At 70.2% G+C, this 56,388-nt stretch carries 55 protein-coding genes (2 of these 55 cut by a window edge); 20 read left to right on the forward strand and 35 right to left on the reverse strand.

Annotated features, from left to right (window positions below; genetic code table 11):
* On the forward strand, nt 1-409 hold the 3' portion of the coding sequence (locus tag L6E10_RS29290; RefSeq protein WP_236223395.1) for an HNH endonuclease. Its footprint begins 113 nt before the window's first position; 409 of the gene's 522 nt are visible here — the last part of the coding sequence; its start codon lies off the left edge, out of view; it ends in the stop codon at nt 407-409.
* A gap of 137 nt (nt 410-546) precedes the next feature.
* On the opposite strand, the gene L6E10_RS29295 is transcribed toward L6E10_RS29290, so the two are convergent.
* From L6E10_RS29295 to L6E10_RS29305, 3 genes are all read right to left on the reverse strand, one after another.
* Nucleotides 547-3,390: a vitamin B12-dependent ribonucleotide reductase gene (locus L6E10_RS29295; RefSeq protein WP_308102905.1), complete on the reverse strand. Its 2,844-nt coding sequence runs from the start codon at nt 3,388-3,390 to the stop codon at nt 547-549.
* A gap of 67 nt (nt 3,391-3,457) precedes the next feature.
* On the reverse strand, nt 3,458-3,928 hold the full coding sequence (gene nrdR, locus L6E10_RS29300) for a transcriptional regulator NrdR (RefSeq protein WP_236223396.1): 471 nt from the start codon (nt 3,926-3,928) through the stop codon (nt 3,458-3,460).
* A gap of 273 nt (nt 3,929-4,201) precedes the next feature.
* Entirely contained in the window at nt 4,202-4,486 is a 285-nt protein-coding gene (locus L6E10_RS29305; protein ID WP_236223397.1) for a hypothetical protein, read from the reverse strand.
* 222 nt (nt 4,487-4,708) lie between these two features.
* Between L6E10_RS29305 and lexA the strand changes: the two genes are divergently transcribed.
* Nucleotides 4,709-5,386 (forward strand): transcriptional repressor LexA, encoded by a 678-nt coding sequence (lexA, locus tag L6E10_RS29310; protein ID WP_374237579.1) that lies wholly within the window; start codon nt 4,709-4,711, stop codon nt 5,384-5,386.
* Here the strand turns inward: lexA and L6E10_RS29315 are convergent.
* Nucleotides 5,361-6,110, reverse strand: a complete 750-nt coding sequence (locus L6E10_RS29315; protein ID WP_236223398.1) for a helix-turn-helix domain-containing protein — start codon at nt 6,108-6,110, stop codon at nt 5,361-5,363. The genes lexA and L6E10_RS29315 overlap by 26 nt on opposite strands.
* 110 nt (nt 6,111-6,220) lie before the next feature.
* Here L6E10_RS29315 and L6E10_RS29320 point away from each other — a divergent pair, with 110 nt between their 5' ends.
* Nucleotides 6,221-7,330 carry a cytochrome P450 gene (locus L6E10_RS29320; protein WP_236223399.1) on the forward strand — a complete coding sequence of 370 codons (1,110 nt, stop codon included), beginning with the start codon at nt 6,221-6,223 and terminating at the stop codon, nt 7,328-7,330.
* A 24-nt stretch (nt 7,331-7,354) separates the two neighbouring features.
* Here L6E10_RS29320 and L6E10_RS29325 read toward each other — a convergent pair whose 3' ends face one another.
* The 3 genes from L6E10_RS29325 to L6E10_RS29335 are packed head-to-tail and all read right to left on the reverse strand — an operon-like array spanning nt 7,355 to nt 10,300.
* A complete protein-coding gene (locus tag L6E10_RS29325; RefSeq protein WP_236223400.1) occupies nt 7,355-8,272 on the reverse strand; it encodes an esterase-like activity of phytase family protein in 918 nt (305 codons plus the stop codon).
* A gap of 38 nt (nt 8,273-8,310) precedes the next feature.
* The gene (hflX, locus tag L6E10_RS29330) at nt 8,311-9,774 is read right to left on the reverse strand and encodes a GTPase HflX (RefSeq protein WP_236223401.1); all 1,464 of its coding nucleotides are present in this window, start codon (nt 9,772-9,774) and stop codon (nt 8,311-8,313) included.
* Nucleotides 9,775-9,799: 25 nt separating this feature from the next.
* Nucleotides 9,800-10,300 carry a transcriptional regulator gene (locus tag L6E10_RS29335; protein ID WP_236223402.1) on the reverse strand — a complete coding sequence of 167 codons (501 nt, stop codon included), beginning with the start codon at nt 10,298-10,300 and terminating at the stop codon, nt 9,800-9,802.
* Between the two features lie 57 nt (nt 10,301-10,357).
* Here L6E10_RS29335 and L6E10_RS29340 point away from each other — a divergent pair, with 57 nt between their 5' ends.
* Both L6E10_RS29340 and L6E10_RS29345 read left to right on the forward strand, forming a co-directional pair.
* Complete coding sequence (locus L6E10_RS29340; protein ID WP_236223403.1) at nt 10,358-11,599, forward strand: MFS transporter; 1,242 nt, start codon at nt 10,358-10,360, stop codon at nt 11,597-11,599.
* Nucleotides 11,592-12,473 (forward strand): SMP-30/gluconolactonase/LRE family protein, encoded by an 882-nt coding sequence (locus tag L6E10_RS29345; protein ID WP_236223404.1) that lies wholly within the window; start codon nt 11,592-11,594, stop codon nt 12,471-12,473. The genes L6E10_RS29340 and L6E10_RS29345 overlap by 8 nt, the downstream gene beginning before the upstream one ends.
* Before the next feature lie 22 nt (nt 12,474-12,495).
* On the opposite strand, the gene dapF is transcribed toward L6E10_RS29345, so the two are convergent.
* Genes dapF through L6E10_RS29360 form a run of 3 tightly spaced genes read right to left on the reverse strand, consistent with a single transcriptional unit; the run spans nt 12,496 to nt 14,875 of the window.
* Complete coding sequence (gene dapF / locus L6E10_RS29350; RefSeq protein WP_236223405.1) at nt 12,496-13,302, reverse strand: diaminopimelate epimerase; 807 nt, start codon at nt 13,300-13,302, stop codon at nt 12,496-12,498.
* The gene (gene miaA, locus L6E10_RS29355; protein WP_236223406.1) at nt 13,290-14,198 is read right to left on the reverse strand and encodes a tRNA (adenosine(37)-N6)-dimethylallyltransferase MiaA; all 909 of its coding nucleotides are present in this window, start codon (nt 14,196-14,198) and stop codon (nt 13,290-13,292) included. The genes dapF and miaA overlap by 13 nt, the downstream gene beginning before the upstream one ends.
* Entirely contained in the window at nt 14,195-14,875 is a 681-nt protein-coding gene (locus tag L6E10_RS29360) for a class III extradiol dioxygenase subunit B-like domain-containing protein (RefSeq protein ID WP_236223407.1), read from the reverse strand. Before L6E10_RS29360 ends, miaA begins: the two co-directional genes overlap by 4 nt.
* Before the next feature lie 170 nt (nt 14,876-15,045).
* On the opposite strand from L6E10_RS29360, the gene L6E10_RS29365 reads away from it, so the two are divergent.
* Nucleotides 15,046-16,392, forward strand: coding sequence for a DUF349 domain-containing protein (locus L6E10_RS29365; protein WP_236223408.1), 1,347 nt, complete (start codon nt 15,046-15,048; stop codon nt 16,390-16,392).
* Between the two features lie 95 nt (nt 16,393-16,487).
* Here L6E10_RS29365 and L6E10_RS29370 read toward each other — a convergent pair whose 3' ends face one another.
* Together L6E10_RS29370 and miaB are read right to left on the reverse strand one after the other, a co-directional pair.
* Nucleotides 16,488-16,937: a hypothetical protein gene (locus tag L6E10_RS29370; RefSeq protein WP_236223409.1), complete on the reverse strand. Its 450-nt coding sequence runs from the start codon at nt 16,935-16,937 to the stop codon at nt 16,488-16,490.
* Nucleotides 16,938-16,951: 14 nt separating this feature from the next.
* On the reverse strand, nt 16,952-18,433 hold the full coding sequence (miaB, locus tag L6E10_RS29375) for a tRNA (N6-isopentenyl adenosine(37)-C2)-methylthiotransferase MiaB (RefSeq protein WP_308102906.1): 1,482 nt from the start codon (nt 18,431-18,433) through the stop codon (nt 16,952-16,954).
* A 131-nt stretch (nt 18,434-18,564) separates the two neighbouring features.
* Between miaB and L6E10_RS29380 the strand changes: the two genes are divergently transcribed.
* On the forward strand, nt 18,565-19,488 hold the full coding sequence (locus L6E10_RS29380) for a TAXI family TRAP transporter solute-binding subunit (RefSeq protein WP_236223410.1): 924 nt from the start codon (nt 18,565-18,567) through the stop codon (nt 19,486-19,488).
* A gap of 4 nt (nt 19,489-19,492) precedes the next feature.
* On the opposite strand, the gene L6E10_RS29385 is transcribed toward L6E10_RS29380, so the two are convergent.
* Nucleotides 19,493-20,878: a HAMP domain-containing sensor histidine kinase gene (locus tag L6E10_RS29385; RefSeq protein WP_236223411.1), complete on the reverse strand. Its 1,386-nt coding sequence runs from the start codon at nt 20,876-20,878 to the stop codon at nt 19,493-19,495.
* A 54-nt stretch (nt 20,879-20,932) separates the two neighbouring features.
* Nucleotides 20,933-21,607 carry a response regulator transcription factor gene (locus L6E10_RS29390; RefSeq protein ID WP_089924238.1) on the reverse strand — a complete coding sequence of 225 codons (675 nt, stop codon included), beginning with the start codon at nt 21,605-21,607 and terminating at the stop codon, nt 20,933-20,935.
* A 159-nt stretch (nt 21,608-21,766) separates the two neighbouring features.
* Here L6E10_RS29390 and L6E10_RS29395 point away from each other — a divergent pair, with 159 nt between their 5' ends.
* From L6E10_RS29395 to L6E10_RS29410, 4 genes are all read left to right on the forward strand, one after another.
* A complete protein-coding gene (locus L6E10_RS29395) occupies nt 21,767-22,495 on the forward strand; it encodes an amino acid ABC transporter ATP-binding protein (RefSeq protein WP_176960056.1) in 729 nt (242 codons plus the stop codon).
* A 40-nt stretch (nt 22,496-22,535) separates the two neighbouring features.
* The gene (locus L6E10_RS29400) at nt 22,536-23,426 is read left to right on the forward strand and encodes a glutamate ABC transporter substrate-binding protein (protein WP_236223412.1); all 891 of its coding nucleotides are present in this window, start codon (nt 22,536-22,538) and stop codon (nt 23,424-23,426) included.
* Between the two features lie 79 nt (nt 23,427-23,505).
* Nucleotides 23,506-24,153 (forward strand): amino acid ABC transporter permease, encoded by a 648-nt coding sequence (locus L6E10_RS29405; protein WP_090102762.1) that lies wholly within the window; start codon nt 23,506-23,508, stop codon nt 24,151-24,153.
* Nucleotides 24,150-25,028, forward strand: a complete 879-nt coding sequence (locus L6E10_RS29410; protein WP_236223413.1) for an amino acid ABC transporter permease — start codon at nt 24,150-24,152, stop codon at nt 25,026-25,028. The genes L6E10_RS29405 and L6E10_RS29410 overlap by 4 nt, the downstream gene beginning before the upstream one ends.
* Nucleotides 25,029-25,108: 80 nt before the next feature.
* Here the strand turns inward: L6E10_RS29410 and L6E10_RS29415 are convergent, their stop codons facing one another.
* Nucleotides 25,109-25,378 carry a hypothetical protein gene (locus L6E10_RS29415; RefSeq protein WP_236223414.1) on the reverse strand — a complete coding sequence of 90 codons (270 nt, stop codon included), beginning with the start codon at nt 25,376-25,378 and terminating at the stop codon, nt 25,109-25,111.
* Between the two features lie 126 nt (nt 25,379-25,504).
* Between L6E10_RS29415 and L6E10_RS29420 the strand changes: the two genes are divergently transcribed.
* Nucleotides 25,505-26,161, forward strand: coding sequence for a response regulator transcription factor (locus L6E10_RS29420; protein ID WP_236223415.1), 657 nt, complete (start codon nt 25,505-25,507; stop codon nt 26,159-26,161).
* On the opposite strand, the gene L6E10_RS29425 is transcribed toward L6E10_RS29420, so the two are convergent.
* From L6E10_RS29425 to L6E10_RS29440, 4 genes are all read right to left on the reverse strand, one after another.
* On the reverse strand, nt 26,148-26,897 hold the full coding sequence (locus L6E10_RS29425) for a succinate dehydrogenase/fumarate reductase iron-sulfur subunit (RefSeq protein ID WP_236223416.1): 750 nt from the start codon (nt 26,895-26,897) through the stop codon (nt 26,148-26,150). The two genes, L6E10_RS29420 and L6E10_RS29425, sit on opposite strands and share 14 nt — an antisense overlap.
* A complete protein-coding gene (locus L6E10_RS29430) occupies nt 26,894-28,762 on the reverse strand; it encodes a fumarate reductase/succinate dehydrogenase flavoprotein subunit (RefSeq protein ID WP_236223417.1) in 1,869 nt (622 codons plus the stop codon). The genes L6E10_RS29425 and L6E10_RS29430 overlap by 4 nt, the downstream gene beginning before the upstream one ends.
* Before the next feature lie 9 nt (nt 28,763-28,771).
* Entirely contained in the window at nt 28,772-29,536 is a 765-nt protein-coding gene (locus L6E10_RS29435; protein ID WP_236223418.1) for a hypothetical protein, read from the reverse strand.
* 84 nt (nt 29,537-29,620) lie between these two features.
* Nucleotides 29,621-29,911, reverse strand: coding sequence for a hypothetical protein (locus L6E10_RS29440; RefSeq protein WP_236223419.1), 291 nt, complete (start codon nt 29,909-29,911; stop codon nt 29,621-29,623).
* 227 nt (nt 29,912-30,138) lie between these two features.
* Here L6E10_RS29440 and edd point away from each other — a divergent pair, with 227 nt between their 5' ends.
* Together edd and eda are read left to right on the forward strand one after the other, a co-directional pair.
* Nucleotides 30,139-31,995 carry a phosphogluconate dehydratase gene (edd, locus tag L6E10_RS29445; RefSeq protein WP_236223420.1) on the forward strand — a complete coding sequence of 619 codons (1,857 nt, stop codon included), beginning with the start codon at nt 30,139-30,141 and terminating at the stop codon, nt 31,993-31,995.
* A gap of 338 nt (nt 31,996-32,333) precedes the next feature.
* Nucleotides 32,334-32,969, forward strand: coding sequence for a bifunctional 4-hydroxy-2-oxoglutarate aldolase/2-dehydro-3-deoxy-phosphogluconate aldolase (gene eda / locus L6E10_RS29450; protein ID WP_236223421.1), 636 nt, complete (start codon nt 32,334-32,336; stop codon nt 32,967-32,969).
* Nucleotides 32,970-33,205: 236 nt separating this feature from the next.
* On the opposite strand, the gene L6E10_RS29455 is transcribed toward eda, so the two are convergent.
* Genes L6E10_RS29455 through L6E10_RS29465 form a run of 3 tightly spaced genes read right to left on the reverse strand, consistent with a single transcriptional unit; the run spans nt 33,206 to nt 35,905 of the window.
* Entirely contained in the window at nt 33,206-34,339 is a 1,134-nt protein-coding gene (locus tag L6E10_RS29455) for an AAA family ATPase (protein ID WP_236223422.1), read from the reverse strand.
* The gene (locus L6E10_RS29460; protein ID WP_236223423.1) at nt 34,332-35,099 is read right to left on the reverse strand and encodes an RNA ligase family protein; all 768 of its coding nucleotides are present in this window, start codon (nt 35,097-35,099) and stop codon (nt 34,332-34,334) included. The genes L6E10_RS29455 and L6E10_RS29460 overlap by 8 nt, the downstream gene beginning before the upstream one ends.
* Nucleotides 35,100-35,140: 41 nt before the next feature.
* The gene (locus L6E10_RS29465; protein ID WP_236223424.1) at nt 35,141-35,905 is read right to left on the reverse strand and encodes a hypothetical protein; all 765 of its coding nucleotides are present in this window, start codon (nt 35,903-35,905) and stop codon (nt 35,141-35,143) included.
* Between the two features lie 187 nt (nt 35,906-36,092).
* On the opposite strand from L6E10_RS29465, the gene L6E10_RS29470 reads away from it, so the two are divergent.
* The gene (locus tag L6E10_RS29470; RefSeq protein ID WP_236223425.1) at nt 36,093-36,893 is read left to right on the forward strand and encodes a serine protease; all 801 of its coding nucleotides are present in this window, start codon (nt 36,093-36,095) and stop codon (nt 36,891-36,893) included.
* A gap of 54 nt (nt 36,894-36,947) precedes the next feature.
* Here the strand turns inward: L6E10_RS29470 and L6E10_RS29475 are convergent, their stop codons facing one another.
* From L6E10_RS29475 to L6E10_RS29505, 7 genes are all read right to left on the reverse strand, one after another.
* Nucleotides 36,948-37,763, reverse strand: a complete 816-nt coding sequence (locus L6E10_RS29475) for an alpha/beta fold hydrolase (RefSeq protein WP_236223426.1) — start codon at nt 37,761-37,763, stop codon at nt 36,948-36,950.
* A gap of 110 nt (nt 37,764-37,873) precedes the next feature.
* The gene (locus tag L6E10_RS29480) at nt 37,874-38,329 is read right to left on the reverse strand and encodes a MarR family winged helix-turn-helix transcriptional regulator (RefSeq protein ID WP_236223427.1); all 456 of its coding nucleotides are present in this window, start codon (nt 38,327-38,329) and stop codon (nt 37,874-37,876) included.
* 140 nt (nt 38,330-38,469) lie between these two features.
* Complete coding sequence (locus tag L6E10_RS29485) at nt 38,470-38,976, reverse strand: regulatory protein RecX (protein ID WP_236223428.1); 507 nt, start codon at nt 38,974-38,976, stop codon at nt 38,470-38,472.
* An 11-nt stretch (nt 38,977-38,987) separates the two neighbouring features.
* Complete coding sequence (gene recA, locus L6E10_RS29490; RefSeq protein WP_236223429.1) at nt 38,988-40,034, reverse strand: recombinase RecA; 1,047 nt, start codon at nt 40,032-40,034, stop codon at nt 38,988-38,990.
* A gap of 159 nt (nt 40,035-40,193) precedes the next feature.
* Nucleotides 40,194-40,388, reverse strand: coding sequence for a DUF3046 domain-containing protein (locus tag L6E10_RS29495; RefSeq protein ID WP_236223430.1), 195 nt, complete (start codon nt 40,386-40,388; stop codon nt 40,194-40,196).
* Between the two features lie 9 nt (nt 40,389-40,397).
* On the reverse strand, nt 40,398-41,654 hold the full coding sequence (locus L6E10_RS29500; RefSeq protein ID WP_236223431.1) for an MFS transporter: 1,257 nt from the start codon (nt 41,652-41,654) through the stop codon (nt 40,398-40,400).
* A gap of 53 nt (nt 41,655-41,707) precedes the next feature.
* Nucleotides 41,708-43,558 (reverse strand): Hsp70 family protein, encoded by a 1,851-nt coding sequence (locus L6E10_RS29505; RefSeq protein WP_236223432.1) that lies wholly within the window; start codon nt 43,556-43,558, stop codon nt 41,708-41,710.
* Between the two features lie 111 nt (nt 43,559-43,669).
* Here L6E10_RS29505 and L6E10_RS29510 point away from each other — a divergent pair, with 111 nt between their 5' ends.
* A complete protein-coding gene (locus L6E10_RS29510) occupies nt 43,670-48,214 on the forward strand; it encodes an ATP-dependent helicase (RefSeq protein ID WP_374237574.1) in 4,545 nt (1,514 codons plus the stop codon).
* A gap of 369 nt (nt 48,215-48,583) precedes the next feature.
* Here L6E10_RS29510 and L6E10_RS29515 read toward each other — a convergent pair whose 3' ends face one another.
* Both L6E10_RS29515 and L6E10_RS29520 read right to left on the reverse strand, forming a co-directional pair.
* Nucleotides 48,584-49,570 (reverse strand): 1-aminocyclopropane-1-carboxylate deaminase, encoded by a 987-nt coding sequence (locus L6E10_RS29515; RefSeq protein WP_236223433.1) that lies wholly within the window; start codon nt 49,568-49,570, stop codon nt 48,584-48,586.
* Complete coding sequence (locus L6E10_RS29520) at nt 49,567-50,175, reverse strand: GntR family transcriptional regulator (RefSeq protein ID WP_236223434.1); 609 nt, start codon at nt 50,173-50,175, stop codon at nt 49,567-49,569. The genes L6E10_RS29515 and L6E10_RS29520 overlap by 4 nt, the downstream gene beginning before the upstream one ends.
* Before the next feature lie 74 nt (nt 50,176-50,249).
* Here L6E10_RS29520 and def point away from each other — a divergent pair, with 74 nt between their 5' ends.
* Nucleotides 50,250-50,753 carry a peptide deformylase gene (gene def / locus L6E10_RS29525; protein ID WP_236223435.1) on the forward strand — a complete coding sequence of 168 codons (504 nt, stop codon included), beginning with the start codon at nt 50,250-50,252 and terminating at the stop codon, nt 50,751-50,753.
* Nucleotides 50,754-50,772: 19 nt separating this feature from the next.
* Here def and L6E10_RS29530 read toward each other — a convergent pair whose 3' ends face one another.
* Both L6E10_RS29530 and L6E10_RS29535 read right to left on the reverse strand, forming a co-directional pair.
* Nucleotides 50,773-51,333: a GNAT family N-acetyltransferase gene (locus L6E10_RS29530; RefSeq protein WP_236223436.1), complete on the reverse strand. Its 561-nt coding sequence runs from the start codon at nt 51,331-51,333 to the stop codon at nt 50,773-50,775.
* Complete coding sequence (locus L6E10_RS29535; protein WP_236223437.1) at nt 51,330-51,818, reverse strand: YbaK/EbsC family protein; 489 nt, start codon at nt 51,816-51,818, stop codon at nt 51,330-51,332. Before L6E10_RS29535 ends, L6E10_RS29530 begins: the two co-directional genes overlap by 4 nt.
* A 205-nt stretch (nt 51,819-52,023) precedes the next feature.
* Between L6E10_RS29535 and L6E10_RS29540 the strand changes: the two genes are divergently transcribed.
* Together L6E10_RS29540 and L6E10_RS29545 are read left to right on the forward strand one after the other, a co-directional pair.
* Nucleotides 52,024-52,443, forward strand: coding sequence for an SAV_6107 family HEPN domain-containing protein (locus tag L6E10_RS29540; protein ID WP_090102845.1), 420 nt, complete (start codon nt 52,024-52,026; stop codon nt 52,441-52,443).
* Nucleotides 52,440-53,186 (forward strand): maleylpyruvate isomerase family mycothiol-dependent enzyme, encoded by a 747-nt coding sequence (locus tag L6E10_RS29545; RefSeq protein ID WP_236223438.1) that lies wholly within the window; start codon nt 52,440-52,442, stop codon nt 53,184-53,186. The genes L6E10_RS29540 and L6E10_RS29545 overlap by 4 nt, the downstream gene beginning before the upstream one ends.
* Here the strand turns inward: L6E10_RS29545 and L6E10_RS29550 are convergent.
* Nucleotides 53,163-54,737, reverse strand: coding sequence for an alkaline phosphatase D family protein (locus L6E10_RS29550; protein ID WP_236223439.1), 1,575 nt, complete (start codon nt 54,735-54,737; stop codon nt 53,163-53,165). The two genes, L6E10_RS29545 and L6E10_RS29550, sit on opposite strands and share 24 nt — an antisense overlap.
* Nucleotides 54,738-54,761: 24 nt before the next feature.
* On the opposite strand from L6E10_RS29550, the gene L6E10_RS29555 reads away from it, so the two are divergent.
* Nucleotides 54,762-55,256: a VOC family protein gene (locus L6E10_RS29555; protein ID WP_236223440.1), complete on the forward strand. Its 495-nt coding sequence runs from the start codon at nt 54,762-54,764 to the stop codon at nt 55,254-55,256.
* A gap of 133 nt (nt 55,257-55,389) precedes the next feature.
* On the opposite strand, the gene L6E10_RS29560 is transcribed toward L6E10_RS29555, so the two are convergent.
* Nucleotides 55,390-56,388 carry the 3' portion of a DUF885 domain-containing protein gene (locus tag L6E10_RS29560; protein ID WP_236223441.1) on the reverse strand. It continues 654 nt past the right edge of the window, so the window shows 999 of its 1,653 coding nt (coding positions 655-1,653); its start codon lies off the right edge, out of view; its stop codon occupies nt 55,390-55,392.

The raw sequence follows: 56,388 nt of genomic DNA on the forward strand, positions 1-56,388 counted from the left end.
ACTGGAGCAACACCTCGTCGTACCCGCGTCGATGGGTGGCGCGCGCACCACGGACAACGTCGTGCTGCTGTGCGGGCGGTGCGTCAGCGAGTCGCCGAGCCACCAGGACCCGCGGTACCTGTGGCGGTGGCTGCGCGCGACCTCGGCGCTGTCGGCCGACACGTACTGGACGTTGCGCGGGTGGGAGGAGTTCGAGGTCATCTTCGGCCGCAAGCCCCTGGAGTGCTTCAAGGAGGCGGAGGTCGACCACCGGTCGCTGAACGCCGAGTGCCGGGCGCTGGCGGCGGACGAGTTCGCGAAGACCGTCGTGCGGTTCGGGGAGGGGCGGCTCAACCCGTCGACGATCGCGTGCGTGATCGCGGAGGTCGAGAAGAAGCTGGCGGACCGTCACGGCATCAAGCTTCCGTGACGACCCGCAACGCCAGTTACATCATCTAACTCGAACGCGGACGCGAAGTGGGGGCCACCGCACGGTGGCCCCCACTTTCACGTGCACGTCATGCGCACACCCGGCTCACTGCCGTACCGGGTGCACCCCGGCCGGGATCAGCTGCAGCCGGAGGTGCTGCCGCAGCCCTCGCACAGGTAGCACGAACCGGCCGGACGCATCTTCGTGCCGCAGGTCATGCACAGCGGCGCGTCAGCGGCCTTGCCCAGGTGCAGCTCCAGCAGCTCGGTCGAGCTGCCGACCTGCTTCGGCGCCGCCTGCTCGACCGCGGCCTCGACGGCCGGGGCCGCCTCGACCGAGCCGCGCAGCCCCTCGAGGTCCACATCGGACGTCGCCGGGGCGCCGTACTCCCCCGCGACCTGCGCGGAACGCTCGTCGGCGGTGAAGATGCCGAGCTGCGCGCGCTTGTCGTACGGCAGGTAGTCGAGCGCCAGGCGGCGGAACAGGTAGTCGAGCACCGAGGTGGCGATGCGGACGTCCGGGTCGTCGGTCATGCCCGCCGGCTCGAAGCGCAGGTTCTGGAACTTCGAGACGTAGAACTCGAGCGGGATGCCGTACTGCAGACCCACCGAGATCGACATCGAGAACGCGTCCATCACGCCGGCCAGCGTCGAGCCCTGCTTGCCCAGCTTGACGAAGATCTCGCCGAGGCCGTTGTCCGGGTAGGAACCGGCGTGCAGGTAGCCCTCGGCGCCACCGACCGTGAACGACACGGTCTGCGACGGGCGCTTCTTCGGCAGGCGCTTGCGGACCGGGCGGTACTCGACGACGGTCGCGGAGGAGTCTTCCGCGGCGGCCTTCTTCTCGGTGGCCTTCGCGGACTTGCCGGCCGACAGCGGCTGGCCGACCTTGCAGTTGTCGCGGTAGATCGCGAGCGCCTTCAGGCCGAGCTTCCAGCCCTGGTAGTAGATCTCCTCGACGTCCTCGACGGTCGCCGTCTCCGGCATGTTGACCGTCTTGGAGATCGCGCCGGACAGGAACGGCTGCGTGGCCGCCATCATCCGCACGTGGCCCATGGGCGCGATGGAGCGCTCGCCCATGGCGCAGTCGAAGACCTCGTAGTGCTCGCGGCGCAGGCCCGGCGCGTCGACGACGTGGCCGTGCTCGCCGATGAACTCGACGATCGCCTCGATCTGCTCGTCCTGGTAGCCCAGCGCCTTGAGGGCGCGCGGCACCGTCTGGTTGACGATCTGCATCGAGCCGCCGCCGACGAGCTTCTTGAACTTGACCAGGGCCAGGTCCGGCTCGATACCGGTGGTGTCGCAGTCCATCATCAGGCCGATGGTGCCGGTGGGGGCCAGCACGGACGCCTGGGCGTTGCGCCAGCCGTTCTTCGCGCCGATCTCCAGCGCCTGCTGCCAGGCCTCGGTCGCGACCTTGTGCACCGACGAGTCGTTCGCGTGGTAGGTGCGGATCAGGTCGTTCGCGGCGGCGTGCTTGCGCATGACGCGCTGGTGCGCCGTCGCGTTGCGCTTGTAGCCGTCGTAGGCGCCGACGATGCCCGCGAGCTCGGCGGAGCGGCGGTACGAGACACCGGTCATCAGCGAGGTGATGGTCGCGGCGAGCGTGCGGCCGCCCTCGGAGTCGTACGCGTGGCCGGTCGCCATCAGCAGCGCGCCGAGGTTGGCGTAGCCGATGCCGAGCTGGCGGAACTTGCGGGTGGTGTCCGCGATCGGCTCGGTCGGGAAGTCCGCGAAGCAGATCGAGATGTCCATCGCGGTGATGATCAGCTCGACGGCCTTGGCGAACGTGACGGCGTCGAACTTGCCGTCGTCACCGAGGAACTTCATCAGGTTCAGCGACGCAAGGTTGCAGCTCGAGTTGTCGAGGTGCATGTACTCCGAGCACGGGTTGGACGCGGTGATGCGGCCCGACTCCGGGCAGGTGTGCCAGTCGTTGATCGTGTCGTCGTACTGGATGCCGGGGTCGGCGCACTCCCACGCGGCCTTCGCGAGCTTGCCGAACAGCTCCTTGGCGTCGACGCGCTCGATGACCTCACCGGTCTGGCGGGCGCGCAGGCCGAAGTCGCCGCCGCTCTCGTAGGCGTGCATGAACTCGTCCGACACGCGGATCGAGTTGTTCGCGTTCTGGTACTGCACCGAGACGATGTCGGCGCCGCCGAGGTCCATGTCGAACCCGGCGTCGCGCAGCGCGCGGATCTTGTCCTCTTCGCGTGCCTTGGTCTCGATGAACTCCACGACGTCCGGGTGGTCGACGTCGAGGACGACCATCTTGGCCGCGCGGCGGGTGGCGCCACCGGACTTGATGGTGCCCGCGGACGCGTCGGCGCCGCGCATGAACGACACCGGGCCGGACGCGGTGCCGCCGGAGGACAGCAGCTCCTTCGACGACCGGATGCGCGAGAGGTTCAGGCCGGCGCCGGAGCCGCCCTTGAAGATCAGGCCCTCCTCGCGGTACCAGTTGAGGATCGACTCCATCGTGTCGTCGACCGCGAGGATGAAGCACGCGCTGACCTGCTGCGGCGAGCTGGTGCCGACGTTGAACCACACCGGCGAGTTGAAGCTGAACACCTGGTGCAGCAGCATGTAGGTGAGCTCGTGCTCGAAGATCTCGGCGTCCTGCTCGCCCGCGAAGTAGCCGTGCTCCTTGCCGGCGCCCACGTAGGTCTTCACCACGCGGTCGATCAGCTGGCGCAGCGACTGCTCGCGCTTCTCGCTGCCGACGGCACCGCGGAAGTACTTGCTGGTGACGATGTTGGTGGCGTTCACCGACCACGACTCGGGGAACTCGACACCGCGCTGCTCGAAGTTCACCGAGCCGTCGCGCCAGTTCGTCATGACGACGTCGCGGCGCTCCCAGGTGACCTCGTCGTAGGGGTGGCGGCCCTCGGTCGTGTAGACGCGCTGGACCTTCAACGCGGCGGGCTTGGCAGCCGCCCGTGCGGCTGTCTTCTTGGCTGAGCCGCCGACGGTCTCGGTCACGGTGGATCTCCCTCGTGCTGGTGCTTTAGAAAGATGGTTTGCCCCGCGCGCCGCAAAGGCGCGCGGATCACTGCCCGTCCGGTGCTTCCTCGGCTCGGGCAGTGCGAAGATCGAGGATTTCCTTCTCGAAGTCCTCGACGGACGAGAAGGACCTGTAAACACTCGCGAAGCGCAGATAAGCGACCTCGTCGAGCTCGCGCAGGGGGCCGAGAATGGCGAGACCCACCTCGTGGCTCGCGATTTCCGCGCATCCGGTCGACCGGATCGACTCCTCCACCTGCTGAGCCAGAACCTGGAACGCGTCCTCGTCGACCGGGCGGCCCTGGCACGCCCTGCGCACGCCGACGACGACCTTGTCGCGGCTGAAGGGCTCCGTCACGCCGGAGCGCTTGACCACGGCGAGAACCGCTTCTTCGACCGTGGTGAACCTGCGGCTGCAGCTGTTGCAGGAGCGCCGGCGGCGGATCACCTGACCCTCGTCGACCTCGCGGGAGTCGACCACCCGCGAGTCCGAATGGCGGCAGAACGGACACCGCACGCCACCTCACCCCTTCCCCGCGCAGCACTCATCACAGCAGCCTCACTGGTCGGGTTACCCACAACCTGTGGACTACTTGGAACGGTGCAACCACTAGATGTAGGGGTAGAACCTAGATCGCAACCGACACCGGGCGCAACTCGACACGGCGCGTCGAGCGTCACCCTGTTGGACGAACCGCCGAAGATCAGCGGTGATTACACAGCGACGCCCACCTCATGACGCAGCGAACACGTCAGGGTGGGCGTGGAACCACAAGATGTAGGGGCAGGCCTACGGGGTGACCCCCACCTGCTGGAGGTAGAGCGCGCCGAGCGCGACGACCGTCAACGCGCTCAGGACGCCGGCCGCGATCAGCTCGAGCGTCGATTCGCGCTTCGGGCGGACTTCGCACGAACTCGACTCGCGCTTCGCGGGGACCACGATCTGGTGCGGCCGCGTCGCCGGACGCCGCGGCATGACACGAGGACCCGAACGGAGTGGGCGTCCCGCTGCGACGTCCGCGTCCTCGACAACGCGCAACCGCTTCTCGACGAGCACCGCCATCACGACCTCCATCGCAGGTCAGCCACCGTGATCGAACAAGGGTTCGATCGAACGTCCGTGCGAATTTCTACCAGACGGGATGGCCGGACGCCACAACACGCGACCAAATACCTCGAACAGGTGTTTGATCTGCGCAGCAAACACGACTACCGTCGACCGTGAAGATCGACGGAGGCCGGAATCCCATTCGAACTGGGGGCGGCGAGGAGGACAGCGACCGTGGCAGGCAAGACGATCGACCCGGACCCCGCTCTTGTGGAGACACAGGTGAACGAGATCGCGGGAAACGCCGGCCTGACCCTGCGTCAGCGCAAGGTGCTCGACGTGATCCGCGACTGGCTCGACCGTTTCGGCTACCCGCCGAGCGTGCGCGAGATCGGTGAGGCCGTGGGTCTCACGTCGACCTCGTCCGTGGCGTACCAGCTGCGCGCGCTGGAGCGGAAGGGTTTCCTGCGCCGCGACCCGAACCGCCCGCGAGCGGTCGGCGTGCTGCCCACCGAGATCGACCCCGGTCTCGACCCCATGTCCAAGCCGACGCCCGCGTACGTGCCGATGGTCGGCCGGATCGCGGCCGGTGGCCCGATCCTGGCCGAGGAGTCGATCGAGGACGTGTTCCCGCTGCCGCGCGAGATCGTCGGCGAGGGTGAGCTGTTCCTGCTGCGCGTCGTCGGTGACTCGATGATCGACGCCGCGATCACCGACGGCGACTGGGTCGTGATCCGCAAGCAGCCCACGGCCGACCAGGGCGAGATCGTCGCCGCCATGATCGACGGCGAGGCGACCGTGAAGACGTTCAAGCGCAAGGACGGCCACGTGTGGCTGATGCCGCACAACCCGGCCTACCAGCCGATCAACGGCGACGAGGCCACCATCCTCGGCAAGGTCGTCACGGTGCTGAGGCGTCTGCCGTAGCTTCGCCGCGGGCGCGCTTCTTCTTGGCGAAGAAGTCGAGCCACTTCTGCCTCGTGGCCTCCATGTCCACGACGACGAACGCGAAGAACTGGCCCATGTCCTTGAGGCGGGCACCGACCGGCGTGTCGAGACCGAAGATCTCGGCACCGGCCAGTCCGGTGTCCGCCCAGGTCGAGTTGCGCTGGGCGCTGGACAGCCACGCCCGGTACCAGAGGTCGTCGCCCAGGGAGTAGCGCACGCGCTTGCCGTCGCGCTCGGCGCGCAGCAGGTCGAGTTCCTGCAGGTAGGCGGCCGAGCGCGAGACCGTGCCGGGGCTGACCGACAGCCGCAGCACGAGCTCCGTCGCGGTGAGACTGCCCCTGTCGGTCATGAAGATCTCGGCGAGGATCCGCGCCGCCGTGCGCGTGAGGCCGGTCTGCCGAAACACGCCGACCAGCCTCAGGTGGAACTCCTGCACCTCGCCCGGGCTGCGGTCGAACGAGTAGGCCTCCTCGTCGACGTCGAGGTCGTCCACCGCGGGCATCCGGCGCATCGCCCGCTCACTCGCCGCCCGGTGCGCGGCACCCGGCCGGTAGTTGTTGTGGCCGCCGTTGCGGACCACCTCCCGCTGGATCGTCGAGGCCGGCCTTTGCAACCGCCTCCCGATCTCGGAGTAGCCGAGCCCGTCCCAGAGGAACTGGGCGATGAGCTGCCGTTCTTCTTCATCCAGCCGTTTACCTGGCACGACATCATGGTGCCTTGCGCGCCAGGCCATTGCAATGAGTCTTTTGACTTCGTCCGCAAACGTTTTTAGCTTGCAGGGAGGGGAAAGAAGCTCGTTGCAAGGGGGAAGCGATGCCACTGAGGCCGATGACGTACCCGGACGGGCACGTCGGCTGGCGAGCGCACGACCACGCTTCGGTGCGTGCGGTGCTCGCGGACGACCGGTTCAGCATCCGGCCGGATCTGATGCACAACCCGTTCGGGACGGGGAGTCCCGGTGACGCGCCGCCGTCGCCGCCTGGTGCGTTCACCGACCACGACCCGCCGGAGCACACGCGGTACCGGAGCAGGCTGACCGGTCAGTTCACCGTGCGGCGGATGCGGCTGCTCGCCGAGCGGCTGGAGGTGATCACGGCGGCGCACCTCGACGAGCTCGCGGCGGCGGGCTCGCCCGCGGACCTGGTCGAGCACTTCGCGGTGCCGGTGCCCGGGTTGATGATCTGCGAGCTGCTCGGCGTGCCGTACGAGCGGCGTGCCGAGTTCCAGCAGGACGCGATGGTGCTCACCGGCGGCAGCGGCGCGGAGGCCGGTGAGGCGGAGGCGATGTTCGCCGCGTTCGGGAGGTTGCAGCGGTTCATGCTGGAGATGGTCGCGGCGAAGCGGGCTCGGGCGACCGACGACGTGCTGAGCGATCTGGTCAACGCGGACCACGACCTGAGCGACGACGAGATGGCCGCGATGGGCATGGCGTTGCTCGGCGGCGGGCTCGACACGACGACGAACATGCTGTCGCTCGGCGCGCTGGAGCTCATGCGGGAGCCGGCGCGGGTGGAGGCGATGCTCGCCGATCCCGCGGCTGCCGTCGAGGAGCTGCTCCGGTACATCAGCCTGACGCCCGCGACGGTGCGCACGGCGTTGGAGGACGTCGAGGTCGACGGCGTCGTCGTGCGGAAGGGCGACACGGTGTTCGTCGAGCTGGCGTCGGCGAACCACGATCCGGCGCGGTACGCGGATCCGGACGTCCTCGACCTGGCCCGGGGCGCGGTGGGGCACCTGGCGTTCGGGCACGGCGTCCACCAGTGCATCGGCCAGCACCTGGCGCGGATCGAGTTGAAGATCGCCTTTCCGGGGCTCTTCACGCGGTTCCCGGGGCTGCGGCCGGCCGTGCCCGAGGACGAGTTGCCGCGCCGGGCGAGCCTGGTGATCGGCGGGCTGGAGCGCATGCCGGTCGCCTGGGACTGACCTGTCGGGACTTCGGCGCGGTCCCTAAGCGCGGCGGCGGAAGCGCAGGCCGATGACCAGTGCGGCGACGAGCACGATGCCGCCGAGGGTGAGGGCCAGGGGCCAGTTCTGCCAGGAGCCGTTCGACGACTCCGGCGGGGCGGCCTGCGGCTGGTCGGCGGCCGGGGGTGGTGGCGTCGTGGTCGTCGGCGCGGCCGGCCGGGCCAGGGCCGCGGCGCCCGCGACGGCGCGGATCGCGGTGCCGGCGCCTTCGGAGGCGGACAGCAGGGTGCCGTCCGGGTCGAACGCGATGGCCTCGCCCTGGGGTTCGTTGGGCAACGGGACCCGGACCGGGTCGCCGGCCAGGGCCTTGACGACATCACCGTCCGGGACCGGGAAGAGGTACGCGTCGGTGTAGGTGCGCAGCGCGATGACGGAGCCGTCGGCGGTCGAGGCGGCTCCGGTCACCAGGCGCGAGTCGAGAGTGCCTTCGAGCGGCCCGCCCGGGGTGTCCGTCGTCGACAGCGACACGCGTCCGACCTGCTCCAACGCCACCGGTGCATCAGTGCGGAGCGGGGCCGTCGGACGGTAGACCAGCGCGGAGCCGAGCGGTTCCTTGGTGATGATGTACGGCGTGCCCGTCTTGTCGACGAGCAGCGCCTCGGCGTCGTGCTTGCCGTCCGGGTACGTCACGCGGAACCGCTCCACGGCGCCGGAAGGCGAGACCTTGTGCAAGGCGACCGTGGAGCGGGACTTGTTGTTGTCGCCGGTATCGGACGCCCAGAGGGTGCCGTCCGGCGTCAGCGCGAGGTCTTCGACGTCGTAGGGGTCGACGGGCGCGGTGATCGTGCGTTTCACGACGCAGTCGCGGCCCATGACCTGGATGCGCAGCGTGCCGTTGTCGCTGTCGCTGACGGCGAAGAACTGCTTGCCGTCGGACGTGAGCCCGGAGAGCTCCTGCATGGCTACCGGGCACACGTCCACCGGTGGAGGCGGGAGGATCAAGCAGGCGTCCCGTTCGTCGCGAACTCCTCGAGGACGCCGGCGAGGTCCGGGCGCACGCGGGCGCTGAGCAGCGTGCCCGACTCCGTGTGCTTCTCGGACAGCACCTCGCCGTCGCGGTGCACGCGGGCGACGACCTCGCCGCGCGCGTACGGCACGAGGGCCTCGACCACGACCTCGGGCCGTGGCATCAGCTCGGCGATGCGGACCCGCAGCTCCTCGATGCCGACGCCCGAATGCGCCGACACGAACGACGCGTCCGGGAACAGGTGGCGCAGCCGCGCCATGCCCAGGTCGCCCACCGCGTCGATCTTGTTGACGACGAGCAGCTCGCGCGGCATCGGCGCCTCGGTCTTCTCGTTGATCTCCGCGAGGACCTCGCGCACGGCCTTGACCTGCTTCTCCGGCATGCTGTCGGAGCCGTCGACCACGTGCACGAGCAGATCGGACTGGCCGACCTCCTCGAGCGTCGAGCGGAACGCCTCGACCAGCTGGTGCGGCAGGTGCCGGACGAAGCCGACCGTGTCCGTCAGCGTGTACGGCAGGCCTTCGGGCGTCAGCGCGCGGCGCGTCGTCGGGTCGAGGGTGGCGAACAGCGCGTCCTCCACCAGGACACCGGCGCCCGTCAGCGCGTTGAGCAGCGACGACTTGCCCGCGTTCGTGTAACCCGCGATGGCGACGCTCGGGATCTCGTTCGCCGTGCGGCGGCCCCGCTTGGTCTCGCGGATGACGCCGATCGCGGCGATCTCGCGGCGCAGCTTGGCGATGCGCGCGCGGATCCGGCGGCGGTCGGTCTCGATCTTCGTCTCACCGGGACCGCGCAGACCCACGCCGCCGTTGCCGCCACCGGCACGGCCACCGGCCTGCCGCGACAACGTCTCACCCCAGCCGCGCAGGCGCGGCATCAGGTACTGCAGCTGGGCCAGCTCGACCTGCGCCTTGCCCTCCTTGGACCGCGCGTGCTGCGCGAAGATGTCCAGGATGAGCGCGGTGCGGTCGATGACCTTGACCTTGAGCTTCTCCTCCAGCTGACGCAGCTGGCCGGGAGAGAGCTCGCCGTCGCAGATCACGGTGTCGGCGCCGGTCGACTGCACGACGTCGCGCAGCTCGGAGACCTTGCCGGAGCCGATGTACGTCGCGGCGTCTGGCTTGTCCCGCCGTTGCACGACGCCTTCGAGGACCTCGGAGCCCGCGGTCTCGGCGAGGCGCGCGAGCTCCTCCATCGAGGCGTCGGAGTCGGCCGCCGTGCCCTCGGTCCACACCCCGACGAGCACGACCCGCTCCAGGCGAAGCTGGCGGTACTCGACCTCGGTGATGTCCTCGAGCTCGGTGGACAGCCCGGCGACGCGGCGCAGTGCGGCGCGCTCGGCGAGTTCGAAGTCGCCGGTCGAGAAGTCGTCCTCCTCGTCCCAGGTGCTGTCGAACTCCGGGTCGAACTCTGTGCTCTGGATGTTTTCCGTCATTTGCCCTTCATCGTCCCACGGACCATTAGTCCCCCGGATACACCGCGAGGTAGATCGCCACACGGGGAACATCCGGCTTGACCGGTTGCGCGGCCAGCTCATCCATCAACGTCGCGAGCCGCTGCTTTAGTTCCTCCGGGTCGACGGTGACGACCAGGCGGCTCTGATCCACGTCCTCGAGCCCGATGTCGGCGACCTCGCCGAGGAAAGCGTGCAACATCGCCTCACCGACCGCGAGCGCATTTTCGCTGTTGTCGAGCTGCCAGGACAGGCCCGTTGACCGGTAGGGGATCTCCTTCGCCCCTCTGTTGCCCGCTCGGGGCGGCATCGCCTCCAGGAATCCGGCGGCGACGAGCTTGCGCACGTGGTGCAGCGTCGTGGCCGGGTCCTTGCCGAGGCGCTGCGCCAGCTCCTTGTTGGTGAGCGGGCGCTCGAACGTCAGGCGGACGATGCGGAGCCGCAGGTCGGAGCTCAGCGCGGCGGCTTCCTCGCTCGTCGCGGGACGTCGTTTCCTGGAGAGGGCCACGAGTTCAGCCTAGATGAGTGATTGACACTTTCCAATCACTCGGCGCAGACTCGCCGCATGGCGCTTTGGGGGCATCACGACTTCCGCCGGCTGTGGGTCGGCGACACGATCAGCCAGTTCGGCATGAGCATCGGCATCACGGTCGTCCCGCTGCTCGCCGCCGGTGTGCTGCACGCGACACCGTTCGAGATGGGACTGCTGGCCGCGGCGAGCACGATGGCGTTCCTGCTGATCGGCCTGCCGGCGGGCGTCTGGGTCGACCGGATGCGCCGCAAGCCGCTCATGATCTCGATGGACGTCGCGCGGGCCGCGCTGATGCTGAGCGTGCCGGTCGCGTGGTGGCTGGGAGTGCTCGACCTGCCGCAACTGGTCCTGGTGAGCCTCGGGGTCGGCGTGTGCACGGTCTTCTTCGACGTCGCGTACCAGTCGTACCTGCCGTCGCTGGTGGGTCGCGAGCAACTCGTCGAGGGCAACTCGAAGTTGCAGGCCAGCCTCTCCGTGGCCGACGTGTCGGGCCCCGCGATCGGCGGCTACGTGGCGCAGTTCCTCGGTGCCGCCAACGGTGTGCTCGGCACCGGCCTCGGCTACCTGAGCTCGGCGTTCTTCCTGTTCCGGATCAAGAACGTCGAGCCGGTGCCGGAACGCCACCCCGACCCGCACCTGCGGCGCGAGATCATGGAGGGGCTGCGGTTCGTCTTCGGCAACGCCACCCTGCGCAAGATCGTGGCGTGCACCGGCACCTCGAACTTCTTCCACGGCATCCAGAACGCCGTCAGCGTGCTGTTCCTGCTGCGGGTCGCCGGGCTGAACGAGGGCACCGCCGGGTTGGTGTTCAGCGCGGGCGGTGTCGGCGGCGTGCTCGGGGCGATGGTCGCGCACCGGCTGGGCGTGCTGATCGGGCAGGCACGGCTGATCTGGCTCATACCGTTGCTGACCTGGCCGTTCGTGCTGCTGATGCCGTTCACGAAGCCGGGTTGGGGCATCGCGTTCGCCATGGCCGGGCTCGCCGTCAGCGCGTTCGGCGTCGTCGTCTACAACGTCGGCCAGGTGAGCTTCCGGCAGGCGATCTGCCCCGACCACCTGCTGGGCAGGATGAACGCCTCGATCCGCTGGGTCGTGTGGGGCGCGATGCCGCTGGGCGCGCTGCTCGGCGGCGGGCTCGGCTCGTGGATCGGCATCGTGCCGACGTTGTGGATCTCGCTGACCGGCTCGGTGGCGGGCATGCTGTGGGTGCTGTTCTCGCCGTTGCGGACTATGCGCGACCTGCCGGTGGCATCTAGCGTCGCGACTCATGGCTGACACGGTGGTTGTGCGCGACGGTCTTCACTTCGGCGAAGGACCGCGGCGCGGTCCCGACGGGCGCCTCTACTACTCCGACTTCTACGCGGGCGAGGTGCACGCCCTCGACCTCACCGGCGGGGCCGACGAGGTCGTCGCCGCCTTCGACGGCCAGCCCTCGGGCCTGGGCTGGCTGCCCGACGGACGGCTCCTCGTCGTCTCGATGCTCGACCGCACGGTCCGCCGGCTCGAAGGCGGCGAACTCGTCATCCACGCCGATATATCGGATATCGCGGCCTTCCACGCCAACGACATGCTCGTCGACGGCGAGGGCCGGGCGTACGTCGGCAACTTCGGCTTCGACCTGCACGGCCTGATCGACGAGGTCGGCGTCCCGCGCCTGCTCGAACCGGACTTCGTCCCGCCGGGCGCCTCGCTCGCGCTCGTGCGGCCCGACGGCTCCGTCAGCGTCGTCGCCGAGGACCTCAAGTTCCCGAACGGCATGGCGCTGCTGCCCGACCCGACGGGCGAGTCGGAGAGCGGGAACATCCTCGTCGTCGCCGAGACCGTTGCGTTCAAGCTCACTTCGTTTTCGGTCGACCGCAACGGATCGTTGCAAAACCGCAGGGTGTGGGCCGAGGTGAAGGAGTTCGGGATCGCGCCGGACGGGATCGCGGGCGACGGGGACGGGGTGTGGGTGGCGCCCTCGTTGCAGCCCGCCGTGTTCCGGGTGACCGAGGGCGGCCGGATCACGCACAGGGTCGAGACGACGCAGACGTGCTTCGCCGTCGCCGTCGTCGACGACCACCTGGTGTGCCTGACGGCGCCGGACTCGAACCCGTCCGTGGTCAAGCCGGACCGGCTCGGGAAGGTCGAGGTCTACGAACTCGGCTGATGCACCGGAACCGATATATCAGTCACGCCAGAGCGTCCCACCAGGACTTGTCGAGCTCGCCGCGGGCGACGAGCACGGCGGGTCCGGTGAGCGTCGACGTCGTCGGCTCGATCGTCACGTAGACCTGACCGCCGAGGACGTCGACGGTCGCCGAGCCGGTCGTCCTGCCCTGCCCGGCGAGCCAGGAGGCGACGGACGCGACGGTGCCGGTGCCGCAGGACCGGGTCTCGCCGACGCCGCGCTCGTGGACGCGCATGCGCAGGGCGTTGTCGCCGATGGTGTTGATCAGCTCGACGTTCACGCCGTGCGGGAACACCACCGGGTCGTAGCCGGGCGGCACGGTGAGGTCGAAGCTCTCGACCGGGACGTCGGTGACGCACGCCAGGTGCGGGTTGCCGACGTCGACCGCGAAGCCGCCGATGCCGGCGCCGTCGACCGCGGCGATGGACGTGCCGGTCACGCGTGCCGGGCCCATGTCGTTCGTGACGGAGCCGTCCGGGTGCGTCACCACGGTCCTGTCCCCCGCGCGCGTGGCGACGACGAACTCGCCCTGCGGCTGGTGGCCCGCGTCGACGAGGTAGCGGGCGAACACGCGCAGGCCGTTGCCGCACATCTCGGCGATGGAGCCGTCGGCGTTGCGGTAGTCCATGAACCACTTGCCGCCCGACTCGCCACCGGAGCGCACGACGCGCAGCACGCCGTCCGCGCCCAGGCCGCGCTGCCGGTCGCACAGCGCCTGCACGCGCGCGACGGTCAGGTCCAGCCGGTCATCGAGGTCGGGCAGGACGACGAAGTCGTTCTCCGTGCCGTGCCCCTTCACGAACTCCACGGCACCAGGTTACCGGCGGCTTCCACCAGATCGGGCCGCGCACCGTCGAGCCAGGTGATGCGCTGGTCACGCCGGAACCAGGAGCGCTGCCTGCGCACGAACCGGCGGGTGGCGCGCTTGGTTTCCTCGGCAGCGAAGTCGATCGTGCAGGCTCCGTCCATTGCGGACAGCACCTGCTGGTAGCCCAACGCGCGCGACGCCGTCTTGCCGTCGCGCAGTCCGATGCGGACCAGCGCGCGCACCTCGTCCTCCAGGCCCGCGGCGAACATCCGGTCCACGCGCAGGTCGACGCGCTCGTCCAGTTCGGACACCTCGCGGTCAACGCCGATCTGGACGGTGCCGTAGCGCGCGGGTCCCGGCTTGGGCAGGTTCGCGGAGAACGGCTGCCCGGTGAGCTCGATGACCTCCAGCGCGCGCACGATGCGGCGGCCGTTGGACGGCAGGATCGCGATCGCGGCGGCCGGGTCGAGCTCACCCAGGCGCCGGTGCAACGCCTCGGAGCCCACCGAGGCCAGTTCCGCCTCGAAGCGCTCCCTCACCGCGTCGTCGGTGCCGGGGAACTTCAGGTCGTCGAGCACGGCCTGCACGTACAGGCCGGAGCCGCCGACGAGGACGGGCGGGCGTCCGGCGGCGAGCAGGTCCTCGACGACGGCGCGCGTCTCGCGCTGGTAGGCGGCGACCGACGCGGTCTCGGTGACCGAGAGGACGTCGAGCAGGTGGTGGGGGACGCCCCTGCGTTCGGACAGCGGCATCTTCGCCGTGCCGATGTCCATGCCGCGGTAGAGCTGCATGGCATCGGCGTTGACGACCTCTCCCCCGAACCGCTCCGCCAGGGCGACGGCGAGGTCGGACTTGCCGGTCGCGGTGGGTCCGACGACTGCGATGGGCGTGATCACGGGCGCTCCCAGACGGCGACGTGGTAGCCCACGCCGAACGGTGCGAAGAACTCGGCGCCGGTGCAGCGCCACGGTCCGGGCACGCCGGCGAGGACCTGCCAGGCCGCACGGCCCTGCGCCCCCAGCTCGCGGGCGAGGTCCACGTCGAGGCCGAGCAGGCCGTCCACGTCGGCGGCCGCCAGCACAGTGTGGACCAGGGAGTCGAAAGGTCCCGAACGCTCGTCGTCGGACCCCGGCGACCGGGGGCCGTGCCGGGTCGAGCCGTCACCGAGGACGAGCAGGCCGCAGTCCTCCTCCGCCAGTCGCCGTCCAAACGAGACGCAGTCGGGAACGGGCAGGTCACGCGGGATGATTTCGACGCGTGACACCTCGGCTGCGCACTGTTCCCGCAGCCACGCCGTGATTAGCACGGGCAAAGGAATTTCGGCGTCCGGCGGCAGGTCACCGCCGAGTGACACCGGCACGTCGACCCCGTAACCGAGAAAAGTTCCCGACATCGGCGGCGCGAACGTCGCCGGACCGCTGTCGTCCGCGGCGACCGCGATCCACTGACCGGGCAGTTTTCCCGCAGCGGCAAGGGTTGCGGAGCGCACGGGCTCGGTCTCGGCGGCGGCGCCGGCGACCAGTTCTGGCACCAGGAGAGGTGGGTGCGGCACCACCACGGCACGGGTGATCACGACGAACGAGGCTACCTATCGTGGACTCCCAGTACCGAGTCGAGCTCTGACCTGTTTGAATGCGCGCGGGGAACTGGGGACGGGAGACCCCTCAGCGCCCGTATTGCATCGGCCCCGCCAACGGCGGGGCGCCCGTGGCAGGCACGGGCGTCAGATGGGAGGAACCGGCGATGTCGGAGCAGGACAGCACACCGGAGGCCGTGGCCGAGACCGCCCCGGTGGAGGGCGCAGCCGAGGGTGTGGTCGAGGAGACGCCGAAGGAGACCGCGCAGGCGACGCCTCCGGCCGTCCCCGTGGCGTCGGACCACCCTGACCGCTGGGGGCGCGTGGACGCCGACGGCACCGTGTACGTGAAGACCGAGGACGGCGAGCGCGCCGTCGGGTCGTGGCAGGCCGGTGAGCCGGTCGAGGGCCTCGCGCACTTCGCGCGGCGCTTCGACGACCTGCGCACCGAGGTCGAGCTGCTCGTCTCGCGGCTCGCGTCCGGCGCCGGCGACCCCAAGCACGCCCTGACCAGCGCGAAGCACGTCAAGGAGCAGCTCGCCGAGGCCGCCGTGGTCGGCGACCTGAAGGCGCTGGCCGCCCGCGTCGAGCACGTGCTGCGGCAGGCCGAGGCCGGCATGGAGAAGGCGAAGGAGGCCAAGGAGGCCGCCCGCGCCCAGTCCGTGGCGCGCAAGCAGGCGCTCGTCGACGAGGCCGAGTCGATCGCGAACGAGTCGACCCAGTGGAAGGTCGCGGGCGACCGGCTGCGCGCGATCCTCGACGAGTGGAAGACCATCCGCGGCGTCGACCGCAAGACCGACGAGCAGCTGTGGCGCCGGTTCTCGAAGGCCCGTGACGCGTTCAACCGCCGTCGCGGCTCGCACTTCGCGGACCTCGACCGCCAGCGCACGGTGGCCAAGTCCTCCAAGCAGGCGCTGGTCGAGGAGGCCGAGAAGCTCGTCGACTCCGACGACTGGGGCCCCACAGCCGGCCGCTACAAGGAGCTCATGGTCGAGTGGAAGGCCGCCGGGCGTGCGCCCAAGGAGGCCGACGACGCGCTCTGGCAGCGGTTCCGCGCCGCGCAGGACGCGTTCTTCCAGCGGCGTTCCGAGGCGTTCAGCGAGCGTGACGCCGAGTTCTCGGCCAACGCGAAGCTGAAGGAGGAGCTGCTCGCCGAGGCCGAGGCGATCGACCCGTCGGCCGACCTCGAGACGGCGCGCCAGCAGCTCTACAAGATCCAGGAGCGCTGGGACGCCATCGGCAAGGTGCCGCGCGAGCGCATCCGCGAGCTCGAGGGCAAGCTCCGCGCGATCGAGGAGAGGGTCCGCAGCGCGGTCGACGCCCAGTGGCGCCGCTCCGACCCCGAGGCCGAGGCCCGCGTGGCGCAGTTCCGCGAGCGCGTGGAGCAGTTCGAGGCGCAGGCCGCCAAGGCCCGTGCCGCGGGCGACAAGCGCCGCACCGAGCAGGCCGAGGCGCAGGCGGCGCAGTGGCGCGAGTGGCTCGCCGCCGCCGAGCAGGCACTGACGACCCGCTAGAGGTTTTGACGTCTGAGGGCCCCTCTCCCGCGCGGAGAGGGGCCCTCAGGTGTCTTCCCGCCGCCGGGCGTTCCTCCGGCGGCGGGAAGAGTGCGTCACAGCTGCGGCGGGCGTGAGGCCGCGATCTTGACCCACTTCACCAGCAGCACGACCACGGCGATCACCGCGATGATCAGCCCGATGCCGGGGCCGGGGCCGATCGTCTTGTTGCTCGTCGTGGTCTGCTGCGTCCAGATCGACAGCACGCCGATGATCGACCCGGCGAACAGCCCGAGCGAGCACACCCACGTGAGGACCCAGCGCCGCACCGCGAGCGTGACGCCCGAGCCGACCACGCCGACGCCGAGGGCGAGGTAGGAGAACAGCGTCGGCAGGAACAGGTCCGCCTCGCCGAGCACCACCTGCAGGCCCGAGTGCTCGCCGATCCACGGCAGCACCAGCGACACCAGGATCGCCAGCACCGCGACCGAGATCGTCAGCGCGCCCGTGCCGGGGTCGATCCTCTTGGCCGCCTGGTGCTCGACCGCGTCGATTTCCTTGCGCAAGAAGTCCTCATCACTCACTGGGCCGCACACCCCGAGACGGCGGGCAGCGGCGCGGGGGCTCCGAACGAGGGCAGACCGAGTCCGATGCCCGCGGTCTTGGGCTTGATGCCGGCCTCGGAGCGGTCACCGGCCTTCGTGCGGCGCCACGACAGCGGTTCCCCGTCCGCGACGAGGTAGTGCGGGGCGGCGTACGTCACGACGGTCTCGACGACGTCGCCGGGACGCGGAACCGTCGCACCGGGCGTGAAGTGCACCAGGCGTCCGTCGCGCGCACGGCCGCTCATGCGCTGCGTCTCGGCGTCGCGCTTGCCCTCGCCGGTGGCGACGAGGACCTCGACGGTGCGGCCCACCTGCTCCTTGTTGAGCGTGTGCGTCATCTCGTTCTGCAGCGCCACGAGCCGGTCGAAGCGCTCCTGCACGACGGCCTTGGGCAGCTGGTCCGGCAGCTCGGCGGCCGGGGTCCCGGGGCGCTTCGAGTACTGGAACGTGAACGCCGACGAGAACCGGGCCTGGCGCACGACGTCGAGCGTGCCCTGGAAGTCCTCCTCGGTCTCGCCGGGGAAGCCGACGATGATGTCGGTGGTGATCGCGGCGTCCGGCATGGCGGCGCGGACCTTGTCGATGATCCCCAGGTACTTCTCCGTGCGGTACGAGCGGCGCATCGCCTTGAGCAGCCGGTCCGAACCGGACTGCAGCGGCATGTGCAGGCTGTGGCACACGTTCGGCGTCTCCGCCATGGCGGCGATGACGTCGTCGGTGAAGTCCTTGGGGTGCGGCGAGGTGAAGCGCACGCGCTCCAGCCCGTCGATGTCACCGCAGGCGCGCAGCAGCTTGCCGAACGCGAGCCTGTCGCCGAACTCGACGCCGTAGGAGTTGACGTTCTGGCCCAGCAGCGTCACCTCCAGCACGCCCTCGTCGACGAGCGTCTGCACCTCGGCCAGCACGTCGCCGGGGCGGCGGTCCTTCTCCTTGCCGCGCAACGACGGCACGATGCAGAACGTGCAGGTGTTGTTGCAGCCCACGGAGATCGACACCCAGCCCGAGTAGGCGGAGTCGCGCGCGGCCGGCAGCGACGACGGGAACGTCTCCAGCGCGTCGAGGATCTCGACCTGCGCCTCGGAGTTGTGGCGGGCGCGTTCGAGCAGCACCGGCAACGAACCGATGTTGTGCGTGCCGAACACGACGTCCACCCACGGGGCGCGCCGGACGATCTCGCTGCGGTCCTTCTGCGCGAGGCAGCCGCCGACCGCGATCTGCATGCCCGGCTTGGCCGCCTTCTGCGGGGCGAGGTGGCCGAGCGTGCCGTAGAGCTTGTTGTCGGCGTTCTCGCGGACGGCGCAGGTGTTGAAGACGACGACGTCGGCCTGTTCGTCCTCGGTCGCCCGCTCGTAGCCCGCGTCCTCGAGCAGACCGGCGAGCCGCTCGGAGTCGTGCACGTTCATCTGACACCCGAACGTGCGGATCTGGAAGCTCTTGCGAACCTGCGCGGTACTCACGCCCAACACGATAACCCCTGGTCAGTGGCCCGAGTCGCGCGGACCGGGCAAAGCCTCGCCGACGAGCGCCGTGACCAGGCGAGACCTTCGTCGGGTGCAACGCCCGCCGGTCCCCGTGGCACGATGCGCTGGTGTTCGGACGAATGCACGCCGCCGTGAGCCTGTTGACCGCCGCAACGGTCCTGACGGGGTGCGGCAGCACGGTGTCGGACATCAAGATCACCATGGCGACCGGCAGCCCCGGCGGCGTCTACTACTCGCTCGGCCGCGGGCTCGCGGACATCTGGAGCGGGCGCCTCGGCATCACGCGTCCCCAGGTCGTCGCGACGGCCGGTTCCAAGGACAACGTCACCCGCCTCATCAACGACCAGGCGCAGGTCGGCTTCTCGCAGGCCGACGCGCTGGAGGGCGTCGCCGGTTCGGACAAGCTCCGTGCCCTGGCCCGCATGCACGACGACTACCTGCAGGTCATCGTCCGCGCCGACCTCCCGGTGACGAAGTTCGCCCAGCTGGACGGCCTGCGCGTGTCGATCGGCGGCCGGGAGTCGGGCGTCGAGATCATCGCGAGCGCGCTGCTCAGGTCGGCGGGCGTCACGCCCCAGGCGGTCAACCTCAACCTCGACGACTCCGCCCAGGCGATGCGCGAGGGCAGGCTCGACGCGTTCTTCTGGTCGGGCGGTCTGCCGACGCAGGCCATCACGGACCTCACCAAGGGGCTCGGCGTGCGGATGCTCGACCTGAGCGACGTGCTGCCGAAGTTCCGCCGCGAGAAACCCGTGTACGGGTCGGCGACGCTGCCCGCGTCCACCTACACCCTGCAGTCCGACCCGGTCGGGCCGGTCATCACCCTCGTCGTGCGCAACTTCCTGCTCGTCAGCGAGAAGATGCCCGACGACGTGGCCGAAGCGCTGGTGCGGCAGCTGTTCGAAGGGCAGCCGGAGCTCGTGAAGGCGCACTCGGCGGCCCGCACGATCGAGCAGCGGTCGGCGATCGAGACGTCACCGGTACCGCTGCACAACGGCGCCATGCGCTACTACCGCGAGAGCAAGATCTGAGCTCCTAGACAGCCGGGAGCTCGACCACGACCTTCAGCCCGCCGTCCTCGGGCGACTCCAGCCGGACGACGCCGTCGACGCGCTCGACGACCAGCCGCACGATCGACAGGCCGAGGCCGGAGCCGGGCACGTTCTGGTGCGCGGGGCTGCGCCAGAACCGGTCGGTGGCGCGTTCGAGCTCCTCGGGCTGCAGGCCGGGCCCGTGGTCGGCGACGGAGAGCCGGACGACGCCGCCGGCCTTGCGGGCGTCGACCACGATCAACGTCCCCTCCGGGGTGAACTTGAGGGCGTTGTCGAGCAACGCGTCCAGGATGGTCTCGACGCCGCGCGGCGGGGCGAGCGCCATGCCGACGCGGTGCCCGTCGAGCACGAGGTGCACCTCCTTGGCGGCGGCCGCCGCCTGCCACGCCGAGAGCCGGGCCGCCACGGACTTGTCGACGTCGACCGGCACCGGGTCCACCGAGCTCGACTCGGCCCGCGCCATGGCGAGCAGCTCGTCGAGGATGCGGTTGAGGCGGTCGGTCTCGCTCAGCGCCTCGACCTGGTGCACCTCGGCCTCGGCGTCGACGTGACCCTCCAGGTTGGACAGACGGAGTTTCAGCGCGGTCAACGGGTTGCGCAGCTGGTGCGAGGCGTCGGCGACGAAGGCCCGCTGGGAGGCGAGCACGTCGCTGACGTTCGCGGCCATCTGATCGAAGGACCGGCTGAGCTGCCTCAGCTCCGGCGGTCCGCTCTCCGCGCCCACCGGCGGCACCGGCCGGCCCGCCACCACGGCGGCGAGGAGCTTGCCCGTCGCGTCGTCGAGGGCCTGCACCGGCCGCAGCGTCCAGCGCACCACCGGCAGCGCCAGCAGCACGGCCAGTGCCAGCACCAGCAGGCTCGCCGCCAGCAGCAGCGCCCACCACGCCAGCACCTCGAAGCGGGTCTTCGCGGTCGGCGAGAACGTGATCACCGCGCCGCGCACCTCGCCGTCGACCAGGACGGGCTCGGCGAGCACCAGCCGTTCGTCGTCCCACGGCATGAACAGCGGCGGCGCGACCGGCAGGCGCCCGGCCAGCGCCTTGCTGACCAGGTCCTGCACGCCGCTCTCGCCGAGCGCGAGGTCGTTGCGCGACGCCACCAGCGGCACCGTCGGCGCGTCACGGGCGACGACGGCCACGCCGATGCCGTAGAGCTCGTCGTAGCGTTCCAGCTCGGGGCGCAGCAGGTCCGGCTTGTCGTCGATCAGCGGCCGCGCGGCGAGCGAGGCGAACCGGCTCGTGTCGGTGAGCCGGTCGAGGAACATCTCCTGCTGCTCCGCGGCCGCCACGCCCCTGCCCAGCGGCACCCCGAGGCCGACGAGCACCAGCACGACCAGTGCGAGCACCACTCCCAGCAGTCGGGACCTCACGAGCCGTCACCCCACCCGACCGCGACACGCCGCGCGAGAATCACTCAATCGAGATCACACCTGCCCCAGCCGGTACCCGACGCCGCGCACGGTCTCCAGCAGCGCGGGCCTGCCGAGTTTGGTCCGCAGCGTGGCGACGTGCACGTCCAGGGTGCGGTTCGCGCCCGACCAGGTGCGTCCCCACACCTCGGCGAGGATCCGCTCCCGCGTGCACACCGCGCCGCCCGCGGCCATGACGAGCGCGAGCACCTGGAACTCCTTGCGCGACAGCGCGACCGACTCCCCGGCGACCGTGACCTCGTGGCGTCCCAGGTCGACCCGCACGTCGCCGGTCTCGAACACCTCCGTGGACGCCGCGCCCACCCCGACCGGGTCGGCGCCGCGGCGGCGGCGCACGGCGTGCACGCGGGCGACGAGCTCCCCCACGTCGTAGGGCTTGACCAGGTAGTCGTCGGCGCCGGCGTGCAGGCCGAGGATCCGGTCGTCGATCTCCCCCCGCGCGGACACCACGATGATCGCGACGTCCGAGGCGGCCCTGATGGCACGGCACAGCGTCACACCGTCCATGTCGGGCAGGCCGAGGTCGAGCAGCACCACGTCGACGCCCGCGAGGCGGTCGAGCGTGCCGCGGCCCGTGGCCTGCCGGTCCACGTGGAAACCCCGTCTGGTCAGGGCTGGGACCAAGGCCTCGGCGACCCTGTCGTCGTCCTCGACGAGCAGCACGCGCACTTTCGCTACCTCCCGGGCAACCGATGTCTGCCTGTGACAGAGTTGAGACCCTAAGTCTTGCTCAATGTCCTGGACTGGTGTGGTGGCGGACACCTAGGTTTCCGCCAACGCCGACGACCCCAAATGGAGGACTGGATGACTGCCGCCTCTGCACCGCCGATGATTCGCGTGGCGGGTGTGGACAAGTTCTTCGGCCCGTTGCACGTGCTCAAGAACGTGCAGCTGGAAGTGCCGAAGGGGCAGGTCGTGGTCGTGCTGGGGCCGTCGGGTTCCGGTAAGTCGACCCTGTGCCGGACCATCAACCGCCTCGAGCCGATCGATTCCGGCGTCATCGAGGTCGACGGCCAGCCGCTTCCCGCCGAAGGAAAAGAACTGGCTCGCCTGCGCGCCGATGTGGGCATGGTGTTCCAGTCGTTCAACCTTTTCGCGCACAAGACCATCGTCGAGAACGTGATGCTCGCGCCGGTGAAGGTCCGCAAGACCCCCGCCGCCGACGCGCGCAAGACCGCGATGGAGCTGCTGGAGCGGGTCGGGATCGCGAACCAGGCCGACAAGTTCCCCGCGCAGCTCTCCGGTGGTCAGCAGCAGCGCGCGGCGATCGCCCGCGCGCTCGCCATGAAGCCCAAGGTGATGCTGTTCGACGAGCCCACCTCGGCGCTCGACCCGGAGATGGTCCAGGAGGTCCTGGACGTCATGACGGGCCTCGCGAAGGACGGGATGACGATGCTCGTCGTCACCCACGAGATGGGCTTCGCCCGCAAGGCCGCGGACCGGGTGATCTTCATGTCCGACGGCGAGGTCGTCGAGGACTCGACCCCGGAGGAGTTCTTCTCGGCCCCGAAGTCCAACCGCGCGAAGGACTTCCTTGGCAAGATCCTGACTCACTAGTAGTCAGCCCACTTTCGAACGGAATGGCAGGAGAAGGACGATGAGGGTTCGCACCCTTGCGGCGGTGCTGCTGACGGGCGCACTGGCCCTGACCGCGTGTGGCAAGGAGGGCAGCCCGACCGACCCGGCGGCGCCCGCCGGCCTGTTCGAGGTCGCCAAGGACGTCAAGGTCGACGGCTCGCCCACGTTCGAGAAGGCGAAGGCGCGCGGCTCGCTGATCGTCGGTGTCAAGGAGGACCAGCCGGGTCTGGGCTACAAGGACCCGACGACCAACAAGTACAGCGGCTTCGACATCGACATCGCGCGCCTGATGTCGGCCAAGCTGGGCTTCGACCCCGAGAAGATCCAGTTCAAGACGATCCAGTCCGCCGCGCGCGAGCAGGCGCTGATCAACGGTGACGTCGACTACTACGTCGGCACCTACACGATCAACGCGGGCCGCAAGGAGAAGGTCGGCTTCGCCGGACCGTACTTCGTCGCCGGTCAGGACCTGCTGGTGAAGAAGGACAACACCGACATCACCGGCCCGGAGACCCTCAAGGGCAAGAAGGTCTGCTCGGTCACCGGCTCCACCCCGGTGAAGAAGATCCGCGAGAACGGCTACACCGAGCCGGAGAACATCCTGGAGTTCCAGGGCTACTCGCAGTGCGTCACCAAGCTGCTCAACGGTGAGATCGACGCGGTCACCACGGACGACGCGATCCTCAAGGGCTACGCCTCCGCCGAGGAGGGCAAGCTGAAGGTCGTCGGCAAGACGTTCTCCAGCGAGCCGTACGGCATCGGCGTCCCCAAGGAGGACACGGCCCTGCGCACGAAGTTCAACGACATCCTGCAGGCCTCGCTCGACGACGGCACGTGGCAGAAGATCTACGACGGCACGCTCGGCAAGTCGGGCTCGTCGGCCCAGAAGCCGACGATCGACCGGTACTGACGGTTCCTCACGTGGCCGGTGGATCCCGCGTGGGTCCACCGGCCGTTCCTTTGAAGGCGGACGGACGGCAAGGAAACCGATGAGCGTCCTCACCAACAACCTAGATCTCTTCCTGTCCACGTTCGGGCAGACCCTCCAGCTGTTCGCGATCTCCGCGGTGCTGTCGCTCGTGCTGGGCACGCTCCTCGCGGCGTTGCGGGTCAGCCCCGTGCCCGTGTTCCGGGGCATCGGTGCCACCTACGTGACGGTGCTGCGCAACACGCCGCTCACGCTGGTGTTCGTGTTCTTCGTCTTCGCGTACCCGTTGCTGGAGATCGTGAAGATCGACGCCTACACCGCGGCTGTCGTGTCCTTGTCGCTCTACACCGCCGCCTTCGTCTGCGAGGTCGTGCGTTCGGGCATCAACACCGTGCCGGTCGGCCAGGCCGAGGCGTCGCGCGCGCTCGGTCTCACGTTCACGCAGATGCTCGGGAACGTGGTGCTGCCGCAGGCGCTGCGTTCGGTCGTGCCGCCGATGACGAGCACGATGATCGCGTTGCTGAAGAACACGACGGTCGCGTCCGGTTTCGCCGTCGTGCAGGCGGGCTCGATCCGCGACTCGCTGTCGGAGCAGGGTGAGAACGTCCTGCTCGGACTCCTGTGGGTGGCGGTCGGGTTCGTGATCCTGGTGATGCCGCTGACGTACGTGCAGCAGGTCTTCGAGAAGCGGTGGAGCGTGGCCCGATGAGCATGGTGCTGTTCGACATCCCCGGCCCGAAGGCCCGCGTCCGGCACAGGATCATGGCCGTCGTCGGCATCGCGGCCGCCGTCGCCGCGGTCGCGTACGTGGCCATGCGGTTCATCGCCACCGACCAGTTCTCCTCGCGCAGGCTCGACTGGATCAACTACAAGCAGATCCAGCTCTCCCTGCTCGAGGCGATCGGCAACACGCTCACCGCGTTCGCCGCCGGAGCGGTGCTGGCACTGCTGTTCGGCGCGATCTTCGCGGCGGCGCGGCTGTCCGACCACGCGTGGGTGCGCGGGCCGGCCGCGGTGGTCGTCGAGATCTTCCGCGCGATCCCGCTCGTGATCATGATGTTCTTCTTCTACTACGGCCTTCCCGTGGCCGGGGTGAAGCTGAGCGCGTTCACGGCGGTCGTCATCAGCCTGATGCTCTACAACGGCTCGGTGCTCGCGGAGATCTTCCGCGCGGGCATCAACTCGCTGCCGAAGGGCCAGAGCGAGGCCGCGTACGCGCTGGGCATGCGCAAGACGCAGGTGATGACGTTCGTGCTGCTGCCGCAGGCGTTGCGGGCGATGATGCCGACCATCATCAGCCAGCTCGTCGTGCTGCTCAAGGACACCGCGCTCGGCTTCCTCATCACGTTCGAGGAGCTGCTGCGCTGGGGCACGCGCATCGGCAACGACGCGCCGAACTTCGGCCGCCCGATGATCTCGGTCATGATCGTGGTCGCGCTGATCTACATCGGACTGTGCCTGTTGCTGTCGTGGTTCGCGAACTACCTCGAGAAGCGCAACCGCCGCAACAAGAAGGTCATCCACCTCGACGACGGCAAGGCCGCGCAGGTCCAGGTCGCCGAATCCGCCGCCGCTTCCGCCTGAGCGGCACCGCTCGGAGCCGGGACCGGGTGTACCGGGGCGTGTCCACATCGGACACGCCCCGTTCGCTTTCCCGGGCGGTGTCAGACGTTCCAGTCGACGACACCGGCCCAGTCGGGGTCCTGCTCCCCCACGACGTCGAGGCAGAACGTGGTGCCGGCGCGCAGACCGGCGCCGAGCAGCCGCCGTGAGCGGTCTCCGGCGGGGAACAGCACGGGGCTGCCCGCCAGCCGGTCGCCGCCGCGCCACCGGATCTCCAGGTCGACCGGGCTGGCCGTGACGCGGAGCCAGACTTCCGAGCCGTCGACGGTGACCGTGCGGGCGGCGAGCAGGTCTGCCGATGCGGTGCGCATGCAGCGGAACGTAGCGGCGGGAGCGGAACCCGGTCGTCTCACGGGGAGTGGATCTCCTGTCAACTTTCGCGGTACGCTCGTGGTGGGGGAATCTTCCGCGGTGACGTCACATGAATGAGGGACGTCGTGGCGCGCGTGCTTGTGGTCGACGACCAGCCGTTGTTCCGTGCGGGCCTGGTCGCGTTGCTGAACGCTTCACCTGATCTCACCGTCGTCGGCGAGGCCGCGGACGGCCACACCGCCGCGCTCCTGGCCGAGTCGTCGCGCCCGGACGTGGTCCTGGTGGACATCCGCCTGCCGGGCACGGCCGCGCTGAAGCGGGCCGCGGCCTCGGCGCGGGTGCTGGTCCTGACGACGTTCGACCTCGACGAGCACGTGCACGAGGCGTTGCGGCTGGGCGCGGCCGGGTTCGTGCTGAAGGAGTCCGAGCCGGCCAGGCTGATCGCCGCGATCACCGCCGTCGCCTCGGGCGAGATGCAGTTCAGCCCCACGGTGATGCGCAGACTCGTGGCGGCCTACCTGCGCGGTGACGCGGCGGTGCCGCCGTGGTGCCCGGTGGGCCTGGACGAGCTCACGGGCCGCGAACGTGAGGTGCTGAGGCTGGTCGGCACGGGCCTGACGAACACGGCCATCGCGGCCAGGCTGACGGTCGCGGAGGGCACGGTGAAGACGCACCTCAACCGCGTGATGACGAAGCTGCGGCTGACCAGCCGGGCCCAGGCCGTGGTGATGGCGTACGAGTCCGGGCTGGTCGTGCCGCAGGCCTTCGCTAGGACCGCTTGAACAGCTTGTTGCCGAGCCACACGATCGGGTCGTACTTGCGGTCGGCGACGCGCTCCTTCATGGGGATGAGCGCGTTGTCGGTGATGTGGATGTGCTCGGGACAGACCTCGCTGCAGCACTTGGTGATGTTGCAGTAGCCGAGCCCGTGCTCGTCCTGGGCCTGGTCGACGCGGTCCGCGGTGTCGAGCGGGTGCATCTCCAGTTCCGCGACCCGCATGAGGAACCGCGGCCCCGAGAACGCCTCCTTGTTCTCCTCGTGGTCACGGATCACGTGGCAGGTGTTCTGGCACAGGAAGCACTCGATGCACTTGCGGAACTCCTGCGAGCGCTCGACGTCGACCTGCTGCATCCGGTACTCGCCTGGCGCCAGGTCCTTCGGCGGCGCGAACGACGGGACCTCGCGCGCCTTGGTGTAGTTGTAGGACACGTCGGTCACGAGGTCGCGGATGATCGGGAACGTCCGCATGGGCGTGACCGTGATCGTCTCCGACTCCTCGAAGATCGACATTCGGGTCATGCAGAGCAGGCGCGGCCGTCCGTTGATCTCAGCGGAGCACGAGCCGCACTTGCCCGCCTTGCAGTTCCACCGCACCGCGAGGTCCGGTGCCTGCGTGGCCTGCAGCCGGTGGATGATGTCGAGGACGACCTCGCCCTCGTTGACCTCGACGGTGAAGTCCTCCAGCGCGCCACCGGAGTCGTCACCGCGCCACACCCGGAACTTCCCCTGGTAGCTCATGCCAACTCCTCGGCGGTGAGGTACTTCTCCAGTTCGGTGCGGTCGAACAGGTCCAGCAGGTCGGGCCGGATCGGGATCTGCGGCTTCTCCTCGACGCGCACGCCCTCGCCGGAGGTCGTGCACACCAGCAGCTTCCGGCGCCACTCGGAGTCCATCGACGGGTGGTCGTCGCGGGTGTGGCCGCCGCGGGACTCCGTGCGCAGCAACGCCGCCTTCGCGACGCACTCCGACACGAGCAGCATGTTGCGCAGGTCGAGCGCGAGGTGCCAGCCGGGGTTGAACTGCTGGTGGCCCTCGACGGTCAGCGACCGGGCGCGTTCCTTGAGCTTCTCCAGTCGCTGCAACGCCTCCTCCATCTCACCGGCGCGGCGGATGATGCCGACGAGGTCGTTCATCGACTGCTGCAGCTCCATGTGCAGCGTGTACGGGTTCTCGCCGCCCTCGTGCTGGAACGGTTTGAGCGCCGTGGCCCGCGCCTCGGTGACGGCCTCCTCGGCCACGACGGGCCGGTCGCCGAGCGCGCGCACGTACTCCGCGGCACCCGCCCCGGCGCGCCGGCCGAACACCAGCAGGTCGGACAACGAGTTGCCGCCCAGCCGGTTCGAGCCGTGCATGCCGCCGGAGACCTCACCGGCCGCGAAGAGCCCCGGTACGGAGGAGGATCCGGTGTCCGGGTCGACCTCGACACCGCCCATCACGTAGTGGCAGGTCGGGCCGACCTCCATGGGCTGCGCGGTGATGTCCACGTCGGCCAGTTCCTTGAACTGGTGGTGCATGGACGGCAGCCGGCGGCGGATCTCCTCGGCGGGCAGGCGCGTGGACACGTCGAGGAAGACGCCTCCGTGCGGTGATCCCCGGCCCGCCTTCACCTCGGAGTTGATCGCGCGGGCGACCTCGTCACGCGGCAGCAGCTCCGGTGGGCGCCGGTTGTTCGCCTGGTCGGTGTACCAGCGGTCGGCCTCCTCCTCGTTGTCGGCGTACTTGTCCTTGAACACCTCGGGGATGTAGTCGAACATGAACCGCTTGCCGTCGGAGTTGCGGAGCACACCGCCGTCACCGCGGACGGACTCGGTGACGAGGATGCCCTTGACCGACGGCGGCCAGACCATGCCGGTGGGGTGGAACTGGATGAACTCCATGTTGATCAGCGAGGCCCCCGCGCGCATCGCGAGCGCGTGGCCGTCGCCGGTGTACTCCCAGGAGTTCGAGGTGACCTTGAAGGACTTGCCGATGCCGCCGGTCGCGAGGATCACCGCGGGTGCCTCGAACAGCACGAACCGGCCGGACTCGCGCCAGTAGCCGAACGCGCCGGCGATCCTGTCCCCGTCCTTCGCGAGCTCGGTGACGGTGAACTCCTGGAACACCCGCAGGCGTGCCTCGTAGTCGCCGAACTCCTTGAAGTCGTCCTGCTGCAACGACACGATCTTCTGCTGCAGCGTGCGGATCAGCTCGAGGCCGGTGCGGTCGCCGACGTGGGCGAGGCGCGGGTACTCGTGGCCGCCGAAGTTGCGCTGCGAGATGCGGCCGTCCTTGGTGCGGTCGAACAGCGCGCCGTAGGTCTCGAGCTCCCAGACCCGTTGCGGCGCCTCCTGGGCGTGCAGCTCGGCCATGCGCCAGTTGTTGAGGAACTTGCCCCCGCGCATGGTGTCGCGGAAGTGGACCTGCCAGTTGTCGCTCTCGTTCGCGTTGCCCATGGCGGCGGCGATCCCGCCCTCGGCCATGACGGTGTGGGCCTTGCCGAACAACGACTTGCAGAGAACGGCGGTGCGCAGGCCGTGCTCACGGGCCTCGATCGCGGCACGCAGACCGGCACCACCCGCGCCGATCACGAGAACGTCGAACGAATGCCTTTCCAGCTCGGGCAAAACCACTCCTTAGTCGATGAAGCGGAGGTCGGAGATCGTTCCCGAGGCGACCAGCGCGACGTACAGGTCCGTGAGGCAGACGAAGATCAGCGAAGCCCAGGCGAGCTGCATGTGCCGGTTGTTGAGCTTCGAGATCTGCGTCCATGCCCAATAGCGGACCGGGTGCTTGGAGAAGTGCTTGAGGCGTCCGCCCGCGATGTGGCGGCACGAGTGGCACGACAACGTGTACGCGGCGAGCAGGCCGACGTTGACGAGCAGGATGATGTTGCCCAGGCCCAGGCCGGTGCCGAACGCGAGCACCGCGTCGTAGATGTTGATCAGCAGCAGGAGTGAGGCCGCGTAGAAGAAGTAGCGGTGCAGGTTCTGGGCGATGAGCGGGAACCGGGTCTCGCCGGTGTACTTGCCGTGCGGCTCGGCCACGGCGCACGCGGGCGGTGACGCCCAGGCCGCGCGGTAGTAGGCCTTGCGGTAGTAGTAGCAGGTGATCCGGAAGCCCAGCAGGAACGGGATGATCAGCAGCGGCGGGGTCAGGAAGCCGGGCAGCGCCGGGAACCACTGGCCGAAGTGCGACGCCGCCGGGATGCACTCCTCGGTGAGGCACGGCGAGTACATCGGTGTGAGGTAGTGGTACTGGTCGACCCAGTAGTAGTCCCCCTGGAACGTGCGGAAAGCCGCGTAGATCGAGATGAGCAGCAGGCCGACGAATGTCGTCAGCGGTGGCAGCCACCATCGGTCCGTGCGCAGAGTCCTGGCGGCGATCTCTGCCCTCGCCATTGCTCACCTTTCTGGGGGTCCACGTCGTTGTGGAGGAACACACACGGCCCCCGCGTCAGGCGGGGGCCGTGTGATCAGCTCGGCTCAGGTCCGGTGCCGGTAGCCACCGAGTCCTTCGTCGTCCGCGTCCTTCCAGAGCGACTCGTCGTAGGGCGTGTCGGGCACGACCACGACCTCGCGTTCCAAGCGGGGCGCTTCGCGCTGCCTCGGGGTGCTGAGGTCGACGAGTTCGGTGGCGTCTATGTCCATGCGCTCGACGTCGTTGGCGAGTCGCTGCACGGCTGCCACATCGCCGTACCTGGCGCGCAGGTTGCTGACGACGTGCCGCATCTGACCGATGACCCGGCGCAACTCGACGATCTCCGTGGAGTTCATGGGACACCTCCGTTCCAAGGTCGTGCCCCGCACTCTGCCCAATCTCAAGCGATGTGACAAGCACCACACGCCAAGATTCACAACTGGTTCCAGACCAGTTACTGAATCGTTTTTGTGTCTACGACCAGCCATGACTTACTGTGTGTGGCGTCACGCCCGTCCGTGGGACGCCACCGTTGTCGTCTCGTGAGGGCCCCACCACGGCCCGTGATGACCCGGAGACCCCCATGACCGAACTGCATCCTGTTCTGACCGAGGTGACACGCCGGATCGCCGCCCGGAGCGCCGATACCCGCCGCGTGTACCTCGAACGCGTGGCGGCCGCCGCGCAGGACGGAACGTCCCGGTCCGGCTTCGCGTGCAGCAACCTGGCGCACGGCTTCGCCGGAATCACCGGCGGCGACAAGGCGGCGCTGCGCGCGCTGCGCAAGTCCAACGTCGCGATCGTGTCGTCCTACAACGACATGCTCTCGGCCCACCAGCCGTTCCAGGAGTACCCGGCCTGGATCAAGGACGCCGTGCGCTCCGTCGGTGGCGTCTCCCAGTTCGCGGGCGGCGTGCCGGCCATGTGCGACGGCATCACGCAGGGCCGTGACGGCATGGAGCTGTCGCTGTTCAGCCGGGACGTGATCGCGATGTCCACCGGCGTCGCCCTGTCGCACGAGATGTTCGACGCCGCCGTCCTGCTGGGCGTGTGCGACAAGATCGTGCCCGGCCTGCTGATCGGCGCGCTGTCGTTCGGCCACCTGCCGTCGATCCTGGTGCCCGCCGGTCCGATGGCGTCCGGCCTGTCGAACAAGGAGAAGGCCCGCGTCCGGCAGCTGTACGCCGAGGGCAAGGCCTCCCGCGAGGACCTGCTGGAGGCCGAGGCGGCCTCGTACCACTCGCCCGGCACCTGCACCTTCTACGGCACCGCGAACTCGAACCAGATGGTCGTCGAGGTCATGGGCCTGCACCTGCCGGGCGCCTCGTTCGTGCCGCCGGGCACGACGCTGCGCCGCGCCCTGACCGAACACGCGGGCCGCCGCGCCGTCGAGATGGCCAAGGGCGAGGGCTACACCCCGATCGCGCACATCGTCGACGAGAAGGCCGTGGTCAACGGCGTCGTCGCCCTGCTCGCCACCGGTGGTTCCACGAACCACACCATGCACCTCGTCGCTATCGCCGCAGCCGCGGGCATCGAGCTGAGCTGGGACGACTTCTCGGACCTGTCGTCGGTCGTGCCGCTCATCGCGCGGGTCTACCCGAACGGCGGCGCCGACATCAACCACTTCCAGGCCGCGGGCGGCGTCCAGTTCGTCGTTGGCACGCTCCTCGACGCCGGACTCCTGCACGCCGACGTCACCACGGTCGTCGGCCACGGCCTCGACCGCTACCGCCAGGAACCGGTGCTGGCCGACGGCGAGCTGATCTGGGTCGACGGCCCGGGTCGTTCGCTGGACACCGACGTGCTGCGCCCCGCTTCGGACCCGTTCGCCTCCGACGGCGGCCTGCGCATGCTGTCCGGCAACCTCGGCCGTTCGGTCATCAAGGTGTCGGCGGTGGCGGCGGAAAACCACGTCGTCGAGGCCCCGGCCCGCGTCTTCACCACGCAGGAGTCGTTCCAGGAGGCCTTCAAGGCGGGCGAGCTCGACCGCGACGTGGTCGTCGTGGTCCGCCAGCAGGGCCCCCAGGCCAACGGCATGCCCGAGCTGCACAAGCTGACGCCGCCTCTCGGCGTGCTGATGGACCGCGGCTACAAGGTCGCCCTCGTGACCGACGGCCGCATGTCCGGCGCCTCGGGCAAGATCCCGGCCGCGATCCAGCTGACCCCGGAAGCCGCGATCGGCGGCCCGCTCGGCCGGGTCCGCGACGGCGACGTCGTCCGGCTCGACGCCACCGCCGGCACCCTGGAGGTCCGGGTGTCCGCCGAGGAGCTGGCGTCACGCCCGCTCGTCGACTTCCCGCCGTCGAGCCACGAGTGGGCGGGCACGGGACGCGAGCTGTTCGCCGCCCTGCGCCGTACCGTCGGACCCGCCGACCGCGGCGCGACGGTGTTCGGCCCGATCACCGCCGACCACTTCGCCCCGGTCACCCACCACTGACCCCCCAACCCCATCCACCGCCGATATATTACTTTCACACCACCGCTGACCTGCCCCTTAGCAATGGCTCTTTGGAATTCGTCCGCAAAAGACTCGTTGCAAAGGGGCGGCGACGCCCGACCCGCCGTCCTCGTGGACGAACTCGAAGCACCCTCGTTCTTCTCACCGCCGCCACTCGTCATCCACCTTTGCAACGAGTCTTTTGACTTCGTCCGCAAACGTTTTTTGCATCCGGGTGAGGTGGCGGGCAGTGAGATCAGGGACAGCAGGGCGACGGTCGGCCCGGCGGTGTGCGATATATCGGTTTCCGATCACCAGATCTGCCAAGGAGTGACACCGTGACCAACGGCGCGACCACCGGAGCCGACCTGCTTGCGCTCTCGCCCGTCATCCCCGTCGTCGTGGTCGACGACGCCGACCACGCGGTGCCGCTCGCCCGGGCACTGCTGCGCGGCGGCGTGCGCGTCATCGAGCTCACGCTGCGCACCCCGGCCGCGCTCGCCGCGATCGAGAACGTCGCGCGTGAGGTGCCGGAGATCGTGATCGGCGCGGGCACCGTCACGGCGCCCGAGCACGCCGAGCAGGCCGCGAAGGCCGGGGCGGCGTTCCTCGTCACGCCCGGCACGACCGACCGCGTGCTCGACGCCGCCGACGCGACCGGGCTGCCGTACCTGCCGGGTGCGGCGACGGTGTCCGAGGTGATGCGGCTGGCCGAGCGCGGGCTGGACGCGCTCAAGTTCTTCCCGGCCGAGGCCGCGGGTGGCGTCGACTACCTGAAGTCGATCGGCGGCCCGATTCCGCACATCAGGTTCTGCCCGACCGGCGGCATCACGCCCCAGACGGCGCCGAAGTACCTCGCGTTGCCGAACGTCGGCTGCGTCGGCGGCTCGTGGCTCGCCCCGAAGGACGCCCTCCAGGCGGGCGACTGGGACCGCGTCGAGACGCTCGCCCGCGAGGCGTCGCAGCTGGGGTGACCCGTCCTGCCCGTCGGCAGGACCACAGGGCGGCGACGAGCTCGGCACGTCCGTGGATGCCGAGCGTGCGGTAGGCGCTCGACAGGTGCAGCTCCACCGTGCGACGGGTCAGGTGCGGGGTCTCGGCGAGCACGTCGTCAGTGCTGATGTTCAGGTCAAAGGCCTGCCGCAGGTGCGGGGCCGCCACGTTGACGCGGCCCTTGCGGCACAGATGGTGGCTTAGCCCGGCTTGAAGATCAGCCGGCGTGAGTGCGCGACGAGGTGTCGACTCGCTCGACGACGTGCGCCTCGGTGGGGTCGACCGCCTCCCACTTGCCGACGAGCCGGTCGATCACGGCGGCCGGCACCGGTTCGGGACGCGAGCGGTTGCGCGCGTGGATCACGTCCCGCGGTGCCTCCAGCCCGACCAGGGTGATCCGCGCGCGGTAGTCGGCGGCGAGTCCGATGCACCGGTCGCGCAGTTGCCGGGAGGTGTTGGTCGCGTTCCAGACGAACCGCTCCCCCGCCCTCAGCAGCGTCCGCGCCTCCTCGAACGCCGCGGCGGCCACCGGTCGCTGGTCACCGTCGGGGGCGATGCCGAGCCTGGACCGCACCGCGTCGAGGCTCACCACGGTCCAGCCAGGCCGGTGTGCGGCGATCCAGTGGTCCTTGCCGACACCGGGCAGGCCGGACAGCACCGTCACCTCGACGCGCGTGTCGTCGTAGGCGTCGTAGTCCGGGTCGCGGCCGGGTGTGCGGAAGTACTGGAACCTCGCGTGGTCGGATGGGAAGGCGCGCGGGTGGTCGAGGCAGTCGCGTTCGCGGCAGTACTCCTCGAACAGCGCGATGTTCTCCAGCACCGCGTCGGCGTCCTGGCAGATCCGGCCGAGGATGTCGGCGCGGGCGAGCGTCGCCAGGTCGTCGTTGCGCGCGAGCAGGCTCACCCGGAACGCGATGCGGTCGAGGTCCGGGCGTTCCAGCGCCCAGAATGGCACCTGGTGGTGCCGCACCAGCGCGGCGACGTGCTCGCGCCAGGCGATCGGGCGGCCCATCTCCCACAGGACCCTGCGCGCCAGCAGGTCGCCGGCGCGGGAGTGCCCGTGGGCGGTGACGCGGCCGTCCGCGGTCTGGGTGCGGAACGGTTTCGCGGAGTCGTGCAGCAGCACCGTCGCGAACAGCCGCACCCGGTCGGCTTCCGGGCGCGCCCGCCACTCCGGCAGGGACACCAGCGCCTCGCACGCCATCCGCGTGTGCGTGGCGACGTCGCCCTCCGCGTGGTGCACCGGGTCCTGCGGCACGCCCTCCATGGCGCGCACCCAGGGGAACGCCGACCGGACGGCGTCCCAGTCGAGAGTCCACTTCGGACCGACAGGGCAGAGTTGCTCAAACACGGGTCACCACCTGGTTCGGCAGGATCGGGCGGTCCTGCCAGTGGCTTCCGGAGTCGAGCACGGCCGTGTGGAACGTCGGCCGCACCCACTTGTAGCGCTCGACCGTGCGACCGTCCTCCTCCACCTTGATGTAGAGGCCTTCCATGTCGTCGTCCGGATCCGTCTCCGCGACAACGACCTGCGGGTTCTGCCCGGCCGAGCGCGCGGCTTCGACCAGGGCGTCACGCCACCGCGGGGTGCGGCAGGTGGACGGACCGAGCAACGCGGTCAGGTCCTTCAGCTTCCCCAGCGGTCCCTCGTGCAGCACCGGCACGGAGACGACCGGGGTGCCTTCGAGCAGCCGCCGGCGTTCCGGTGTGGACAGGAACTCGCCGGTCGTGCGGTCGAGCAGGTCGAACTCGCAGAAGTGGTGCGGCAGCGCGTCGTAGAACACGGTGTGCTTGGCGTAGAGCCATTCCCCGTAAAGCACGTAACGGGTTCCGAGCCTCTCCCACAGCACGCCCTGATGCGTTGCGGCCCACGCCTTCAGCGGCGCGAACTGCCGTTCGCGGGGCCCGCCTGCCAGGAAGTGGCCGCGTGACTGCAACTTCAGCACACCGCCGGAGTCGAAGCTGATGCCCGCGTTGGCACCGTCGAGCTTCTCCTCGACGACGAGGTGCCGTCCCGCGATCGCGCGGAACGGCACTTGGTCGAGGTCCTCGTCGCCCGGCTGCAGGCGCGAGCCCTCGAGGTGGGGCGTTCGCGGGTACTTGCGCAACATGCCCGATTTGTAGCCCGTCCACGTGCCTGCGGGCGAACGGTTTACGCCTGCCCGACGAACGCCGCCTTGGCGGAGTTGAAGGTCGGCTCGAACACGAGCTGCATCTCACCGGGCTGAGCGCCGACCGCGTAGGCGACGTGGAAGGTGTAGGTCTTGCCCGGCAGCACGGTCGCCGAGTCGAACGTGCTGTCGCAGCCGCCGCTGGCGTCGAAGATCATGGTCGCCTTCTGCCCGTTGAACTGCGCGTCGGTGCCGACCGACATCAGCGCGGTCTCGAACGCGGCGCTCGTCCCGTTGGTGATGGTGATCTCGAACTTCACCGCGCGGGCGATGTTCGCCGGTGCCGCGTACTCGCCGGGCGTGCACGCGGCCGGTGCGGCGACGTCGACCGAGAGGCCGTTCTCCCACGTGTACCGCTTGCCCCAGGTCGGGTTCTCGACGGCGGCGTCCTGCTCGGCGGTCTCGCCCGCGACACCGGTCTGCACCTGGTTCGTGCCGCCGCCGAGGATCTTGTCGAGCTCCGCGACCGCGGCCTGCTGCGCCACCACGGTCAGCCCGATCGCCGCGACGCACAGGAGGATGCCGATGATCGCGACGACCTTGCGGGTGCCGAACAACGCGACGACGCCGAGCACGAGCCCGATGAACGCGGCGATGGCGGTGAGGTTGTTGAGGAGGATGACCCACGAGCAAACAACGCCGACGATCCCGAGGATCAACGCCGTCCAGGCGAGCGCACCGAACTTCGCGGGCTTCGGAGGTGCGAGCGGGGGCTGGGCGTGGACGGGTGGCGTCGTGTAGGTCATCAAGGCTCCTGGCGGTTGCGATGTGTGATCACCACGTCGAGTAGTCCGCTTCACCCGTTAGCCCGCCCCGGACACCGCCACTCGATCGAGTTACCAGCGGCTTGTCAGTCGGCTTCTATCGGTAGCGGAGCCGCTACGATCCGTACAGGATCGGTGCTGGACGCCATCCCTGAAAGGACACGCGCACATGGCACGACGACTCGTCGGAACCCTGCTCGCGGCGATCGCCGCCCTCGGCGTGACGACGGCACCCGCCCAGGCCGCCGCCGACTTCACCGGCGTCGTGGCGCTGGACAACTGCTCCGGCTCCGTGGTCCGCCTGCCCGGTTCGGCGCCGGGGGACAAAGCACTGGTCCTCACGAACGGCCACTGCGTCGAGCTGATGAAGGCCGGCCAGGTGATCGTCGACCGGACGGTGACCCGCAACTTCAAGCTGCTCAACGGTTCCGGCTCGGACATTGCGACGGTGAAGAGCAGCAAGCTCCTCTACGCGACGATGACCGGCACCGACGCCGCGCTCTACCAGCTGACCACGACCTACCAGCAGCTCGAGCAGCAGTACGGCAGCCGCGCGCTGGAACTGTCCGCCTCGCGCCCGGTCGCCGGGGCGGAGATCCGGATCGTCTCCGGCTATTGGAAGCGGATCTACTCCTGCCGGATCGACGGGTTCGTCCACCAGGTCAGGGAGGCGTCCTGGACCTGGCGCGACTCGCTGCGCTACACGCCGTCGTGCAACACCATCGGCGGCACCTCGGGCTCGCCGATCATCGACAACGCGAGCGGCAAGGTCGTCGGCGTCAACAACACCGGCAACGAGAGCGGCGGCCGCTGCACGATGAACAACCCGTGCGAGGTCGACGCCTCCGGCGCGATCACCGTGCGCAAGGGCATCAACTACGGCCAGCAGACGTACGGCCTCGTCTCCTGCTTCGGTCCGGGCACGACGCTGAACCTGTCGCTGCCCGGCTGCGAGGTCGCGAAGCCCTGACGACGGCGAAAGCCGGGACGCCCCTGCCCGCGTCCCGGCTTTCGCGTTCTCCCCCTACTTCGCGACGCGCACGATCAGGTCGGCCACCGTCTCGGGCTGCGACACCGCGATCGAGTGCGAGGCGCCCCGGACCTCGACGACCGCGCGGGCGTGGGCGCGTTCGGCCATCCACTTCTGCGCGGCGATCGGGATGTTCTTGTCCTTGCCCGCCACCACGAAGTACGACGGGATGGCGTGCCACGCGGGGTCGCCGGCCTTCTCGGTCAGCGCGGTGTCGTTGACCGGGCGCTGGGTCGCCGCCGCCAGGGTCGCGTCCTTGCGCGGGACGTCGGCCGCGAACTGCTGCCAGTACTTGTCCTGCTGGATCACGAGGTCCTTGCTGCCGTCACCGATGTCGATGGTCGACAGGGTGTCGCCCAGCGTGCTGCCGGGGAACTTGTTCGACAGCTCGAGGGCGCTCTCGCCCTTCTCCGGTGCGAACGCCGCGACGTAGACCAGCGCCTTCACCTTCGGGTTGCCCAGCGCGGCCTGCGACTGGACCATGCCGCCGTAGGAGTGTCCCGCGAGGACGATCGGCCCGTCGATGGTGGCGAGGACCTTGCGCAGGTACTCGGCGTCACCGGTGAGCGACCGCAGCGGGTTCGCCACCGCGACGACCGGGAAACCCTTGCGCTGCAACCGTTCCACGACACCGTTCCAACTGGACGCATCGGCGAACGCGCCGTGCACCAGCACGACGGTCGGCTTCTTCGAGCCCTGCTCCCGAGTGTCCTGCTCCTGGGCGCCCTCCGCGGCACCGGCACCGGACGGAACGACAGCGGCCAGCGCCAGCAGCGTGCCCAGAACGGCGAACACCTTACGAACTCGCATTGGTCTCTCACTCTCTCGTCGGGCACCGTGTCAGCGGTGCATCGCGCTCGATTAGGTCGTGCACGATGCAAGTTACCGGACGAGGTACCTCGTACGCGATGTGTTTCAGCTCACTGGCGCTCGGCGCCGAGCTTCACGCGCTGCAGGGCCTTGCGGAGAACGGCGATCTCCTCGACGGTCATACCGAGCGCCTTGCCGAGCTGGCTGAACATCTCGGCACCGATCCACCGCAGGTCACGACCCTTGTCGGTGAGCTGGACGAGCACGGACCGCTCGTCGTCGGGGTGCGTGACGCGCAGCAGCAGACCGCTCTTCTCCAGCCGTTTGATCAACGGCGAGAGGGTGCTGTACTCGAGGTCCAGCTCCCGCACGAGCTCCCGGATCGGCCTCGAGTCCCGCTCCCACAGCAGCAGCATCACCAGGAACTGCGGGTAGGTGATGCCCGCCTTGTCCAGGATCGGCCGGTAGAAGCCGGTGACCGCCCGCGACGTCGTGTAGAGGTCGAAGCAGAGCAGGTCGGAGACCGTGGGGGTCACGGCGGACGGCGCGTCGGGAGTAGTGCTCACGCGTTTCAGGCTACTCGGGACCAACCGGTCAAGCGGCGAGATCGGTTACGGGCGCCCCGAAGAGGCGGAACCGGGGTCCGCCCCGGCCACCACCTCGCGCCGGACCGCGGACATGAGCCAGGCCGGTCGCGGCCTGGCCGCTACCAGGGTTCGTCCAGCGCCGAGGCCTGGGTGCCGGCGTTGCGCAACTCGTCGCGCACCACCCGGTAGGCGAGGCCTTCCGCGTACCCCTTGCGCGCCAACGCACCCACGAGCCGGCGGATCTTCGTCGTCTCGTCCACACCGGACAGGGTGCGCAGGCGTTTGCGGACGAGTTCGCGAGCCCGGTCTTCCTCGGCCTCGTCGTCGACCGCGGCCACGGCCTCGGCGACCACCTCGTCCGCCACGCCCTTGCGGCGCAGTTCCACGGCGAGGGCGCGGCGGCCCAGGCCGTTGTACGTGTGGCGGGAGCGGACCCACATCTCGGCGAACTGCGCGTCGTCGATCAGGCCGGCGCGGTCGAACTTGCCGAGGACGACCTCGGCGGCGCCGGCGCTGATCCCCTTGCGCAGCAGGGCGTCGTGCAGCTCCTGCCGCGAGCGGGCCCGGGCGGTGAGCAGCGCGTAGCAGATGTCCCGCGCCTTGCGCTGCTCCTCAGCCTCGTCCAACCCGGAACCTCTCAGAACTCGACCGGCGCGGCGGGAGCCGTCTCGTCGGCGTCGAGGGTGGCGCCGATGCCGAGCTTGTCCTTGATGCGCTTCTCGACCTCGTTCGCGATGTCCGGGTTGTCCAGCAGGAACTTGCGGGCGTTCTCCTTGCCCTGGCCCAGCTGGTCGCCCTCGTAGGTGTACCAGGCACCGGACTTGCGCAGGATGCCCTGGTCGACGCCCATGTCGATGAGCGAGCCCTCGCGGCTGACGCCCTTGCCGTAGAGGATGTCGAACTCGGCCTGCTTGAACGGCGGCGCGACCTTGTTCTTCACGACCTTGACCCTGGTGCGGTTGCCGACGGGCTCGCCGCCGTCCTTCAGGGTCTCGATGCGGCGCACGTCCAGACGCACGGAGGCGTAGAACTTCAGCGCCTTACCACCGGTCGTGGTCTCCGGGGAGCCGAACATCACGCCGATCTTCTCGCGCAGCTGGTTGATGAAGATCGCGGTGGTGTTGGACGCGTTGAGCGCACCGGTGATCTTGCGCAGCGCCTGGCTCATCAGGCGGGCCTGCAGACCGACGTGGTTGTCGCCCATCTCGCCCTCGATCTCGGCGCGCGGCACAAGGGCGGCGACCGAGTCGATGACGAGGATGTCGAGCGCGCCGGAGCGGACCAGCATGTCCGCGATCTCGAGCGCCTGCTCACCGGTGTCGGGCTGGGAGACCAGCAGCGCGTCGGTGTCGACGCCCAGCTTCTTCGCGTACTCCGGGTCGAGGGCGTGCTCCGCGTCGATGAACGCGGCGATGCCGCCGGCCTTCTGGGCGTTCGCGACGGCGTGCAGGGCGACGGTGGTCTTACCGGAGGACTCGGGACCGTAGATCTCGACGACGCGACCCCTCGGCAGACCGCCGATGCCGAGCGCCACGTCCAGCGCGATCGCGCCGGTCGGGATCACCTCGATCGGGGCACGGCCCTCCTCGCCGAGGCGCATCACGGAGCCCTTGCCGAACTGCTTGTCGATCTGCGCCAGGGCCAGCTCGAGCGCTTTGTCCCGGTCGGGTGCTGCGGGTGCCATCTTGGGTCCACCTTTTGTCGTCTGCCGTTGCTTCGTCATGTTGGACCTGACGCTACTGGCGGGGTCTGACAATTTTGCGAAGCCGGGGGTCGGAGCCACTGTAGCCGAACACGTGTTCGAGCACACGTGACACTCCGAGCGGCCTGTCCGGCCTCGGTTTCAGCGTCGTTTCCCCGGAACTTCGAACGCGTCGCAGACCGCGAGCCAGACCTCCTTGGCGTCGATCCCGGCCTCCAGCGCCTGGTCGGCGGTGCGGCCCCCGAGCGACGACAGCACGTGGTCCTGGGCGATCATCTCGGCCCTGACCTGGCCGAACTCCCCCGCCATGAGTTTGCGGAACATGGTGATGCGCACCGCCAGACACTAACGAACGGGCCTGCGCAGCGACGCGAAGAGGCACACGACCAGCAGCGGCAGCGCGGTGAACCCGACGATCAGGCCGAGCGCCGCGTACGACCACGCCGTGACGACGATCCCCGCCACCGCTCCCCCGATGGCGCCGCCGGCGTTCATCACCAGATCGGACAGCCCCTGCGCCGCGGGCCGGTCCTCCACCCTCACCGACTCCGTCAGCAGCGCCGAGCCCGCCACCAGCCCGGCGGACCAGCCGAAACCGAGCAGCGCTAGCCCCACGGCGAGCTGCGGGGCGTCGTGCGAGGACGCCATCCCCGCGACCCCGGACGCCGCGACCACCAGCGACGCGCCGATCGCGAGCACCGGCACGCGGCCGAGCCGGTCCGCCATCCACCCGAACAGGGGACTCGCGGCGTACATGGCGGCGACGTGCAGGCTGATCACGACGCCGACCACGCGCAACGACGACCCGGCGTGGTTCATGTGCACCGGGGTCATCGACATCAGCCCGACCATCGCGGTGTGGCACAACATCACACCGACGAGTGCAAGTCGGGCCATCGGTCCGAGCGTTCCCCAGACCTTCAGGCCACCGGGAGTCGCACCGGAGCCTCCGGCGCAGTGCGGAGATTCAACCGGTCGTGTGCTTCTCACGACGACGAGCGGGTCCGGCCGCAGCCCGAACTGGATGACGAGCACGGCCACGACGAGCACCGCGGCCGCGAGCAGGAACGGCCCGGCACCCGCGGGCAGGCCGAGGACCGCGGCGGCGCGACCGGCGGGATCGGCGAGGTTGGGGCCGATGATCGCGCCGATCATGGCCGCCCACACCACGCGGGACAGTTCGCGCGCACGGCGATGTGGGTGCGCCAGGTCCGTCGCGGCATAACGAGCCGCGTAGTTGGCGCTGGAAGCACCGCCGAACAGGAGGAGTCCCAGCAGCAGCACCTGCCACGAGCCGAGGCCCACGGCGACAGCGGCGGTCAACGCGCCGAGACCGCCCATGCCGTAGCCGAGAACGAGCGCGGGCCGGCGCCCGCCGCGCTGGGCGAGCCGGGCTCCGGGCAGGGCGAGCAGTGCGGCCCCGGCGACGGCCGCGGTCTGCGCGAGCCCGCCGACGGCCTCGGACCCGGACAGCGACGCGGCGATCAGCGTGCTGAACGCGAGGCCGATCGTCACCGCCGCCGACCCGAGGACCTGGGTGCCGGTCAGCACGCGGACGACCTTGCGCTGCACGTGCTCCACCTGCGGCGCGGCAGTCACCATGATCACGATCGTGGCACGCCCGGCGGGCGCGCCGACAGGTCCATCAGGGGCGGTTACTCACCCGGTTGCACGGTCTTCTCGAAGAAGTCGGCCATTTCGTCCGGCTTGAGCTCGTCCGCGTTCTCCTCGGCGGTCTTGGTGAGGATGCCGAACATCGGGCGGCCCTTGGCGGTGAAGACGAGGACGCCGGTGCCGCTCGACGTGGCCGCGCGGTAGTCGCCCTCGAGGCCGTTGCCGGTCCAGTCGGCCTCGACGCGGTCGGTCTGGAACGACTTCGCGATGGCGTCGGCGTTGTTCTCGGCGCCGGTGACGCTGTCGGTGAGGATGTACTGCACCGCGTAGCCGTCGCGGATCGTGCAGCTCACGACGGTGCCCTTGATCTCCTCCATGCCGGTGATCTGCGCGGAGTCGGCCTTCTCGCAGCCGCCGCCGTCCGGCACGGTGCCCGCGAGCTGGCGCAGGCACTTCGTGAAGCCCTGGCCGTCCTGCGCGGTGTCGTCCTTGCACTCGTCCGCGCTCGGCAGGCTGGGGCCGGAGAACGCGAAGACAGCTCCGATGATGCCCGCCACCGCGAGGACCGCGGCGCCGGCGCCGATGAGGACCTTCTTGTTGTCCTTCTTCGGGGCCTGCTGCTGCGGGAAATTCATCGGGTAGCTGCCGCTGGTGTTCGGGTTCACCGGGTACGGCCCCGAGACCGGGTAGCTGCCGCTCGCCGAGTACGACCCGCTCACGTTCGGGTTCGGGTACGACCCGCTGACCACCGGGTTCGGGCCGCTGACGTTCGGGTTGCCCACCGGGTGCGGGCCGGTGACGGCGGGGCTGACCGGCGCGGTGACGACCGTGGGCGGCTCGACGGACTTGGGCTTGTCGTCCTCGGCCTTGAGCGTGATCGTCGCCTTGTCGACGACCTGCGCGCCGGAGGCGACGATGGTCTCCGGGTGGTCCGGGCTGGTCGGGACGATGCCGACCTTCTCCGCGATGATCTGCCTGACCAGCGGCATCCGGCAGGAGCCGCCGACGAGGTAGACGTGCTCGGGCGTGACACCGGCCTTGCGCACCGTCGAGATGACGACCTCGGCGCTGCGGATCAGGCTGGACCGGACGAGCGCCTCCAGCTCGTCGCGCGTGACGACGACCTTCTCGAACGGCTCCGGCATCAGCACCTCGACCTGGGGCAGCTCGGAGAGGTCCTCCTTGGCGAGGCGCAACTCCTCGCGCAGGCCCAGGCGGGCGCGGTGGTCGTCGACGGTGGTCGGGCGCAGCAGCCGCTGCCAGCCGGCCGGGTCCTTGTGCGAGACCATGCGGCCGATGTGCTCGAGCAGCGCCTGGTCGACGTCGAGACCGCCGACGTCGCTGAGGCTGCCGTCGGCGAGGATGCGGTGCTCGGAGTCGAGCACGGAGACGTCGAAGGTGTCGGCGCCGAAGTCGTAGACCGCGAGCGGGCGGCCGCCGCCGAGCGAGGCCACCGCGATCGCCTCGGGAACGGGCACGAGCTCGCCGGTCATGCCCGCGAGCCGCGCCGAGGACAGCAGCTTGTTGCGCCTGCTCGGACCCCATTCGGCCGGGTGGGTCAGGCGGATCTCGTCGAGCGCCGCGCCCATCAGCAGCGGTGTCACGGCCTCCATCACGCGCGCGTAGATGGCCGCGAGGGCGTCGTTGACGGGCAGGTTCCGCTCGCCGAGCTTGAGCGTGGCCTTGTCGATGTGGCGCTTCGGGTTCGGCTCGTAGCGCGACGGGTCCTGGCGCGACCGCCGGTCCGCCTCCCTGCCGACGAGCAGGGTGCCGTCCTCCTCGAGGTAGACGGACGAGGGCATCACGGGCCCTCCGTCCACGTCCACCACACCATGGCCGGACAGCACCGCAACCGTGTTGGCGGTGCCCAGGTCGACGGACAGGACGCGCACCGTGCTCCCCTCGAAGGACGTACTGCCGGTGATCGTGCCACAGGGGGCTCCGACGGGTGCTCGGACCTGCGTAATCAGAAATTGTCGGACCCCGGGGCCATGATGTTCTCCATGGACGTGATGGAGGCTTTCTCACCGGCGACCAGGCAGTGGTTCGCCGGGGCCTTCGCCGCGCCCACCCAGGCGCAGACAGGTGCGTGGGCGGCCGCGGCGGCGGGCGAGCACGCGCTGGTCATCGCCCCGACGGGCTCGGGCAAGACGCTGGCCGCGTTCCTGTGGGCGCTCGACCGGCTGGCCGCCTCCCCCGTGCCCGAGGAGCCGAAGCGGCGGTGCCGCGTGCTCTACGTGTCGCCGCTGAAGGCGCTGGCGGTGGACGTCGAGCGGAACCTGCGCGCTCCCCTGGCGGGCATCCGGCAGGCCGCGCACCGGCTCGGGCTCCCGGAACCGTCGATCGCGGTCGGCATGAGGACGGGTGACACGTCGCCGGAGGAACGGCGGGCCTTCGGGCGCACTCCCCCTGACGTGCTGGTCACGACGCCGGAGTCGTTGTTCCTGCTGCTCACGTCGTCGGCGCGCGAGTCGTTGCGCGGCGTGGAGACGGTGATCGTCGACGAGGTGCACGCGGTCGCGGGCACCAAACGCGGCGGGCACCTGGCGCTGTCACTCGAAAGGCTGGACGCGCTGCTGGAGCGGCCGGCGCAGCGGATCGGGCTGTCGGCGACGGTGCGGCCGGTCGAGGAGATCGGCACCTTCCTCGCCGGCGGGCGGCCGGTGTCGGTCGTGCAGCCGAAGACGCCCAAGACCATCCAGGTCGAGGTCGAGGTGCCGGTCGAGGACATGACGGTGCTCGGCCGGCCCACGGGCGAGGTGTCGGGTTCGGCCGCCGGCGCCGAGCAGCGCACCTCCATCTGGCCGTCGGTCGAGGCACGGGTGCTGGAACTGGTGCGCGCGCACCGGTCGACGATCGTCTTCGCGAACTCGCGGCGGCTCGCCGAACGGCTGACGGCGCGCCTCAACGAGCTCGCCGAGGAAGCCACCGAGCCGGAGTCCTTCCCCGCCGAGGCCATCGGCCAGGCGGGGATGACGGTGCAGAAGACCGCGTCGGTCGCCCGTGCCCACCACGGGTCGATGTCGCGGGAGCAGCGCACCGCCGTCGAGGAGGACCTGAAGTCCGGGCGGCTGCCGTGCGTGGTGGCGACGTCCTCGCTGGAGCTGGGCATCGACATGGGCGCGGTCGACCTGGTGGTGCAGGTGGAGGCGCCGCCGTCGGTCGCGTCCGGGCTGCAGCGCGTCGGCCGTGCGGGCCACCAGGTGGGCGCGGTCTCGCGGGGCGTCATGTTCCCGAAGTTCCGCGGCGACCTGGTGTCGTGCGCGGTGGTGGCGGAACGGATGCAGAACGGCGGGATCGAGGCCGTCCGGTTCCCGCGCAACCCGCTCGACGTGCTGGCGCAGCACGTCGTGGCGATGGTGGCGATGGAGACGTGGACGGTCGAGGACCTGACGGCGCTGGTGCGGCGGGCGGCGCCGTTCGCCGGGCTGCCGGACTCCGCGCTGAACGCGGTGCTGGACATGTTGTCCGGGCGGTACCCGTCCGAGGAGTTCGGCGAGCTGCGGCCGCGGATCACGTGGGACCGGGTGAACTCCGAGCTGCGCGGGCGTCCCGGGTCGCAGCGGCTCGCGGTCACCTCCGGCGGCACGATCCCCGACCGGGGGTTGTTCGCGGTCATGACGCCGCCGTCGGAGAACGGTCCGGGCTCGCGCGTCGGCGAGCTCGACGAGGAGATGGTCTACGAGTCCCGCGTCGGCGACACGTTCCTGCTCGGCACGTCGTCGTGGCGGGTCGAGGACATCACGCACGACCGGGTGATCGTGGTGCCCGCGCCGGGCCAGCCCGCGCGGATGCCGTTCTGGAAGGGCGACGCTCCCGGCCGCCCGCTCGAACTGGGCCGCGCGATGGGCAGGTTCCTCCGCGAGGTGTCCACCATGGACGACGCGGCGGCCAGGGAACGGGCGGCGTCCGCGGGCCTGGACGCGTGGGCGACGGACAACCTGCTCGCGTACCTGGCCGAGCAGCGCGAGGCCACGAGGCACGTCCCGAACGACAGGACCGTTCTGGTGGAACGGTTCCGCGACGAGCTGGGCGACTGGCGGCTCGTCGTGCACTCCCCCTTCGGTGCCCAGGTCAACGCGCCGTGGGCGCTGGCGATCGCCGCACGCCTGCGTGAGCGGCGCGGCGTCGAGGTGCAGGCCGCGCACTCCGACGACGGCATCGTGCTGCGGCTGCCCGACGCGCTCGACCACGACGGCGCGGAGGTCACGGCGAGCGCCGAGGACGTGCTGCTCGACCCGGAGGAGGTCGAGCAGATCGTGGTCGCGGAGGTGGGCGGCTCGGCGTTGTTCGCGGCCCGGTTCCGCGAGTGCGCCTCCCGGTCGCTGCTGCTGCCCCGCCGCGACCCGAAGCGCCGCACCCCGTTGTGGCAGCAGCGGCAGCGCTCGGCGCAGCTGCTGTCGGTGGCCGCGAAGTACGAGAGCTTCCCGGTGGTCCTGGAAGCGATGCGCGAGTGCCTGCAGGACGTCTACGACGTGCCCGGTCTCCGGGAGCTGATGGCGGACGTCCGCGCGCGCAAGGTGCGCGTGGTCGAGGTGGAGACGCCGTCTCCGTCGCCGTTCGCGCGCAGCCTGCTCTTCGGGTACGTGGGCATGTTCCTCTACGAGGCGGACACGCCGCTGGCGGAACGGCGGGCGGCCGCGCTGTCGCTCGACTCGACGCTGCTCGCGGAGCTGCTCGGCTCGGAGGCGATCCGCGAACTGCTCGACCCGGAGGTCGTGGCCGAGGTCGAGCTCAGCCTGCGGCGCCTGTCCGAGGACCGCCGCCCCCGCCACGCCGAGGACACGGCGGACCTGTTGCGGTTCCTGGGAGATCTGTCCGACGCCGAGGCGCTCGAACGCGGCGTGCCCCGCGAGTGGCTCGACGAACTGGTGGCCGAGCGCCGGGCGATCCGCGTCCGCATCGCCGGCGAGGAACGCACGATCGCGATCGAGGACGCGGGCCGGGTGCGGGACGCGCTCGGCGTCGCCCTGCCGGTCGGCGTCCCGGAGGCGTTCACCGAGCCGGTCGCGGATCCGCTGGGCGACCTGCTCAGCCGCTACGCCCGCACGCACGGGCCGTTCCCTGCCGCGGAACCCGCTTCCCGCTTCGGCCTGGGCGTGGCCGTGGTGACGGGTGTCCTGGAACGCATGGCCGCCACGGGCCGGTTGGTCCGCGGTGAGCTCCGTCCCGGCGGCACGCACACCGAGTACTGCGACGCGGACGTGCTGCGCCGACTGCGCCGTGCGTCGCTGGCCCGGCTGCGCTCCGAGGTGGAGCCGGTCGAACCCGCGGCGCTGGGCCGGTTCCTGCCGCAGTGGCACGGACTGGGCCGCCGGCTGCGTTCGGCGCCGACGGTCGACGACGTGTTCTCGGTCGTGGAACAGCTCGCCGGAGCGCCCCTTCCGGCCAGTGCGCTGGAGTCGCTGCTCCTGCCCGCGCGGCTGCCGGGCTACTACCCGGCGCTGCTGGACGAGCTGACGGCGTCCGGGGAGGTGACGTGGACGGGGTGCGGCGCACTGGCCGGTGGCGACGGCTGGGTCGCCCTCGCCCCGACCGACGTGGCCGACCTGCTGCTGCCGGACCTGGTGCCGGAGTCGATCCCGGAGTCTCCGCTGCACACCGCCGTGCTGGAGGCGTTGTCCGGCGGGGCGCTGTTCTTCCGGCAGGTCGTCGACAGGGCGTCGGTGTCCGTGACGTGCACGGACAAGGAGGTCGTCGGCACCCTGTGGGACCTGGTGTGGACAGGACTGGTCACGAACGACACCTTGTCGCCTTTGCGCGCGCTGGTGTCCGGTGGCGGTGCGGCCCACAAGGCTCGCCGCAGCGCACCGCGCGGCCGCTACACCCGGCTGCGCGCCGCACGCCCGGACATGCCGTCCCGCACGGGCCCGCCGACCGCCGCCGGTCGCTGGTCGCTGGCGGTGCGACCGGCGGAGGACCCGACCCGCCGGGCCCACGCCCGCGCCGAGGCCTTCCTGGAACGTCACGGCGTGCTGACCAGGGGCGCCCTGGACACCGAGCGCGTGACGGGCGGCTTCAGCGGCGTCTACAAGGTGCTGCGGGCCATGGAGGAGTCGGGCCAGGTCATCCGCGGTTACGTCGTCGAGGGCCTGGGCGCCGCCCAGTTCGCGGCGCGGGGCGCGGTGGACCGGCTGCGGGCGTTGTCCCGCCCTCCCGGCCAGCCGCTGCAGAACGACCAGGCCGCGGTGGTGCTCGCCGCGGCAGACCCCGCCCAGCCCTACGGAGCCGCTCTGGCGTGGCCGGATCCGCTCGGCGAGGGCAAGCACAGGCCGGCGCGCAAGGCCGGCGCGCTGGCGGTGCTCGTCGACGGCACCCCGGCGCTCTACGTGGAGAGAGGAGGCAAGTCGCTGCTGTCGTTCACCGACGACGATCCGACCCTGCGCATCGCCGCGAACGCCCTGAGCAGGGCGGTCCGCGACGGCTGGCTGGGCCAGCTGGCGGTCCAGCGAGCCGACGGCGAGGTCGCACTCACCTCGCACCTGGCGACGGTCCTGCAGGAGGCCGGTTTCCGCGCCACACCGAAGGGTCTGCGCCTGCGCGCCTGACCCGTGGACCGGGTTCGCGGTCCACGGGGCGCCACGCGACGCCGCACCTGTTGGTGCGGGGTGGCGTGTGTGGTGGTGCGGAGTGGCGTGTCGGCCGCTCGAAGCCGACGGGTCCGGAGTTGGCGTGCCTGGTCTGACGCAACGGTCTTGGCAACCCGAGGTCGCACACGGTTTCGCGCCGGGTTCGCGTCGCCGAGGTTCGCGTCGCCGAGGTCTGCATTGCCGAGATTTGCGTCGCCCGCGCGATCACCGTGACAGCCAGCCCCAGCCGGAGCCGGACCGCGGGACGCGCGCCCGTCCGGCGGCTCCGGGACGAGGCGTCGCCGCACCCGGTCGGGAACCGGACCGCGGTGGTCCGGTGCCCCGAGGTCAGGCCGGGAAGAGCGAGCTGTAGGCGTTCAGCGCCGGCTGCCCGCCGAGGTGCGCGTAGAGGACCGTGGAGTCGCGGCTGATCTCGCCGGACGACACGAGGTGGATGAGGCCCGCGAGGGACTTCCCCTCGTAGACCGGGTCGGTGATCATGCCTTCGAGGCTCGCCCCGAGGCGCATGGCCTCCACAGTGGACTCGTCGGCGATGCCGTAGGTGCCGGCGTGGAAGCGGTCGTCGAGGAGGACGTCCTCTTCGGACACCGTGACCTCGCGGAGCTTCGCGGTGTTGTGCGCGATGCGGGTGATCTGGGCGAGGGTCTCGGCGGGCTTGGCCGAGGCGTCGATGCCGAGCACGCGGCGGTGGGTGTCGTTCGCGAAGCCCGCGACCATGCCCGCCTGGGTGCTGCCGGTGACCGAGCAGACGATGACCGTGTCGAAGAAGACGCCGAGCTGTTCCTCCTGCTGGCGGACCTCATCGGCCCACGAGGCGAAGCCCATGCCGCCCAGCGGGTGGTCGGAGGCGCCGGCGGGGATCGGGTACGGCTTGCCGCCGGAGGCGCGGACCTCCTCGATCGCCTGTTCCCAGGCGGGTTTGACGCCGATGCCGAACTCGGCGTCCACGAGGCGGACGTCGGCTCCCATCATGCGGCTGAGCAGGATGTTGCCGACGCGGTCGCTGCCGACGTCGGACCACTCGACCCAGCTCTCCTGCACCAGCACGGCCTTCAGGCCCGCCCGCGCGGCGGCGGCCGCGACCTGGCGGGTGTGGTTGGACTGGATGCCGCCGATCGACACGAGGGTGTCGCAGCCGGTGGCGAGCGCGTCGGCGACGAGGTACTCGAGCTTGCGGGTCTTGTTGCCGCCGTAGGCGAGGCCGGAGTTGCAGTCCTCGCGCTTCGCCCAGACCGCGGCGCCACCGAGGTGGGCCGTCAGGCGGTCGAGGCGGTGGACGGGCGAAGGGCCGAAGAGCAGCGGGAATCTGTTCACAGTTCCTCCTTGAGGGTGCCCCAGTTCTCATCGACCAGGAGCGAGGCCTGTTCGTGGTCGCCTCGTTCGCACGCCTCGATGATCCGGTCGTGCTGCGCGACCGAGTGGCGGGCCTGCGGTGAGGAGAACCGGCTGTGCTCGGCGCGGCGGACCAGGGGTGTGTAGCGGTCGATGGTCGCGGCGACGGCGAAGTTGCCGCAGCGGTGGACGGCCACCGCGTGGAACTCGTCGTCGGCGGCCAGTGCCGCGACGGCGTCGTTGGCGTCGAGCGCCTTCTTGAAGGCCTCGTTCGCCGCGCGCATCGCGGCGATGTCCTCGGCCGGCATCTCCCGGAGGACGGCGATGCCCACGGCGAGGGAGTGCATCGTCTGCACGACGACGAGCGCGTCGAGCACGGGCTCGGCTTCCAGCGCGGTGACGCGCGTGTACGCGTGCGGCTTGGTCTCGACGAGGCCCTCATCGGTCAGGGTCGCGAGCGCCTCGCGCACCGGCGTGCGGGACAGGCCGAGCCGCTCCGCCAGTTCGACGTCCTTGATGGGCGTGCCCGGCTGGAGGTCGCCGCGCACGATCGCCGAGCGGATCTCGGCGGCGGCACGCTCCTTCAACGACCCATATCCAATATATTGCATATCGGGAGAGTAGGTCCGAGACCGGATGATCGCAACCTAGGGTGGATGACATGGCGATGCGCGACATCCGACTCTTCGGCGACCCGGTGCTGACGAGCCCCGCCGACCCGGTGACGCGGTTCGACCGCAACCTCGAAGCACTGGTCGCGGACCTGCTCGACACGGTCGAGCCGGACGGGCGCGCCGGGCTCGCGGCGCCGCAGATCGGCGTCGGGCTGCGGGCGTTCAGCTACGACGTGCCGGAGAAGGGCGGCCGCCGGCGCGGGTACGTGATCAACCCGGAGATCGTGGAGCTGTCCGAGGAGACCCAGGACGGCGGCGAGGGATGCCTGTCGGTGCCGGGACTGGCGTATCCGACCGTGCGCGCACAGGAGGCCGTCGTGCGCGGTGTCGATCTGCGCAACGAACCGGTCGTCGTGCGCGGGAGCGGGTTGATGGCTCGCTGCCTGCAGCACGAGACCGATCACCTGGACGGGAAGCTGTACCTGTCCCGCCTCACGCCCGAGTTGCGGCGCAAGGCGATGCGCGCGGCACGGGAGTCGGACTGGTTCTGAACCGGGGCGGTGAGGCGGCCTAGAAGGGCAGGGTCCGGCCGAGCACCGCGAACGGGCGCGGGTCACCGGTGAACTGGTAGTGCCTCAACACGTCCAGGAAGCCGACGCGGCGGTAGAGCTTCCACGCCTTGCTGGGGCCTTCGGGCGTGGACAGCAGCACGCGCGAGGACTTCACGCCCTCCATGAGCCCGCGCAGCAGGTCCTCACCGAGGCCACGGCCCTGGGCGCGCGGCAGCACGTGCAGTTCGGTCAGCTCGAAGTAGTCGGAGAGCCATTCGTCGACGACCGCGGGCGGCGAGACCTGCATCAGCCCGCGCCGCACCTGCTCGTGCCACCACTGGCCGGACGCGCCGCGGTAGCCGTAGCCGATGCCGACGAGCTCGTCCTGCTCCCCCAGCGCGACGACGCAGCGCCAGTCCTCGCGCATCATGTGCGCGAGCCACATCGGGGCGCGCTGCTCGACGGTGCCGGGCGGGTAGTTCATCGCCGTCACGTACAGCGCGAGCGCTTCGCCCAGCCGTGCGTTGAGCTCGGTGGTGGTCAGCTCGACGATGCGCTCCACGCGCGGCGAGGCCGTCATGCCGACACCACCGCTGCGCGGCCGCCCGTCAGGGCGACGAGGTCCGCGAAGGTCGTGGGGTAGACGGCGTGCGGGTGACCCGCGGCCGCCCAGATCTCCTCGTAGCCGGACAGCGCCTCGTCCACGAGGGTCTCGATCGGCGCCGGGTGCCCGACCGGCGACACCCCGCCGATCACCTGACCCGTGTGCTCGCGGACGAACTCCGGGTCGGCGCGCTTCACGGCGTCCGCTCCGACCAGTTCGGCGACCAATGACGTGTCCGCGCGGTGGGCGCCCGACGTCAGCACCAGCAACGGTGCCGCCTCGCCGTCGCGCACCGCGGCGAACAGCAGGCTGTTCGCGATCGCGCCCACCGGCACACCGACCGCCTCGGCCGCGGCCGCCGCGGTCCGCACGGCGTCCGGCAGTACGACGATGCGTTCTGCGGTGGCGGGCGGCAGGGCTTCCGCCACTTTGCGGATTCCGGGGTGTTCGAGCGCGCTCACGCCATCAATCAGACCACGACTCACGCCCACGTGGTGGGGCGGGTTGAGGAATCCATCGGCCGGGAGCTAGGCTGGTGGGGACTCGAACATGTGTTCGAGTCGCACCATGCCTCGGAGGTGGGGTGGGGGAAGCACCCCACCTCCGAGAGCCGCCGGCTTCCCCTCGGCGGTGGACGTCGTCGACCGACGCCACGAGGAGGCCGAGATGACAGCTGAGATTTCGAGTCCGGCAGCCTTCCCCGTTCCGTTGCCCCCCGCGTCCGCGCTCACCCTGCTGCAGCAGGCCCGCGACTCGCTCGCCGAGTCGGAGCGCACGCCCGAACCCCCCGAGCGGTTCGCGACCGCCTACCTCGCCGCGTTGCGGGCCGCCGCCGCGGTGCTCGCTCTGCGTGGACGGCCTCACCGCGGGCGTTCGCGGCCGACCAGCGCCTGGGTGCTGCTGTCCGCGATCGCGCCGGAGATGGGCGAGTGGGCCGCGTTCTTCGCGTCGTGGTCGTCCACACGGGCCGCTGTGCTCGCCGGGATCACCCGGCACGTCAACGCGCGCACAGCCGACGATCTGGTTCGTCAGACCACTCTGTTCGTGATGCTCGTCGACCGTGTGATGAGCGAGGCGAAGCGGTGAACTTGCTCGACGTTTTGCGCCGTGAGGCGGATCTGCTCGCCATGTCCGCGATCGGCCAGCCTCCGCACAAAGGTGTGCCTGCCTGTCCCGGGCTGAACCTCGGGGAGACCGTGCGGCACATCGGCAGCGGCTACCGCAGTGCGCTGGCCTGGATCAGGCTCGGCCGCGAGCCCGTGGACGGCGAGTGGCAGGACCACCCGGAACCGGGAGAGGACCCGCTGGACTTCATGCGGTCGGGCGCGGAGGCCGTGATCGCGGAACTCGAAGCGCACGACGAGGACGAGCCGTGCGCTTCGTGGTGGCCCGAGCAGCAGACCTACGGGTTCTGGCGGCGACGGCTCGCGCACGAGACGACGGTGCACCGCATGGACGTCCAGGGCGCCGCCGGCATGGAGGTGGGCGCCGTCACCGACGAGGTCGCGGTCGACGGCGTCGACGAGGTGCTCACGTTGTGGCTGGGGCACAAGCTGGACGTGCTCGGGGTGCGGGGCTCGCGCGACAGCCTCGTCACCGTCCAGGTCGAGGACGACCTGTGGCTCACGCGCTGCGGCCCGCAGGGCGCGTCGGCGTGGCGCGTGGCCGACCCGGAGGACGCCCACTCCGCCGACGCGCAGGTGTCGGCGAGCCCGATGACGATGTACCGCTGGTTGTGGGGACGGCTGCCCGACCGGATGGTCGAGGTGGTCGGCGACCACGACGCGATCGCGCAGCTGTGGGCGCTACTCCGTCTCGCGACCAAGTAGGACGGACGTGGTCTCCTCGCCCGTTGCCGACAGCAGGCGGTAACGGGCCTGGCGGCCGTTGAAGTCCAGCAGTGCCACGGAGTTCCCGAAGTGCGGGCCGCTGGTCTTGCGCCAGTGCACCAGGTCCTCGGGCACGCCGACCATCGTCGCGAGGCGGCGGAACACCTTCGAGGCCGCGCGCGACCACGACAGCCGGAACGCCGGGCGCAGCACCCTCGGCGCCTCGTTGTGGATGGGCGAGCACACGAGCTGCGCGACCACGGCCTTGGTGGGCCGGGGGAACTCGGCCTCGGCGACGTAGCTGTGGTGGACGTCGCCCGACAGCACGCACACCGTGGCGGCACCGTTGCCGGCGGCCTTCTCGATCATGCGGGAGAGCCTGTCGAACGACTCGCGGAACGCGGGCCAGTGCTCCAGGTCGACCGCCTGCCGGATGGCCTCGGCGGCCTTGCCCTGCCAGCCCGGCTTGTTCGCGCCGATCTCGTTGATGGACTGGACGTGGCTGAGGGCGTGCGGCATCAGCCACGGCAGCGACGAGCCGATCAGCAGGTGGTCGTACTCGCCGTCGTTCTCGCTGGTGTTGCGCTCGATCCACTCGAACTCGTCGTCGTTGACCATCTGCCGCCTGCCCTCTTCGAGGATGCGGCCGGAACGCGTGTCGACCATGAGCAGCCGGGCCCGGCCGAAGTCGCGGCGGAAGCTCCACCACGTCGACTTGCGGCCCTCGTTCTCCCTGTCCGCCGCCTCCGCGAAGTCCAGCAGCATCGGCAGCACGTCCGTGCCCTGCGCCTTCACCTTGGCGTACAGGGAACTCTTCGCGAGCTCGTCCGGGCTGAGGTTGCCCAGGTGCTGGTAGACCCAGTACGAGGAGATGGCGCCGCGGATCCTGTCGCGCCACCACGGCTTTTCCGCCATCTGCGCGCGCCACACCGCGGAGGTGTTCCAGTCGTCGCGCACGTCGTGGTCGTCGAAGATCATCGCCGTCGGCACGACCGACAGCAGCCAGCGGATCTCGGGGTCGCCCCAGGTCTCGTGGTAGAGGTGGGCGTACTCGCCGAAGTGCACGACCTCGCCGTCGGGCTCATCCGTGTCGCGCCTGCGGTCGCGCAGCCACTGCTTCGTGGACTCGGTGGGTTCGTCGGCGTAGACCTGGTCCCCGAGCAGGATCATCGCCTGCGGCCACTCCTCCTCCGGGGCGGCCATGAGCCGTTGCGCGAACGCGTCGAGCGCGTCCGGGCCGAGCGGCTGGTCGGGTGCGGCGCGGCACGACCCGAAGGCGATCCGGCGGACCTGCCCGGTGCGGATGACCGGCTTCGGGAAGTCGCTGCCCGGTTCCGGCCAGACTTTCTGGCCGTCCAGTTCGACGTCGTACTCGGTGCGGGGACCGAGGTTCTCGAGACGGACGAGCGCGTAGTGCTGGTCGCCCACCTGGAACGTGCGCGCCGAGCCCCCGGCGATCTTCACCTCGCAGGAGGCGTCCGTCTCGACCCACACCGTCGCGGACGTTTCGTCGACATATCTCAGGAGGGGTCCGAGCACCAGCTTCGCCACGCGCGAGACAGTACCCTCGCACGGGTGGAAATCACGTTCGAGGCGGCGGATCCGTCCTCCCTCGCCGCCTTCTGGTCGGAGTTCGCCGGCGACGAGGTCGAGCTGACGTTCGTGTGGAGCGACGCTCCCAAGATCGAGAAGAACCGGGTCCACCTCGACCTGGCGTCGTCCTCGGCCGAACACCAGGCGGACATCGTCGCGCGCGCGGTCAAGCTCGGCGCCGAGCTCGCCGACATCGGCCAGACCGACGTGCCGTGGGTGGTGCTGCGCGATCCGCAGGGCAACGAGTTCTGCGTCCTGGAGCCCCGGCCCGAGTACTCCGGCGTGATCGCGGCCGTCGTCGTCGACTCGCCCGACCCGCTGGCGTCGGCCCGGGCGACCGGGCACCCGGTGGTGCGCAGCGGGGACGGGTTCGCCTCGGTGCGGCCGGAGCCCGGACCGTGGCTCGAGTTCGTGCGGACCGACGACCCGGAGCCGATCACGAACCGCGTGCGCGTGCGATGGGCGGACCCTGCCTGATCGACGGGCACCTGGCCCGCGCCAAGCGATAGCCGATATATCAGTTATGCAAAAGACGTTTGCGGACGTCCGCAAACGTCTTTTGCACAAGGACGCGTTGATGCAGCTCAGAGCCCTTGCAACGAGGTGTGCGTCAGAGGGCGGCCAACCGTTCACGAAGGGTGTCGAGGCCCATCGCGCCCATCTCCAGGGCCTCCTTGTGGAAGCGCTTGAGGTCGAAGTCGGCGCCCTTGCGGGTCCGCGCGTCCTCGCGGGCGGCGAGCCAGAGGCGCTCGCCGATCTTGTACGCGGGGGCTTGGCCTGGCCAGCCGAGGTAGCGGTCGATCTCGTCGCGGACGTGCGCCGGTTCGGAGAGGGTCCGGGTCAGCATGAACTCCAGCCCGAGCTCGGGCGTCCAGCGCTCGCCGGGGTGGAAGCCGGTGCCGGCGGGGATCTCCAGCTCGAGGTGCATGCCGATGTCGATGATGACGCGGGCCGCGCGGAACAGGTGCGCGTCGAGCATGCCGAGCAGGTCGCCGTCGTCGTCGAGGTAGCCGAGCTCGCGCATGAGGCGTTCCGCGTAGAGCGCCCAGCCCTCGCCGTGGCCCGACACCCAGCACATGAGGCGCTGGAAGTCGTTCAGCGTCTCCGACTGGTACACCGCCGTCGCGCACTGGAGGTGGTGGCCCGGGACGCCCTCGTGGTAGACGGTCGAGGTCTCGCGCCAGGTCGGGAACACCGTCTTGCCCTCGGCGATCGACCACCACATGCGGCCGGGACGGGAGAAGTCGGCGGTCGGTGACGTGTAGTAGGCGCCGACGGCACCGCCGGGCGGGGCGATCCTGCACTCGAGGTTCATCAGGGCGTCGGGCAGGTCGAAGTGCACGTCGCGCAGGTCGAGCAGGGCCTTGTCGGACAGCTCCTGCATCCACGTCTGCAGGCCGTCCTGGCCGTGCACCTGGTAGCGCGGGTTCTCGTCGAGGTACGCCGCGGTCTCCGCGAGCGAGGCGCCCGGCTTGAGCCGCGCGGCCACCTCCTTCATCTCGGCCTCGATGCCGAGGAACTCCTCCCAGCCCCACGCGTAGGCCTCGGCGAGGTCGAGGCGCGAGCCGGTGAAGTAGCGGGAGCCGAGGCGGTAGCGCTCCTCGCCGAC

Origin of the sequence: Lentzea sp. CC55 (assembly GCF_021056325.1) — a bacterium.
GTDB lineage: Bacteria > Actinomycetota > Actinomycetes > Mycobacteriales > Pseudonocardiaceae > Lentzea > Lentzea jiangxiensis.

Excerpts from the sequence above, each read along its gene's own strand:
- L6E10_RS29305 (WP_236223397.1), bottom strand. The coding sequence starts at position 4,486 with ATGGAGGTCGTGATGGCGGTGCTCGTCGAGAAGCGGTTGCGCGTTGTC.
- L6E10_RS29320 (WP_236223399.1), top strand. The coding sequence starts at position 6,221 with ATGCCACTGAGGCCGATGACGTACCCGGACGGGCACGTCGGCTGGCGA.
- L6E10_RS29325 (WP_236223400.1), bottom strand. The coding sequence starts at position 8,272 with ATGCAGGAGCTCTCCGGGCTCACGTCCGACGGCAAGCAGTTCTTCGCC.
- hflX (WP_236223401.1), bottom strand. The coding sequence starts at position 9,774 with ATGACGGAAAACATCCAGAGCACAGAGTTCGACCCGGAGTTCGACAGC.
- L6E10_RS29340 (WP_236223403.1), top strand. The coding sequence starts at position 10,358 with ATGGCGCTTTGGGGGCATCACGACTTCCGCCGGCTGTGGGTCGGCGAC.
- L6E10_RS29345 (WP_236223404.1), top strand. The coding sequence starts at position 11,592 with ATGGCTGACACGGTGGTTGTGCGCGACGGTCTTCACTTCGGCGAAGGA.
- L6E10_RS29365 (WP_236223408.1), top strand. The coding sequence starts at position 15,046 with ATGTCGGAGCAGGACAGCACACCGGAGGCCGTGGCCGAGACCGCCCCG.
- L6E10_RS29395 (WP_176960056.1), top strand. The coding sequence starts at position 21,767 with ATGATTCGCGTGGCGGGTGTGGACAAGTTCTTCGGCCCGTTGCACGTG.
- L6E10_RS29400 (WP_236223412.1), top strand. The coding sequence starts at position 22,536 with ATGAGGGTTCGCACCCTTGCGGCGGTGCTGCTGACGGGCGCACTGGCC.
- L6E10_RS29405 (WP_090102762.1), top strand. The coding sequence starts at position 23,506 with ATGAGCGTCCTCACCAACAACCTAGATCTCTTCCTGTCCACGTTCGGG.
- L6E10_RS29410 (WP_236223413.1), top strand. The coding sequence starts at position 24,150 with ATGAGCATGGTGCTGTTCGACATCCCCGGCCCGAAGGCCCGCGTCCGG.
- L6E10_RS29415 (WP_236223414.1), bottom strand. The coding sequence starts at position 25,378 with ATGCGCACCGCATCGGCAGACCTGCTCGCCGCCCGCACGGTCACCGTC.
- L6E10_RS29425 (WP_236223416.1), bottom strand. The coding sequence starts at position 26,897 with ATGAGCTACCAGGGGAAGTTCCGGGTGTGGCGCGGTGACGACTCCGGT.
- L6E10_RS29435 (WP_236223418.1), bottom strand. The coding sequence starts at position 29,536 with ATGGCGAGGGCAGAGATCGCCGCCAGGACTCTGCGCACGGACCGATGG.
- L6E10_RS29440 (WP_236223419.1), bottom strand. The coding sequence starts at position 29,911 with ATGAACTCCACGGAGATCGTCGAGTTGCGCCGGGTCATCGGTCAGATG.
- edd (WP_236223420.1), top strand. The coding sequence starts at position 30,139 with ATGACCGAACTGCATCCTGTTCTGACCGAGGTGACACGCCGGATCGCC.
- L6E10_RS29460 (WP_236223423.1), bottom strand. The coding sequence starts at position 35,099 with ATGTTGCGCAAGTACCCGCGAACGCCCCACCTCGAGGGCTCGCGCCTG.
- L6E10_RS29465 (WP_236223424.1), bottom strand. The coding sequence starts at position 35,905 with ATGACCTACACGACGCCACCCGTCCACGCCCAGCCCCCGCTCGCACCT.
- L6E10_RS29470 (WP_236223425.1), top strand. The coding sequence starts at position 36,093 with ATGGCACGACGACTCGTCGGAACCCTGCTCGCGGCGATCGCCGCCCTC.
- L6E10_RS29475 (WP_236223426.1), bottom strand. The coding sequence starts at position 37,763 with ATGCGAGTTCGTAAGGTGTTCGCCGTTCTGGGCACGCTGCTGGCGCTG.
- recA (WP_236223429.1), bottom strand. The coding sequence starts at position 40,034 with ATGGCACCCGCAGCACCCGACCGGGACAAAGCGCTCGAGCTGGCCCTG.
- L6E10_RS29500 (WP_236223431.1), bottom strand. The coding sequence starts at position 41,654 with ATGGTGACTGCCGCGCCGCAGGTGGAGCACGTGCAGCGCAAGGTCGTC.
- L6E10_RS29510 (WP_374237574.1), top strand. The coding sequence starts at position 43,670 with ATGGACGTGATGGAGGCTTTCTCACCGGCGACCAGGCAGTGGTTCGCC.
- def (WP_236223435.1), top strand. The coding sequence starts at position 50,250 with ATGGCGATGCGCGACATCCGACTCTTCGGCGACCCGGTGCTGACGAGC.
- L6E10_RS29530 (WP_236223436.1), bottom strand. The coding sequence starts at position 51,333 with ATGACGGCCTCGCCGCGCGTGGAGCGCATCGTCGAGCTGACCACCACC.
- L6E10_RS29540 (WP_090102845.1), top strand. The coding sequence starts at position 52,024 with ATGACAGCTGAGATTTCGAGTCCGGCAGCCTTCCCCGTTCCGTTGCCC.